The sequence below is a fragment of the Vibrio sp. qd031 genome, from assembly GCF_002100145.1.
Lineage (GTDB): Bacteria > Pseudomonadota > Gammaproteobacteria > Enterobacterales > Vibrionaceae > Vibrio.
In genome coordinates, this window is the sequence record NZ_JXQD01000024.1 from 463,465 (window position 1) to 516,408 (window position 52,944).

General features: G+C 45.9%; 48 protein-coding genes, 1 tRNA gene and 1 riboswitch (1 of these 50 only partly in view). Of the genes, 16 read left to right on the forward strand and 33 right to left on the reverse strand.

Going from position 1 to position 52,944, the window contains the following annotated elements; genetic code table 11:
* The 7 genes from ST37_RS10895 to ST37_RS10925 all read right to left on the reverse strand — a co-directional run.
* Positions 1 to 1,024: the 5' portion of a tyrosine-type recombinase/integrase gene (locus ST37_RS10895; protein ID WP_172400988.1), read on the reverse strand. 281 nt of this gene lie to the left of the window's left edge; only the first 1,024 of its 1,305 coding nucleotides appear in the window; it begins with the start codon at positions 1,022 to 1,024; its stop codon lies beyond the left edge, outside the window.
* Positions 1,005 to 1,214: a helix-turn-helix domain-containing protein gene (locus ST37_RS10900; RefSeq protein ID WP_084886163.1), complete on the reverse strand. Its 210-nt coding sequence runs from the start codon at positions 1,212 to 1,214 to the stop codon at positions 1,005 to 1,007. The genes ST37_RS10895 and ST37_RS10900 overlap by 20 nt, the downstream gene beginning before the upstream one ends.
* 62 nt (positions 1,215 to 1,276) lie before the next feature.
* The gene (locus ST37_RS10905) at positions 1,277 to 2,215 is read right to left on the reverse strand and encodes an integrase domain-containing protein (protein WP_084886164.1); all 939 of its coding nucleotides are present in this window, start codon (positions 2,213 to 2,215) and stop codon (positions 1,277 to 1,279) included.
* Between the two features lie 328 nt (positions 2,216 to 2,543).
* Positions 2,544 to 2,861, reverse strand: coding sequence for a hypothetical protein (locus ST37_RS10910; protein WP_084886166.1), 318 nt, complete (start codon positions 2,859 to 2,861; stop codon positions 2,544 to 2,546).
* A gap of 779 nt (positions 2,862 to 3,640) precedes the next feature.
* On the reverse strand, positions 3,641 to 4,486 hold the full coding sequence (locus ST37_RS10915; protein WP_084886167.1) for a DUF3037 domain-containing protein: 846 nt from the start codon (positions 4,484 to 4,486) through the stop codon (positions 3,641 to 3,643).
* Positions 4,483 to 5,199 (reverse strand): HipA family kinase, encoded by a 717-nt coding sequence (locus ST37_RS10920; protein WP_084886168.1) that lies wholly within the window; start codon positions 5,197 to 5,199, stop codon positions 4,483 to 4,485. The genes ST37_RS10915 and ST37_RS10920 overlap by 4 nt, the downstream gene beginning before the upstream one ends.
* Before the next feature lie 489 nt (positions 5,200 to 5,688).
* Positions 5,689 to 5,765, reverse strand: a tRNA-Arg gene (locus tag ST37_RS10925).
* Between the two features lie 199 nt (positions 5,766 to 5,964).
* Here ST37_RS10925 and folD point away from each other — a divergent pair.
* On the forward strand, positions 5,965 to 6,819 hold the full coding sequence (gene folD, locus ST37_RS10930; RefSeq protein ID WP_084886170.1) for a bifunctional methylenetetrahydrofolate dehydrogenase/methenyltetrahydrofolate cyclohydrolase FolD: 855 nt from the start codon (positions 5,965 to 5,967) through the stop codon (positions 6,817 to 6,819).
* A gap of 66 nt (positions 6,820 to 6,885) precedes the next feature.
* Here folD and ST37_RS10935 read toward each other — a convergent pair whose 3' ends face one another.
* The 8 genes from ST37_RS10935 to ST37_RS10970 form a co-directional block, all read right to left on the reverse strand.
* Positions 6,886 to 7,884, reverse strand: a complete 999-nt coding sequence (locus ST37_RS10935; protein WP_084886171.1) for a lytic murein transglycosylase — start codon at positions 7,882 to 7,884, stop codon at positions 6,886 to 6,888.
* 15 nt (positions 7,885 to 7,899) lie between these two features.
* Entirely contained in the window at positions 7,900 to 8,178 is a 279-nt protein-coding gene (locus ST37_RS10940) for a YcgL domain-containing protein (protein ID WP_084886173.1), read from the reverse strand.
* A 180-nt stretch (positions 8,179 to 8,358) separates the two neighbouring features.
* Entirely contained in the window at positions 8,359 to 9,483 is a 1,125-nt protein-coding gene (rnd, locus tag ST37_RS10945) for a ribonuclease D (protein ID WP_084886175.1), read from the reverse strand.
* A 97-nt stretch (positions 9,484 to 9,580) separates the two neighbouring features.
* Positions 9,581 to 11,269 (reverse strand): long-chain-fatty-acid--CoA ligase FadD, encoded by a 1,689-nt coding sequence (gene fadD, locus ST37_RS10950; protein WP_084886177.1) that lies wholly within the window; start codon positions 11,267 to 11,269, stop codon positions 9,581 to 9,583.
* 102 nt (positions 11,270 to 11,371) lie between these two features.
* Positions 11,372 to 11,920 carry a Slp family lipoprotein gene (locus tag ST37_RS10955; protein WP_084886178.1) on the reverse strand — a complete coding sequence of 183 codons (549 nt, stop codon included), beginning with the start codon at positions 11,918 to 11,920 and terminating at the stop codon, positions 11,372 to 11,374.
* Positions 11,921 to 11,965: 45 nt separating this feature from the next.
* Complete coding sequence (locus ST37_RS10960) at positions 11,966 to 12,253, reverse strand: hypothetical protein (protein ID WP_084886180.1); 288 nt, start codon at positions 12,251 to 12,253, stop codon at positions 11,966 to 11,968.
* Between the two features lie 35 nt (positions 12,254 to 12,288).
* The gene (gene tsaB / locus ST37_RS10965; RefSeq protein ID WP_084886181.1) at positions 12,289 to 12,990 is read right to left on the reverse strand and encodes a tRNA (adenosine(37)-N6)-threonylcarbamoyltransferase complex dimerization subunit type 1 TsaB; all 702 of its coding nucleotides are present in this window, start codon (positions 12,988 to 12,990) and stop codon (positions 12,289 to 12,291) included.
* 9 nt (positions 12,991 to 12,999) lie between these two features.
* Positions 13,000 to 14,922: an ATP-dependent DNA helicase gene (locus ST37_RS10970; protein ID WP_084886183.1), complete on the reverse strand. Its 1,923-nt coding sequence runs from the start codon at positions 14,920 to 14,922 to the stop codon at positions 13,000 to 13,002.
* A gap of 170 nt (positions 14,923 to 15,092) precedes the next feature.
* On the opposite strand from ST37_RS10970, the gene purU reads away from it, so the two are divergent.
* Positions 15,093 to 15,926 carry a formyltetrahydrofolate deformylase gene (gene purU, locus ST37_RS10975; RefSeq protein ID WP_084886185.1) on the forward strand — a complete coding sequence of 278 codons (834 nt, stop codon included), beginning with the start codon at positions 15,093 to 15,095 and terminating at the stop codon, positions 15,924 to 15,926.
* 66 nt (positions 15,927 to 15,992) lie between these two features.
* On the opposite strand, the gene ST37_RS10980 is transcribed toward purU, so the two are convergent.
* Positions 15,993 to 16,598, reverse strand: a complete 606-nt coding sequence (locus ST37_RS10980; RefSeq protein WP_084886186.1) for a VOC family protein — start codon at positions 16,596 to 16,598, stop codon at positions 15,993 to 15,995.
* Positions 16,599 to 16,823: 225 nt separating this feature from the next.
* On the opposite strand from ST37_RS10980, the gene argS reads away from it, so the two are divergent.
* From argS to ST37_RS10995, 3 genes are all read left to right on the forward strand, one after another.
* Positions 16,824 to 18,557 carry an arginine--tRNA ligase gene (gene argS / locus ST37_RS10985; protein WP_084886188.1) on the forward strand — a complete coding sequence of 578 codons (1,734 nt, stop codon included), beginning with the start codon at positions 16,824 to 16,826 and terminating at the stop codon, positions 18,555 to 18,557.
* A gap of 120 nt (positions 18,558 to 18,677) precedes the next feature.
* Positions 18,678 to 18,838: riboswitch (FMN riboswitch) on the forward strand.
* A gap of 157 nt (positions 18,839 to 18,995) precedes the next feature.
* Positions 18,996 to 19,928 carry a DMT family transporter gene (locus tag ST37_RS10990; protein ID WP_084886190.1) on the forward strand — a complete coding sequence of 311 codons (933 nt, stop codon included), beginning with the start codon at positions 18,996 to 18,998 and terminating at the stop codon, positions 19,926 to 19,928.
* Between the two features lie 96 nt (positions 19,929 to 20,024).
* Positions 20,025 to 20,453 carry an HIT family protein gene (locus ST37_RS10995; RefSeq protein ID WP_084886192.1) on the forward strand — a complete coding sequence of 143 codons (429 nt, stop codon included), beginning with the start codon at positions 20,025 to 20,027 and terminating at the stop codon, positions 20,451 to 20,453.
* 120 nt (positions 20,454 to 20,573) lie between these two features.
* Here ST37_RS10995 and ST37_RS11000 read toward each other — a convergent pair whose 3' ends face one another.
* The 4 genes from ST37_RS11000 to znuA all read right to left on the reverse strand — a co-directional run bounded on the left by ST37_RS11000 (position 20,574) and on the right by znuA (position 24,606).
* Positions 20,574 to 20,804, reverse strand: a complete 231-nt coding sequence (locus ST37_RS11000) for a FeoC-like transcriptional regulator (protein WP_084886193.1) — start codon at positions 20,802 to 20,804, stop codon at positions 20,574 to 20,576.
* Positions 20,801 to 23,080, reverse strand: coding sequence for a Fe(2+) transporter permease subunit FeoB (gene feoB, locus ST37_RS11005; RefSeq protein ID WP_084886195.1), 2,280 nt, complete (start codon positions 23,078 to 23,080; stop codon positions 20,801 to 20,803). Before feoB ends, ST37_RS11000 begins: the two co-directional genes overlap by 4 nt.
* On the reverse strand, positions 23,080 to 23,307 hold the full coding sequence (locus ST37_RS11010; protein WP_084886196.1) for a ferrous iron transport protein A: 228 nt from the start codon (positions 23,305 to 23,307) through the stop codon (positions 23,080 to 23,082). Before ST37_RS11010 ends, feoB begins: the two co-directional genes overlap by 1 nt.
* A 426-nt stretch (positions 23,308 to 23,733) precedes the next feature.
* On the reverse strand, positions 23,734 to 24,606 hold the full coding sequence (gene znuA, locus ST37_RS11015; protein WP_084886198.1) for a zinc ABC transporter substrate-binding protein ZnuA: 873 nt from the start codon (positions 24,604 to 24,606) through the stop codon (positions 23,734 to 23,736).
* Positions 24,607 to 24,680: 74 nt separating this feature from the next.
* On the opposite strand from znuA, the gene znuC reads away from it, so the two are divergent.
* From znuC to ST37_RS11030, 3 genes are all read left to right on the forward strand, one after another.
* Positions 24,681 to 25,463 (forward strand): zinc ABC transporter ATP-binding protein ZnuC, encoded by a 783-nt coding sequence (gene znuC, locus ST37_RS11020; protein ID WP_084886199.1) that lies wholly within the window; start codon positions 24,681 to 24,683, stop codon positions 25,461 to 25,463.
* On the forward strand, positions 25,456 to 26,244 hold the full coding sequence (znuB, locus tag ST37_RS11025; RefSeq protein ID WP_084886201.1) for a zinc ABC transporter permease subunit ZnuB: 789 nt from the start codon (positions 25,456 to 25,458) through the stop codon (positions 26,242 to 26,244). Before znuC ends, znuB begins: the two co-directional genes overlap by 8 nt.
* A 319-nt stretch (positions 26,245 to 26,563) precedes the next feature.
* Positions 26,564 to 28,810: a glycoside hydrolase family 9 protein gene (locus ST37_RS11030; RefSeq protein ID WP_197687469.1), complete on the forward strand. Its 2,247-nt coding sequence runs from the start codon at positions 26,564 to 26,566 to the stop codon at positions 28,808 to 28,810.
* A gap of 77 nt (positions 28,811 to 28,887) precedes the next feature.
* On the opposite strand, the gene sucD is transcribed toward ST37_RS11030, so the two are convergent.
* From sucD to sdhC, 8 genes are all read right to left on the reverse strand, one after another.
* On the reverse strand, positions 28,888 to 29,760 hold the full coding sequence (sucD, locus tag ST37_RS11035) for a succinate--CoA ligase subunit alpha (RefSeq protein WP_084886203.1): 873 nt from the start codon (positions 29,758 to 29,760) through the stop codon (positions 28,888 to 28,890).
* Positions 29,760 to 30,926: an ADP-forming succinate--CoA ligase subunit beta gene (gene sucC, locus ST37_RS11040; RefSeq protein ID WP_084886204.1), complete on the reverse strand. Its 1,167-nt coding sequence runs from the start codon at positions 30,924 to 30,926 to the stop codon at positions 29,760 to 29,762. Before sucC ends, sucD begins: the two co-directional genes overlap by 1 nt.
* Before the next feature lie 200 nt (positions 30,927 to 31,126).
* A complete protein-coding gene (gene odhB, locus ST37_RS11045; protein WP_084886206.1) occupies positions 31,127 to 32,335 on the reverse strand; it encodes a 2-oxoglutarate dehydrogenase complex dihydrolipoyllysine-residue succinyltransferase in 1,209 nt (402 codons plus the stop codon).
* A 29-nt stretch (positions 32,336 to 32,364) separates the two neighbouring features.
* Positions 32,365 to 35,187 carry a 2-oxoglutarate dehydrogenase E1 component gene (gene sucA, locus ST37_RS11050; protein WP_084886208.1) on the reverse strand — a complete coding sequence of 941 codons (2,823 nt, stop codon included), beginning with the start codon at positions 35,185 to 35,187 and terminating at the stop codon, positions 32,365 to 32,367.
* 146 nt (positions 35,188 to 35,333) lie between these two features.
* On the reverse strand, positions 35,334 to 36,044 hold the full coding sequence (locus ST37_RS11055; protein ID WP_084886209.1) for a succinate dehydrogenase iron-sulfur subunit: 711 nt from the start codon (positions 36,042 to 36,044) through the stop codon (positions 35,334 to 35,336).
* Positions 36,045 to 36,058: 14 nt separating this feature from the next.
* On the reverse strand, positions 36,059 to 37,825 hold the full coding sequence (gene sdhA, locus ST37_RS11060) for a succinate dehydrogenase flavoprotein subunit (RefSeq protein WP_084886211.1): 1,767 nt from the start codon (positions 37,823 to 37,825) through the stop codon (positions 36,059 to 36,061).
* A complete protein-coding gene (gene sdhD, locus ST37_RS11065) occupies positions 37,826 to 38,170 on the reverse strand; it encodes a succinate dehydrogenase, hydrophobic membrane anchor protein (RefSeq protein ID WP_084886212.1) in 345 nt (114 codons plus the stop codon).
* A complete protein-coding gene (gene sdhC / locus ST37_RS11070; protein WP_084886214.1) occupies positions 38,164 to 38,556 on the reverse strand; it encodes a succinate dehydrogenase cytochrome b556 subunit in 393 nt (130 codons plus the stop codon). The genes sdhD and sdhC overlap by 7 nt, the downstream gene beginning before the upstream one ends.
* 395 nt (positions 38,557 to 38,951) lie before the next feature.
* Here sdhC and ST37_RS11075 point away from each other — a divergent pair, with 395 nt between their 5' ends.
* A complete protein-coding gene (locus ST37_RS11075) occupies positions 38,952 to 40,241 on the forward strand; it encodes a citrate synthase (protein WP_084886216.1) in 1,290 nt (429 codons plus the stop codon).
* A 144-nt stretch (positions 40,242 to 40,385) separates the two neighbouring features.
* Here ST37_RS11075 and ST37_RS11080 read toward each other — a convergent pair whose 3' ends face one another.
* Positions 40,386 to 41,144: a Nif3-like dinuclear metal center hexameric protein gene (locus tag ST37_RS11080; protein WP_084886217.1), complete on the reverse strand. Its 759-nt coding sequence runs from the start codon at positions 41,142 to 41,144 to the stop codon at positions 40,386 to 40,388.
* A gap of 102 nt (positions 41,145 to 41,246) precedes the next feature.
* Here ST37_RS11080 and ST37_RS11085 point away from each other — a divergent pair, with 102 nt between their 5' ends.
* Positions 41,247 to 42,050, forward strand: coding sequence for a DUF1853 family protein (locus ST37_RS11085; protein WP_084886219.1), 804 nt, complete (start codon positions 41,247 to 41,249; stop codon positions 42,048 to 42,050).
* Between the two features lie 51 nt (positions 42,051 to 42,101).
* On the opposite strand, the gene pgm is transcribed toward ST37_RS11085, so the two are convergent.
* A complete protein-coding gene (pgm, locus tag ST37_RS11090) occupies positions 42,102 to 43,748 on the reverse strand; it encodes a phosphoglucomutase (alpha-D-glucose-1,6-bisphosphate-dependent) (RefSeq protein WP_084886220.1) in 1,647 nt (548 codons plus the stop codon).
* Between the two features lie 74 nt (positions 43,749 to 43,822).
* A complete protein-coding gene (gene seqA, locus ST37_RS11095) occupies positions 43,823 to 44,374 on the reverse strand; it encodes a replication initiation negative regulator SeqA (protein WP_084886222.1) in 552 nt (183 codons plus the stop codon).
* Positions 44,375 to 44,482: 108 nt separating this feature from the next.
* Here seqA and ST37_RS11100 point away from each other — a divergent pair, with 108 nt between their 5' ends.
* The 5 genes from ST37_RS11100 (at position 44,483) to ST37_RS11120 (ending at position 47,659) form a co-directional block, all read left to right on the forward strand.
* Complete coding sequence (locus ST37_RS11100) at positions 44,483 to 45,241, forward strand: alpha/beta fold hydrolase (protein WP_084886224.1); 759 nt, start codon at positions 44,483 to 44,485, stop codon at positions 45,239 to 45,241.
* A 74-nt stretch (positions 45,242 to 45,315) separates the two neighbouring features.
* Positions 45,316 to 45,537 (forward strand): DUF2788 domain-containing protein, encoded by a 222-nt coding sequence (locus ST37_RS11105; protein ID WP_084886226.1) that lies wholly within the window; start codon positions 45,316 to 45,318, stop codon positions 45,535 to 45,537.
* Between the two features lie 41 nt (positions 45,538 to 45,578).
* Positions 45,579 to 46,106, forward strand: a complete 528-nt coding sequence (gene fldA / locus ST37_RS11110) for a flavodoxin FldA (protein WP_084886227.1) — start codon at positions 45,579 to 45,581, stop codon at positions 46,104 to 46,106.
* A 459-nt stretch (positions 46,107 to 46,565) separates the two neighbouring features.
* On the forward strand, positions 46,566 to 47,012 hold the full coding sequence (gene fur / locus ST37_RS11115; RefSeq protein ID WP_084886228.1) for a ferric iron uptake transcriptional regulator: 447 nt from the start codon (positions 46,566 to 46,568) through the stop codon (positions 47,010 to 47,012).
* A 47-nt stretch (positions 47,013 to 47,059) separates the two neighbouring features.
* Positions 47,060 to 47,659: a prepilin-type N-terminal cleavage/methylation domain-containing protein gene (locus ST37_RS11120; RefSeq protein ID WP_084886229.1), complete on the forward strand. Its 600-nt coding sequence runs from the start codon at positions 47,060 to 47,062 to the stop codon at positions 47,657 to 47,659.
* Positions 47,660 to 47,757: 98 nt separating this feature from the next.
* On the opposite strand, the gene glnS is transcribed toward ST37_RS11120, so the two are convergent.
* Together glnS and ST37_RS11130 are read right to left on the reverse strand one after the other, a co-directional pair.
* Positions 47,758 to 49,419 (reverse strand): glutamine--tRNA ligase, encoded by a 1,662-nt coding sequence (gene glnS / locus ST37_RS11125; protein WP_084886231.1) that lies wholly within the window; start codon positions 49,417 to 49,419, stop codon positions 47,758 to 47,760.
* Between the two features lie 130 nt (positions 49,420 to 49,549).
* Positions 49,550 to 50,269 (reverse strand): GntR family transcriptional regulator, encoded by a 720-nt coding sequence (locus tag ST37_RS11130; RefSeq protein WP_084886233.1) that lies wholly within the window; start codon positions 50,267 to 50,269, stop codon positions 49,550 to 49,552.
* 1,234 nt (positions 50,270 to 51,503) lie between these two features.
* Here ST37_RS11130 and manA point away from each other — a divergent pair.
* A complete protein-coding gene (manA, locus tag ST37_RS11135) occupies positions 51,504 to 52,688 on the forward strand; it encodes a mannose-6-phosphate isomerase, class I (RefSeq protein ID WP_084886234.1) in 1,185 nt (394 codons plus the stop codon).
* Positions 52,689 to 52,944: the final 256 nt, after the last annotated feature.

Below are 52,944 nucleotides of genomic sequence, written 5' to 3' on the forward strand. Positions count from 1 at the left end.
GAATGGTAAGGTGCTTATCGGGTTGTCCAGGACAGTACATCCCAATTCTTGATGTTATCCGGTGCCAAAATCCGCCCTTTGCAGATTTACTCGTAATATGCCCAGAGGCACTACTTGTAGATGGAAATACAAACTCCTCGCCCACCTTTGCGTCTCGCGATCGGCGCTCTAAGATTTTCATTACTTCAGGGACTAAGGGGACCAACGTTGTCTTTTTGTTCTTTGCATCGTCGGCACCTATACGCCACGTACAACTGCTGAGGTCTATGTCTTTCCATTTCATACCCAACACAGCTAGCTTTCTCTGCGCAGTAAAGCAGAGCACTAACACACAGTCTTGGTAGATTTGATTTTCCTGAGAAAGCGACCTTAAAAACTGCTCTAGCTCCACCAACGTTAAAGTTCTTTCACGACAAAATTGGGATTCATCGACTTTGGTTAGATCTCTGAACGGGCTTAGATCCAACTCAGCTCGTGAATACATTGATTTTAGTAACGTCAGGCTATGATTATGCAAACTATAGCCCTTTGATTTGAGGGTATCGCTTAAAAAATCCTTAAACACTCGCTTGGTCAGGTAAGGAACCCTCTTAGAACCAAGTTTAGGCTTAATATGCAGGCGGTATACAGCTTCGTAACCTTTATAGCTTGACTCACGTCGCCTACCTCTCAGAATGTCTTGTTCAAATTCGGATGTATAGATGCGAAACACATCATCTAAAGTCAACGAATTTCGGTGCTGACGTTTTTCCGCATTAGGGTCTTTTCCCTCACTTAAATCAACACTCAAACTACGAGCAATTTTCCTGGCTTTCTCTATCGATAGGTCAGGAAACAGACCTATTTTGATATTGTGATTCTTACCGCGAATTTTGCGTCGAAACCGAAAGATCTTAGCTCCACTTGGCAAAACCTCTAGCAAAAGCCCCTTAACCGAATCTTTCGCGCCCCTATCGCGATATTGAACACGAATATCGGATTCTGCTAAAGACTCCAGATTTTTCTTATTGAATGCGACATTCATTTGGCACCACCTTGCTGCGCTCAATGAATTCATCCAAATCTTGTTGTGTATAGTAAACTTTGCGTCCAACCTTGATGTAAGCCAAGTCGTAACGTTTTGTCGACGCCCACACAGCAAGCGTCGCTGATGAAAGTCCTAAATAACTAGCAGCTTCATCTCTGGATAATAGTGGCGATTTGATCTGATTCATGAGTCATTCCCTCAAGTTATATTCATTTTCACAATACATCATGCTTTTCTCCCGACTAGCTTTTAGCCGCAATACGAGTTAATTACGTATTCCCGGTTATGACCAAGTTCCTTGGCAACTGTCTTTGCATGCTCGTAATATTCGGCTTTATCTCGAATTTTCCCTCCTCCTCGTATTGGCACCTGGTAGCCAATCAACGTATTCATTCGATCACATGCAAACATTGCACGTAGATCATGTATTGTTCCAAACCCTTCGGACTTTAGATATGCTCGCAGTTTGTATTCAATATGCCGATATACTTTGATCATCGACTGATCTGAAGGGATCATGTTTCTACTCCCTTTAGATTTTGAATTTCCAAGTGCATCTTCAAGTACTTGCTCTACAAACGGTGAAGTCGCAACCCACCGAGACGTTTTACGTCCTCCTTTTGTTCCTCGAGTGACATTTATTTTGCCTTCGCTTCGATGTTGTTTTAGTGCTTCTTTTGGTCGCAACAAAACCGTTTCCCTCAAGCGCAAGCCTAGTAATCGCGAAGCAGCAAATGTAAAAGCTGTTTCTTGTTCCTGTTTACGAAGCTCGATATATCTTGCTTCAACTTGTTCCATAGGCAGATAAATCAAAGGCTTTGTTCGACGATGGGACCGCTTGCCAAGATACTTCGAAGGGCTGATCTCCAATTCTCTATCTTCTCGCAAGCACTCTAAAATCACGTTCATGCTAGATAACAGGTTTGTACCATAGCTCAGAGAGTATCGTTTTGACTGAACTATACTGGCGACCCACGAGGCATATGCTTCAATATCGTCTTGTTCAATGAATCGAAAATCATCGATTCCAAGCTCATAGATAAATTGAAAAAATAGCTTCGATCTGCAGAGGTGCGCTTGCCTCGTTTGGTATCGACCTTCTCCAAATTTGTGCTTCAACACGGCTTTGGTGGCAAACTTAAAAGATCGACCAAAACCGAAATTCTTTTTGCTAGATTTTTTCTTCATCTTACTCTCCAAAACTTTGTAAATGCTGTTTAGTGTTGACCTCTATAGCGCATGGCTACTGGGCGTAAAAGCTTTAGCTCGCTGTTTGAGAATGCCGGATACGGTTGAGTACGAAACTCATCGCAAACTTGAGTGAGTTTTTATGTAATTAGTAGTGCGGTTGCGGGGTTCTCCGTATGCAACCTGCGTATTGATAGGGTTGGCAACTCGCTAGTTGCTCTCAATTACTGACATAGCCGTGTTCTTATTCGTACACGCTCGTCGTGTATTTATTGCTCTTCATCGTTAATAAAAAGCCAACAGAAAATTAAGCGGAGTACTCCTTGGATTAGTAGCCACTGAGGCGGGTATTTTTTCTATAGGAATTGTTATAAATTTTGTTGAGTTTTACCTTCCACTGTTTTTTGTCCATAAGCTCTAATAGCTTATATAAGGTACGGCGATAGTCCTCACGAGTCGTTGGTGCAAGGTCTTTGCAGCACACTCGGATCACATAGACAAAGTGCTTCTCCCGCCAATGATCAACTTCAATCCCAAAACGTTTATCGATAAATGTTTCAATTGCTTTAATCCGCTGTAATTCTTTGTATTTACTCGCTGGAGCGCCTTTTAATTTGCGCTTGAACATCATATAAGCACCGCCCATACCATCCCTCCACTCTCTAACTACATAAACCATACCATCGGCTTTGGGTTACTCAGTAACTAACTGTTATCTAGTCTAGAGAATAAACTTTTTTATTACTTTCTCGGTTAGAAATGCCAAATTGAAAAATGGGTTATTTTTTGGATAAAAATGTGCCATTTAGTTCAGCTATTACTACAGGAACGCTAAGCATGACAGTGGCTAACACCATGATTTTCTTTTCGTCTCTTTTTAAAATATGGCTATCAGGAAAACACCCAATCGAGACTTCGAGCATTTTAAAGAGGAGGGATTAGATTTAAATAATACTTTAGACAAGTATGATGAACGTGACGATGCCACACTTATTTACAGGAAAATGCGATAAAGGGAGCTGAAGAATGCTCCTATCAATTACTTATAAAATACTTAAGATTCACAATAGAGTGACATAGTGAATTTGGCCCACTGATGAGAAATTCTCAGATATAGCTGAGTGAACTGCTTCGGATTTTATAGGTCCATCTTTGAGAAAATGACCTTTTTCCACTTTTACTGGAGTATTTCAACAAAAGAGACGTAGGGCATAATTCAAAGCACAATCTGGTTCAGAAACGTGCGTGCCGTGGTCGGCTCTGACCCACCTTTGGAAATAAGAGTGTAAACATGAAACTTGATCACTCTAACGTAGCCAACGGTTTACGGATTGGATACCATTCAATCAATGCCTTTTAAACATTATAATTTCACGAGTATAAAAAACCGCCCGAAGGCGGCTCATATAATCGCATATAACGTGCCTAGCTTAGTTTGAAGTCAACTGGCGCATTTGCTAGATCTGGCTCAGCAAAATCAAGGATCTTCGCTTTGTTTTTGAAAGGTAAGACTTGAACCCCTAATCGCATCATTCCACTCTTTACCGAGTCAAACGCCATTAGGATCTCATGCTTATTAGATTTCGGTGCCTCAATCGTAAATAAAAAATCGTCAGCTTTAATTGCTTTCGCATCAAGTATATGTCCGACACGAGAAATCCATTTATCACCATGGTCGGCAATATCCATGGGTTTAGCTTGGTTAAATGACATCGGTTTAATTGCGCGAAGATCTCTGCCAATTGATGTCACCAATGGAATTTTTATTTTACCAAAGCCAGCATCAACAGAGCTTTCCTTATACCTCAATGGAAGAGACCCAAATTGTTCTCTAAGCTCTCTAACCATTAATCGTTCACGCTGCTCTTTCGATACAGGAAGTTCCCTGCCAATATACGTTTGATATAGGCGATTAAGAACAACATCACCATTTTCAGCAAGTATTACACCAGTTTCACTGAAGGTCATTACTCCCTCACGTTTGCGCGTTAACTCGTGCATAACAGCAGATAATTCACTCCCATCTACCCCTTTCGCATAGTGCTTAATACGTTCTAACTCCGTTTCGATAAATGAACGAGCTTTACCATAAAGCCCTCCATCAATGTCATCAAAGAAATTGTTTAAACGTGTGAATGGTGCTGGCGCAAGTTTAATAAGCACTGTATTTGGGTAGTCATTCACCCACAGAACAATCCCAACGTTCGCAAACTCTTGGGTTTCAGCAAATGGCATAAAACGTATAACAGCATACTCAAACAGTTTTCTCACTTGATGTCCTCCCAAAAGTTGTCGTTCTGATATTGGTATAGTATAGGTAAAATTTCTTGCTGAATCTGCTCTAAAGAGTAGATCTCAAGCCATTCTTCAGGAAGCTCTGCTAACACACTATCCATTTCTTTTAGAGATAGTTCAATTCGCTGCGTGTAATATACACGCTCAATCTCGAATATTTCGTTCCACTCTATAAATGGCGCAGACACATGCAACTCTTTATGTTTGCTAAGTTCGAATTCCTTATCAAACGCTAAATTGTGATCAATTACAAGAGCATTGTCTTTGGCCGCGTTATAAAAAAAGTTTGGGTTACCTTGCCCCTGCCTGAGAGTTCGATCGTTGTTTCTTATCCAGTAGTCAAAAAAGTAAAGATCTTTTAGTAACTGATTTGGAAGTTTACCTAACGTCGATGTTGTAACATCTTGAATATTTTCAACAAAGCTTGAAGCAAAATTGTATTCGTATAACTCCTTTACTCTTTGCAAAGGACTATCCGCCCATGCTAATGAGAAGTCTGGGATTGGCAACCCAAAAGCTGTACCTAGTCGCGCACAGATCCATTCTTTAACCAAACCGTTCGATGCGGCTTTTCGCCCTTTGACAATATGCTTATTGTTTTCATCATCAGTACAAAGGTAAGGTGCCGTTTTTCCTTGAGTCATTTCTCGTGAGATTTTCTCAATACAAATGTCTTCTTTTTTTGCCATGAAATCTCTCTTTACTACAACATTACGGAGTACCAAAACACTGACAACGTACAATTAAGCTAATCGCTTGCTCTGGTGTATAATTCTTCTGGGTGCCCTAAAGGACACAGTACCATTCAAATAATGAAATGGAGCTATATTACTTCCTATAATACCTTGAATTATTCATGAATTACTAATATCAGGAAAGTCACTTACAAACTTTATGGCAAACTGAGCTTGCTAGAATCCCATTAATCGCAGACCTAGAAAAGTGAGCACCACTCCATCATTGGTTACCCAAAAACGTACTTTAGACCATACCAAAAGTCACACGTACCCGATAAACAGCGAAGTAAACGATCCGCTAGGACCACCAATAAAACCTCACAAATAGTCCTACAACGAACTAAGTCAAACGAGAAAATGCTGCTGGCGGCGTCACCGAGGCGTCACCAAAACGACAAAGCCCCGACAACTCATTGAGCTATCGGGGCTTTTTAGAATGAATGGCACGCCCTGAAGGATTCGAACCTTCGACCACCTCCTTAGAAGGGAGGTGCTCTATCCAGCTGAGCTAAGGGCGCGCGACAAAATGGATTATACGAGTTAAAAGAGGTAAATCAATGGCTTTATTTGTAGAATTGGCTTGAATGACCAAAAAAGAGCCATGCTAGAATTTATTGCTAATAATTCAAACAATGCAAACGTTTGCGCTGTGGTATTGTGCCGCTAATTCTGTGATAATGCGCTCGTTTTTTCGAAAGCCACTAGTTAAGGAAAACCATGTCTGCTCAAAACATTGATGGTAAATTAATTTCTCAGACCGTTCGCTCAGAAGTCGCAGCTCGTGTGAAAGCACGTACTGAAGCCGGACTGCGTGCCCCAGGTCTTGCCGTTGTATTAGTGGGAGAAGATCCTGCATCAGAGGTGTATGTAGGCAGCAAACGCCGCGCCTGCGAAGAAGTGGGCTTCTTGTCTAAGTCGTATGATTTACCCGCAACCACCTCTCAGCAGCAGTTGCTCGAAATCATCGATGCGTTAAATGCCGATGACGAGATTGACGGCATTTTGGTGCAGCTACCATTGCCAGCAGGCATTGATGCAACTGTGGTTCTTGAACACATTGTGCCAGAAAAAGATGTGGATGGATTTCATCCTTACAACGTAGGTCGCCTTGCGCAACGCATTCCAAAACTTCGCTCGTGCACGCCAAAGGGGATCATGACGCTGCTGGATCGCTACAACATTCCTACCCATGGCGCTCACGCTGTGATTGTGGGAGCGTCTAACATAGTTGGCCGACCGATGACTCTTGAGCTCTTGTTAGCAGGTTGTACAACGACCACCTGTCACCGATTTACCAAAGATTTGGAAAACCACGTACGTCAGGCCGATATCGTCGTCGTCGCCGTTGGCAAACCTAATTTCATTCCTGGAAACTGGATCAAATCGGGCGCTGTGGTTATCGATGTTGGCATCAACCGTATGGATAATGGCAAGCTGGTGGGTGATGTTGACTATGAAGTTGCCAAGCAAAATGCCGCCTACATAACGCCTGTACCTGGGGGCGTGGGTCCAATGACAGTAGCAACTCTGATTGAAAATACCATGATGGCCTGCGAGCAATTTGGTAAGTAACCCCCTTCAATCGAACGAAAAAAAGGACCGAATGTTCGGTCCTTTTTAGATCTAATGATCAGTCAACTATTTGATCTTATCGGCTAAATGCGAGACCGCGAGTCCAAAGTAGTATGAGCGGTTCCAATGCATCAGTGTTTGATAGTTTTGATACACCAAATAAGTACGACCATCGAGTGAATCTGGCGCAATTAACCAAGCGTCGATCTCGGTGTTGAGTTTAGGCAATGCACCGCCTCGCAGATTGGTTACACCAAGTTCAGACCACTGAGTCAGGGTTTTAGCCTTGTCTTTTTGGCGCCCCAATAACTCAGGAGCAAGGCCAGCAGGTGCTTTCACTTGGCGTCCCCAGGTATATTTGCCATCCCACCCTTCGTTACTTAAGTAATTTGCCGCTGAAGCGAAGACATCTTCTGGTGTTGACCATATATCTATCTTACCATCGTTGTTTCCATCGACAGCGTAAGTGAGAAAAGAGGTCGGCATAAACTGCGGTTGGCCCATAGCGCCCGCCCAAGAGCCTTTCATCTTGTCGAAACTAATATGACCTTGGTCGACAATATCGAGCGCGGCAAACAGTTGCTGTTTGAAAAAGGCTTCTCGACGTCCTTCATAAGACATGGTGGTCAAGGCATCAATAACGTTGTAACTGCCCTGCAAGCGACCAAAATTACTTTCTACACCCCACAACGCGACAATAAAGCGCGGTTGTACGTCGTATTGCTTGCCAATACGATTGAGCTCAACATAGTGCTTTTGAAACAGCTCGTTCGCTTGTTTGACCTTCCAATTTGGTATTGCTCTGGGTAAGTATTCTTCGAGTGTCAGTTTTTTTTCGGGTTGGTTTTTGTCCGCTTGGACCGCTCTTGGTCGAAACGTGACATCGCTAAAAGCTTGGTCAACAAACTCCTGCGAATATCCCTTCGCTACCGCTTCCTTTTTTAGCTCACTGACATAGTGGTTAAATTCTGGGTGTTCAACACTATTATCACTTGCCCAGCTCGCGCTAGAACACAGCAACGCGCTCAGTAGCCAACTGAGTCGCTTTATCGTTTTGACTGACATTGCAAATCCTTGTGATCAGGACTTTCCCTCGGCCTTACGTGCTTTGTGCTCCTTCAGCAAATCCACCGTAGGAGGCGGTAATTGCAGGAAGTATCCATCGGTTTGGAGTGACTGTGTCACTTTCTCAATATCCACTTGCGCTAGACGACGTCCCTCTAGCTTTATCACCATCACAAAGTAAGGCTTTCCAAACATTTGCATTAATGCTTCTGGCACCTGGTCAAATTTATCTTTGTGTGGAATATACAGATAGGCGCCTTCTTTTTTGGCGCTTTTATAGATAGAACAAATCACGGGAAACCTTTATAGAAAAAGTCACTTTTTATTAACTTTAACTCGATAATGAGCAAGTTACGGCAAAATAACAAGACTATTTGTCCGATTTTACCGCAGCTTCACAAGTTAGTTTTAAAAGTGCTTAAAAGTGAACCAGTTACATATGTCATCAATATGTAACAAACAGTAGAGCTCGCGCTAAGCGTTGCTCATCATTTTATCGAGCGTGTCGCCAATTAGTGGCTTTCGCCAATATTGCATGACATCAGGTGTTTTATTGACATCTTTATTGTGCTTCCAGTGCCAATTTATCAACTGATTGATTTGCTTTTTAGATGCAATCATCTCTGGAGGAAGCTGGCTTTTGTTTGCTGCTTCTTTTACGGCATCTTTTAGCTGCTTAAACAGTGCTTTGTAACCGGGCTTATCCATCAATCGCTCAACCCTCTCAGGGTATTGATCTTCTGGCATCTGCAGCGATTCCGAAACAAGCTGAACAATCACCTTGGCATAACGTTGCAAACTGCGCTGATCGATATCCTGCTTTTCCATTGCCGCAAAACTGGTTAACTGGTGCATGGCGACAGTGAGTAAATCCGCCTCTTTAAACACAAAGTTGAGCGCTAAATTACGCTTCAATCCTGTCTGCTTACGCCACTTAGCCAATAGTTTCAACGTCATGAGCTGGCTTGGGTTTAGCTGCCAAGCCCCTTTAATATCAAGGTAAGCAAGGTCGTCACTTCGAGTCGCAGAGCGTTTTTTGGCCAGCAGCAGAGCTTCTTGTTTTGCCGCTTCCGTCCAAGGTGTCTCGGATAAAGCATCAACCAATTTATGATACAGAGGCAGTAGATAATGCACATCTGCCGCCGCATAATTGAGCTGCTTTTGCGACAACGGGCGGGCTGTCCAATCGGCTCTAGATTCTGATTTGTCTAATTCGACGCCTAAATACTTAGACGCCGCAGCGGCAAACCCCATGGAGATCCCTTCTCCTAGAAAAGCGGCCATGTGTTGCGTGTCTATCATCGGGGTAGGCATGACCCCATAGTCGTTTTGAAAGACTTCGATGTCTTCACTGCATGCGTGCAGTACTTTCAATACGTTGGGAGCGGCCAACAATGTCGCAAGTGACGAACTGTCATGGATTGCAACAGTATCGACCAGTGCCAATTGCTTTCCATCAAATATCTGGACTAACCCAAGTTGCGCATAATAGGTACGTGTTCTCACAAACTCGGTGTCGATTGCGACCACGCTCGCGCTAAGCGCCGACTCTATGTATTGGTCAAGTTGCGATTGGGTGTCGATATAAATGTAGTTCACTTAAGCCTCTAAAAAGCATTGTAGGGTGATGAAAAGTCGTAAAAAAAAGGTGCGACATTAAGTCGCACCTTACCATTATTTGAGCTTGAGGAACACTTTAGGCTTCTTGCTTAAGCTTTTTAAGCTCTGCTTCTCTGATCTCGCGGCGTAAGATTTTACCCACATTCGTTTTAGGCAATTCTTCGAAAAACTCAATCAGCTTAGGCACTTTATATCCGGTCAAATGCTCACGGCAATGATCGATTAGATCTTCTTTTGTGAGCGACGGGTCGCGTTTCACAACGCAAATCTTCACTAATTCACCGCTGGCGTCATTTGGCACGCCGATGGCCGCGACTTCCAGCACTTTTCCGTGCAGTGCTACGACATCTTCAATTTCGTTTGGATAAACGTTAAATCCAGACACCAAAATCATGTCTTTTTTGCGGTCAACAATGTGCAAAAAGCCTTCGTCATCAAACTTCACTATATCGCCGGTCGACAACCAGCCCTGCTCATTAATGACGTCTTTACTCGCTTCTTGGCGATTCCAGTAACCTTGCATCACTTGAGGCCCACGTACTTGTAGCTCGCCAATTTCAGTATTGGCAATTGGGTTGCCTTCGTCATCAATAATACGGACGTCCGTGGAGGCCACAGGAACACCAATTGAGCCGTTGTATTCGCCTAAGTCATATGGGCATGCAGCAACCAAGGGTGAACACTCTGTGAGACCATAGCCTTCTATTAGCTGAACCCCAGTGGCCTTTTTCCAACGCTCTGCAACTGAGCGTTGCACCGCCATACCACCACCAACGGTTAGGTTTAGGTTACTGAAATTAAGCTCGTGAAAATCTTCATTGTTAAGCAATCCATTAAACAGCGTGTTCACACCAGTAATTGCCGTAAAGGGATACTTGGACAGCTCTTTCACAAACCCAGGTATGTCACGGGGATTGGTGATCATCAGGTTACGCGCGCCCATTTCGATGAACAGCAAACAGTTTACTGTCAACGCAAAGACGTGGTACAGCGGAAGCGCCGTGACCACCAACTCTTTGCCCGGACGTAGGATAGGGGCGTAGTGGGCTTTGGCCTGCATTACGTTTGCCACCATGTTTCTATGGGTAAGCACCGCCCCTTTAGCCACACCAGTGGTGCCGCCTGTGTATTGTAAAAAGGCGATGTCTTCACCAGACATGAAAGGCTTAACATATTGCAGACGACGACCTTTTTGCAGCGCTTTCTTAAACGAAATAGCCCCAGGAAGATCATATTTAGGCACCATACCTTTAACGTACTTCACCACAAAGTCGACGACAGTGCCTTTGGCTGTAGGTAGCAACTGGCCCAAACTGGTCAGCACCACATTTTTAACCGGAGTATCTGCTACGATTTGCTCTAGAGTACTAGCGAAGTTAGACACAATAACAATAGTCTCTGCGCCTGAATCACTCAATTGATGTTGTAGCTCACGTGGGGTATACAGCGGATTCACATTGACCGCGATTAGGCCCGCTCTCAACACACCAAATAGAGCAATCGGATATTGAAGCAAGTTGGGCATCATGATCGCGACGCGATCGCCCTTCTTAAGTTTGAGTTCATTTTGCAAATAAGCGGCAAAAGCACGGCTGCGCTCTTCCAGCTTGCGATAAGTCATTAGGGCACCCATGTTAATGAATGCTGGCTGATCGGCGTAGTTTCTTACCGAATTTTCGAACATATCGACCAACGACGGGTAGGCATCTGGATCGATTGTTTCAGGAACGTCCTCTGGATAGCGAGACAGCCAAGGTTTGTCCACGTTACTTTCCTTATTGTGATTATTTGTGGTCATTACATCATACCGAGAAAAAATTGAAAACTAAGGTTTAAACAGTTGTTTGAAAATTGTTAACTGACACAGTTATTTTACATCTTGAATGATTCGTCCATTGCGTGGCCCACTGGAATAAGGGCGACAATAACGATAAAGGCAATCAAAACTGCTTGGGTAATCATCGACGACTACACGTTCTGTGAGCGTCCAAAGATAGACGTTTTGTACATCCAATATTGGCACATTTAATTGGTAGTCCCCGACTTGGGCTTCTTCCGTACCTCGGTAGATTGCGTTGACAGTGAGCAGTCGACCCGGAGAGTACGTCACCGGCTCTAGAAAGGTTGGAATGTACAAAACAATTCGCCCCTCTGGTTCGGCTTTTATATTGGGTTTTGCGTCCCCTTTCAATGGCAAGTTAGCCAATTCTATTCGCGTCGATTCTGCTAAGTTATCTATCTTAGCGATAACCCCTGCGACACGATACCACTCACCCACTGCTGCTTGTTGCCCGATCAAGTGTTGGTAGTTATTTAGTTCAATACTTTCATCTATGGCCAACTGTTCAGGGACGGAACTGCAGCCAGACATTAGAACAACCAGCCCAAGTAAGGCTGCACTAAGAGCTCGAGACATACTTCACCTCGGTAGGGTTCATTTAACGGTTCGATAGGCGTCGCGTTAGATATAGAGATCGACGCCAACAAGCTGTTCCAACTCTTCACGTCTGGCTTGATTGGCCACGTTAAGATACTCCTGCATCGCTTGGCGCGAGCTGCCTTCCGGCAAATCGTACTGAACTCGAGCTTGGTTTATCCGCTCTTCTGAGGTCATACGAATCGGCTTGGACGCCAGAGGCATCACCGAATGAGTTGAGTTGGTATCGGTTTTGTTGGTTGATTGCGCTTTTGAACGATCGGATTTAGGTAATGGGGTAACCTGCGATGGCAAACCGTTAATTCGATTCATCTATCTCTCCTATCTCCAATTCAACCCAATCGCATCTACTGCTTTTTGGGCTGTTTTTTCCACGCAACGTTGTCACGCAAGTAGGTGGGTTCAGACGCCTCTGCAGCCGTCACCTCTCCTTTAGAATAAGCGTGTTTTGCCAGTATCACAATATCTTCGGCTTCTGGGTAAAGAACCTCACCTGCGACGGTAGACAGTGGCAATTGCGATAGAGGCTCTTGGTATGCTGCCCATCCCGTACCCGCTTGCGTCCAGGTCGATGAGTCAGAAGACAACTGCTCGGCAAGTGTTGCCGGAGGGATCACGCACTCTTGGTCCATTGGCGCCCAATGGCCATCGCTTTGACGAACAAAGCGTCCCCAATACACTTCGCTCATGCGCGCATCAATGGCGCAGACGACATGGCTTGCACCGTGCACTCGAAAACTGGCTTGTGCCATTGCTTCTAAGGTAGAAATGCCTATCATTGGCAGATCAGCACCAAATGCCAGGCCTTGCGCCATTCCAATACCAATTCTGACGCCAGTAAAACTTCCTGGTCCACGACCAAATGCTAACGCATCTAAGTCGCTTAAACGTAATTTGGCCTCAGCCAATACAGCCTCAACCATCGGTAAAACGTTATCTGCGTGGCCGCGTGGAGCAAACTCGCTGCGGCTATAAAGTGCGTCGCCATCCAAAAGTGCTACAGAGCAGTTTTCGGTGGAGGTGTCGATGGCCAAAATCTTTACGGTCATGGTACTGAATTAATCTCGTGGTTCTTGTAAAAAGTCTATCACTCTTTCTAAACTGCGATGCCGAGTAAACGGTGGCAAACTGTCTAAAAAAATGGGTGCATAATCTTTGGTCACTAACCGGTTATCACAAATAACCAGCGCGCCGTGATCGGTTTTATCCCGAATCAACCGCCCGACTCCCTGTTTCAATGCAATGACCGCATCGGGTAATTGAACATCGACAAAAGGTTCTCCGCCTTTTACGCGGCAATCTTCAATGCGCGCCTTTAACAACGGGTCATCGGGAGACGTAAACGGTAGTTTGTCGATGATAACACAGCTTAAGCTGTCACCTCTAACATCAATCCCTTCCCAAAATGCACCAGTGGCAACAAGCAGTGCATTACCAAGCTCAGTAAACTGATTGAGTGTCGCCTGTTTGTTGGTTTCACCTTGCATCAATACCGGAAGGTCGAGCGATTCTCGAAAGCCTTTGGTTAACTCTCGCATCATTGCGTGGGAGGTGCATAAGAAAAAGCAGCGCCCTTGGTTGGCTTCTATAACTGGCGTTAGGGTTTTAACCAGATGCTTGGCGTATCCTGGATCGGAAACTTCTGGCAGATAACGAGGCACACAAAACGACACCTGATTGGGGTAGTCAAATGGGCTCGGTAAACTAAACTGCTTTATCGGCTTGAGCCCGAGCCTTTGACTAAAATGAGTAAAGTCATCCGCTACCGCAAGCGTCGCAGAGGTAAATACCCATGCGGCCTGCCGCTCTCGCATCTGCTCGCTAAATTTATCGGCCACCGTTAACGGTGTTATATGCAGCGCAAAATGCCGTGGCGAGCATTCGTACCAGTAGGAATATCCAGTAATAGACACATCGCACACCCGCTTGAGACGAGATTGCAACGTCATAAGGCGCTCCCAAGCGGCATCTAACAACTCGCTGCGACCAAGCGCTAACTTAAGCACTTGCTGTGCAAAATCAAACGCTTCATTCATTTGTTCTATTTGTCGTTGGACTTCAGGCCGCGATATCGCCTCACGCCAATTGCCTTTGTCACCATTATCCCCTAACAATATGCGCATATCTTGCGCCACTTGAGTGATCCTTTGCGCTACTTTTTGCAGCTGTCGCATGTCTTTGGCTTGTGACCGATAGCCAATTTCTATGTCCTTTCCCAGATCGGCTATTTGTCGACTGGATAACGACTGACCAAAATACTGGCTTGCAATGTCTGGCAGTTGATGGGCTTCATCAAAAATAAACACATCGGCCTCTGGGATAAGCTCACCAAAACCCGTCTCTTTTATCGCTAAATCCGCCATAAAGAGGTGGTGATTAACAATGACCAAGTCAGATTCTAGGGCTTTTTTACGGGCTTTGAGAACATAGCAATCTTGATAGCTAGGGCAATCTTTGCCCATACAATTATCGTTGGTAGAGGTTATCAGTGGGATCGCAGGGCTGTCTTCAGGTAAAGTTTCACATTCCCCCAAATCTCCGCTGCTGCTGGAAGATGCCCAACTTCTCACTTTAACCAGTTGCGCAAAGTGTTGGTTGTCGCCGTCCGGCGAATGGCTCTCGACCATTTGTTGGCTGAGTCGTTCTAAGCACAAATAATTGGAACGCCCCTTTAGCAGCGTGACTTGCCCAAAGTAATTTAACGCACCAATGATTAACGGGAGATCTCGGTGGTAGAGCTGCTCTTGAAGGTTTTTCGAGCCGGTGCTTAATATGATTTTTTTACCGCTCAGCAGCGCAGGAACCAAATAGGCGAACGTTTTACCTGTGCCTGTTCCAGCCTCAACAACCAATTGCGCATCGCTTGCGATCGCGTTTTCCACCGCTTCAGCCATATCAATTTGAGGCTGCCTCGCTTGAAACCCTGTTATCGCTTTACTTAACGCACCATTTGCTGCAAATGCTTTGGTCACCGCGGCCATATTTTCTCCCTTCCAATCTACCGCGACAGATTACCACGCTGAACAATTTTGACCATGGGTTTAGCACAGCAGTGAGGACAATCGTAACTCACACTAAGATAGCAGTTGAATCCTTAAGCTATTTCGAATATTACTAGGGGTAGTATGATAATGAAAAGCACACACAACTTATGGAAAAGAAAACCTTACTCACCCACTGCAGCGATGCGCCTGGGCTAATCTCTAAAATCACCAATATCTGTTACAAACACCAGCTTAATATTATTCACAACAATGAGTTTGTTGATAATGCTAGCGGCCACTTCTTTATGCGCACGGAACTAGAGGGATATTTTAACGACCAAACCTTTTTGGCCGATCTCGATCAAGCGCTGCCTGAAGGTACAAAGCGCAGACTGGTCAGTTCTGAGCGCAAACGCATTGTGATTCTTGTGACTAAAGAGTCCCACTGCTTAGGCGATATTTTAATGAAGACCTACGATGGTAGCCTTAATGTAGACATCGCTGCGGTTGTCGGAAACTACGATTCCTTACAGACCCTAACAGAGAAGTTTGATATCCCGTATCATCATGTCTCTCATGTTGATCTTTCTCGTGAAGAACACGAACAAAAAGTCATGGAAGCCATTGCACCTTACGCGCCCGATCTACTGGTGCTGGCCAAATACATGCGCGTACTGACCCCTAGTTTCGTTGAGCAATACCACCATAAAATTGTCAACATTCACCACAGCTTTTTGCCCGCATTCATTGGCGCTAAACCATATCAGCAAGCCTACGATCGCGGTGTGAAAATAATTGGTGCCACCGCGCACTATGTGACCAACGACCTAGATGAGGGTCCGATCATTAAGCAAGACGTTATTCCTGTTGATCACAATTTTAGTGCCAAAGATATGGCGCAAGCGGGTCGAGACGTCGAGAAAAACGTATTGAGTAAAGCGCTCAATAAAGTACTAAATGATCACGTATTTGTGTACGGCAATAAGACCGTCATTTTGTAAACAAAACCTGTAACGCTATAGCCCGTCGAGCCCATTAAGGTTTGGCGGGCTTTGTTTTATGGCGAGTTACTGGTTTTGCTCCGAATGGACAATAGACTTAAGCGAATGTGGATGCAGTTTAATGCACACACCGTTATGCTTAAACGCCACCGTCGGGTTTGCTAGACGCTCGCCTTCTCCTTTTGGACTGGATAACTTCACCGCGATGCCTAACGCGTCTAAACGGTCGCATTGCTGCGCAAAGTCAGGGTAACGATGCAATAACTCATCAAAAAACGCTTCAGCGCTTTCGGCCTCACTGGGTACGACAAATTCAACATGTTCCCAACCTTGGCTCGAATAGAACTTATCTCTGGCAGGGTATGGCAGCTCTAAACACTCTATCGAGCCATACGGCGTTGACAGTGGCTGGTCAAATTCGATCACGATGATCGGTCGGCCATTAATGTGTGCATTGGAAATCTGACGGCCCTTGCCTAGCCACAATTTGTGAGCGTGCTCGGCAACGTCTTTACTATTAATGCGCATCGCAATGTGGTCGGCTTGCAAACCCTTTAAATCCAGTTTCAGATTAGAGGCCAACGCCTCGATGTTGCGCCAAAATGTGGGTAGCTGCTCCATCATTTGTGGAGGCAATAATTGTTGCTGCTGTAAAAGCGACTGTGACACCATGTGCGTTACCCTTCCTTACGTGTGCGATCGTCGCCATGCTAACAATTTAAGCCTGCTTTTCCCATTTTTTCACGTCACGGCTTTTTAATCACAAATTAGACCGTAATTTCCTTAAATCCTCTCTATAAGCCATGCAAGAAAATTGGTATCATTACCGCCATTTTTGTGAACTTAAACAGCATATCCCAAGAGGTTGCTGTGATCCTTAGATTGAAGGAAACGCGAGTGAATATCCAAGCACTGATTAACGACAAAGTCTCTCAAGCACTAGAAGCCGCTGGCGCCCCAGCGGGCAGTCCTGCTGCTGTGCGACAATCTGCAAAGCCACAGTTTGGTGATTACCAAGCAAATGGCGTCATGGGCGTGGCCAAAAAGCTAGGCACTAACCCACGAGAATTTGCACAAAAAGTATTGGATAACCTTGATTTAGACGGTATAGCGAGCAAACTCGAAATCGCAGGTCCTGGATTTATTAATATTTTCCTAAGCCCAGAGTTTTTAGCGCATCAAGCTGACCTTGCTCTTGCCGACAGCCGTTTAGGTGTTGCCGCAGAAGCCCCAAAAACCATTGTTGCCGATTATTCAGCACCAAACGTAGCGAAAGAAATGCACGTTGGCCATCTGCGCTCAACCATTATTGGTGACGCGGTTGTTCGCACATTAGAGTTTCTAGGGCACAAGGTCGTTCGCGCTAACCACATCGGTGACTGGGGCACGCAATTTGGTATGCTGATTGCCAACCTTGAGCGTGTTCAGCAGGAGACCGGTGAAGTATCAATGAAGCTGTCGGATCTCGAAGGCTTTTACCGTGAGTCTAAGAAGCTTTATGACGAAGACGCCGCTTTTGCTGAAAAAGCTCGCGGCTATGTAGTTAAGTTGCAAGGTGGTGACGCTTACTGCAACGAAATGTGGAAAAAATTGGTTGATGTGACGATGGAAACCAACCAACACAACTACGATCGTTTAAACGTATCGCTTACCCGCGAAGATGTAATGGGTGAGAGTATGTATAACGATATGCTTCCCGGCGTAGTCGCAGACCTTAAAGCTCAAGGTCTTGCAAAAGAAGACGATGGCGCTCAAGTTGTATTCCTAGACGAATATAAAAATAAAGATGGCGAAGCCATGGGCGTGATCATCCAGAAGCGTGATGGCGGCTACCTATACACCACAACCGATATCGCATGTGCCAAATATCGTTACGAAACCCTTGGCGCAGATCGTGTGTTGTACTTCATTGATTCGCGTCAGCATCAGCACCTTATGCAAGCTTGGAGCATTGTGCGTAAAGCGGGTTATATTCCAGAAGAAGTGAGCCTTGAGCACCATGCGTTCGGCATGATGCTAGGCAAAGATGGCCGTCCATTTAAGACCCGTGCTGGTGGTACAGTGCGTCTCGCGGATCTTCTTGATGAAGCAGAAGAGCGTGCAGCAAAACTGATCGAGTCAAAGAACCCTGGTCTAGACGCCTCCGAAAAGACTACCATCGCCAATACAGTTGCAATGGCCGCGGTGAAATACGCTGACTTGTCTAAACACCGCACCACCGATTATGTGTTCGACTGGGACAACATGTTGGCCTTTGAAGGTAACACTGCGCCTTACATGCAGTACGCTTACACTCGTGTCGCGTCTATCTTTGCAAAAGCCGGCGTAAGCATGGACTCGCTTGAGGGCAATATTACGGTTAGCGATGACAAAGAGAAGGCACTTATCGCCAAACTGCTTCAGTTTGAAGAAGCAGTACAAGCCGTAGCCCGTGAAGGCCAACCGCACCTAATGTGTAGTTACTTATTTGAGCTAGCAGGACAGTTCTCAAGCTTCTACGAAGCATGTCCAATCTTGAAGTGTGAAGATGAAGTGATCAAACAGAGCCGCCTTAAACTTGCAGCTCTAACAGCGAAAACCATTAAGCAAGGTTTATCTCTGCTTGGCATCAACACTCTAGAGCGTATGTAACACGCAAACTTAGTACACAAAGGAGCTCATATGGGCTCCTTTTTTGATCTCTAAAACTAATGTTTTCTTACCGTTAAGAGCAGCAGACCTACCAGAAAAGTGTAAAATTTGTTAAGATGAAATCTACTTCAGGGCGGGGCGAAATTCCCCACCGGTGGTGATAGCGTTTCGCTTAAGCCCACGAGCGCTTTTTGGTCCTTCACTCCTTGAGCCAAAAAGGTCTAGCAGATTTGGTTAAATTCCAAAGCCGACGGTTACAGTCCGGATGAAAGAAGTAACAAATGCCAATTGGCGCACTGCACCTTTAGCTTGCTAAAGGTGCGTTGGTGCTTGTCACATGGTGTGATTTCTCATTTTTGCTTCGGTAAAAATGAGTGTTGGTGTTTGTCATTCTTATGCTCTGTTTACGTTATCTTACTTTTGTTTTTGGAGATCTTCGTGGCAGGAATATTATTAGTCATGTTTGCAGCAGCGCTTTGGGCGGCTGACACCCTTTTTCGTTACCCTCTGTTAGAGAACAACTCGACCCTTCAGATCGTGTTTTTTGAGCACCTTGTGCTAGTTGCTTTTATCGTTGTATTAGCCATGTCTAAACCCAACTGGCGCTTTCGATACATTAAAGGCACGGCGTTTGCGTTTTTATTAATTGGTCTTTTTGGCTCAGTAATTGGTACTTTAGCCTTCATCAAAGCCTTTAGCTTAATGAATCCAACCATTGTCATTTTGCTTCAAAAGCTCCAACCCATTATCGCCATTTCGTTGTCAGTGATATTACTTAAAGAGACAATCAGTAAGCATTTTATTGCCTGTGCTGTACTCAGTTTAAGTGGCAGTGTGTTAATGATTGCACCGGACATCGTCGCACTCTCCCATAGTGACAGTATGTGGTACTACAACCCTGCCATAACCGCAATTTTACTCGGCTATGGTTGTGCTCTGTTAGCAGTGTGCGCTTGGGGAGCGTCAACGGTGTATGGACGAAAACTGACGTTATCTGGTTACAACAGTGTGCAGATCATGACAGGTCGATTTGGACTTGCGTTTATCGCCCTCACCTTTTTGATGCTAATTAATGGGGAATCCTTCCAATTACACGCCGGTGATGAGCTCAATCTTGTGTATATGGTCTTGCTGTCAGGGTTGATTGGTATGTTTTTATATTACAAAGGATTAGAGCGTATCCCTGCGCGATTCGGTACGCTTGCTGAGTTGTTTTTTCCTGTCGCTGCGGTGGGATTAAACTGGTGGTTGCTCGACATATCCCTAACCGGATACCAGTTATCTGGCGCTGGGTTATTGATTGGTGGTACATTGCTATTGTCTCGTGATCCGGTACAGCAAACCAAGCAACCAGTATTAGCAACTGCCTAGTTAACGATGGCTCGTTAGGTGGGAAGCGCATACAGTAGGTGCGCTTTCATTCGCAACAAGGTACCCTTTTCCTTATTTGATGCACGAGGATGAACGATGAGTTTCGCACTCCACCCAAAATTACACCAAGACACCACGCTCTTAGGTGAGTTTCCACTCAGCTTGGCTTTGCTCATAAAAGATGATGCTGCCCCATGGGTCGTCCTGGTCCCTAAGCTCGATAATATTAAAGAGCTGCATCACCTCACGGTTCGCCAACAGCAGCAGTTACTATCAGAAGTGCAGACTGTATCGCAAACTCTGGAAGCTATTTTTCAACCCGATAAACTCAATATTGGCGCACTGGGTAACCTTGTTCCTCAATTTCACTTTCATGTGGTTGCTCGCTTTAATAACGACATAGCATGGCCTGGGCCTATTTGGGGAAACACCCAAGGACGTCAAAGAGACGAGGATAGTCAAAGTGAGATGGTGGACAAACTGACACATGCACTGAGTCGCTCTAATCAGTTTCGAGCCATTTAATACCAACCAAAGCAATTTCCTACTCAGTTAATGACTTCGATTGGTTTAACTTTGCTAGAACGACAGCGAATAAAAAGGCAGACTCAATAGAGTCTGCCTTTTTGATACTGCATCGCTTAATTAAACAATTGTCTGCATTGGGATCTGCTGGTCGTCCACTTTGCAGTACTCGACCTTAACGGTATTGCCCAATTTATTTGTAGTGAGCTTTCGCACAACCTTACCGCGCTTAATCCATGGAGTTAGCATCACTTCAACGCCGTCCTCACTCAACGAATATCGCTTGGCTAAGGTTTTTTGCTCTACACAACCCGACTCTTCGATACAGGCTTTGAGCTGATCTAGGATCATCCTACTTGTACCTCCAATACTTTCTGCTTACCGGCTTGACGCTTAAGAAGTCCATAGACAACTGCGCAAATGATACCGATGGCTCCAATCCATGCCATGCTTACCATTGGCTGCTGTGGAAGCAGCGCGACTTGGTTGTACAGTACTGCGCCAAAATAGGCCAAGGCAAAGGTCCACACCGCAATGAATCGAGCATACGCAGGGCCAAACTCGCGAGTGTAAGCCCCCATAGCCGCGACACAAGGCGTATACAATAATATGAATATTAGATATGACATTGCCGCAGCATTGGTGGCAAATAGTGCCTTAAGATTACCAAAGGTTGACGCATCAACACCCTGCTCTTCAGCTGCGGTATCGAAATCACCGACCTCACCAACACTCACACCAAGAGGGTCACTGAAGCTGATTCCAATCAAATTTTCAGGAATACTCATTACCGCTTCTTGAAGGCTCGCACCAAGATCAAACTCCGCTTCATCTTCACCTGTTTCTGGTGAGTACAAGCTGTTTAATGTGCCCACAACCGCTTCTTTGGCAAAAATACCGGTGATAATACCGACGGTTGCTGCCCAGTTCTCTTGTTGGATCCCCATAGGCTGAAACACTGGAGTCACAGTTTGCGCCACTTTCGACAGTACTGAGTGTTCGCTGTCTTGGTTGCCAAAGCTGCCATCAGTACCAATGGAGTTTAGGAAACTTAGAATGGTCACTACTACAACAATGGTTTTACCTGCGCCAAGCACAAATCGCTTCAACTTTTGCCACGTCTTAATCACCACGTTTTTAGCGGTCGGAAGTTCGTAATCAGGCATTTCCATGATCAAGCTATCGCTGCTGCCAGGATAAACGGTGTGTTTAAGCACAAGCCCGGTGAACACAGCCGCGACTATGCCAAGTAAATACAGGGCAAATACAAGGTTTTGACCACTTTCAGGAAAGAATGCAGCCGCAAACAGAGCGTATACCGGAAGACGTGCACCACATGACATAAACGGCGCCATTGACGCAGCGAGCTTACGCTCTCGCTCCTGATCCAGCGTACGGGTTGCCATGATAGAGGGAACATTACAGCCAAAGCCAAGTACTAAAGGTACAAACGCTTTACCTGGTAGTCCGATTTTTTGCATGACTTTGTCAAGTACAAACGCTGCACGAGACATATAACCACTGCTTTCGAGCATCGACAAAAAGAGGTATAGCGCTGCAATCACTGGAATAAAGGTCGCCACCGTTTGCACACCTGCGCCCACACCGTCGGCCAGCAAAGAGACCAACCACTGTGGCAACACACCGTCCAACATATGGTGCGTACCATCAACCAATATCGCGCCAACACCGATGTCAAAGAAGTCGATAAATGCACTACCGATGTTAATCGAGAACATAAACATCAGATACATCACTGCAAAAAAGAACGGGACACCCACGTACTTGTTCAGGATCACTGAATCTATGCGCTCGCTCATCGAGCGAGATAAGTGGCCTTGCTCGCGAGCGACCTTCTTGCATACCTGATTAATATGGGTGAACTTAACATTAGCCACCAACAAGTCGATATCAAGATTAAGCTCAATTTGTTCTTTTTCTACCACTGCCTTCACTGAGTCATCAACACCAGATAGCACCATTTGGTCAGCTTCCAATGCACGAATCGCTAACGCTCTTGACGTGGCTTTGCGCCCTTCAAATAGCCGCGACAAGCGAGTGATCGCATTTTCAAACGCTACTGGATACTCTAAATGTAGTGGCTTAACTTCGGTATGTTTGGCACTAGCAAAATGTTGTGCAAGCTGCTGCTTAAATTCGTTTACCTGATCCGACTTGTGCGCAGACAGCGCGAACACTGGGACGCCTAATTGCTCGGACAAATTTTTAATGTCTAATACATGACCTTGTGCTTGCAGAACATCGATTTTATTGAGCACTACTACCATTGGTCGACCTAGCTCACGCAGTTGCAGTGTCATATATAGGCTGCGCTCTAAGCTTGTCGCATCAACGATATTGATGATTAAGTCGGTCTCTAGGGTTATTACGGCTTTTGCTGCAATGGCTTCGTCGAGGCTGTTTACATCATTACCGCTATCTAACGAGTAAATACCGGGTAAGTCTGTAACATCAAACTGAGTGTCCGACGTCGAAAAGTGTCCTGTCTTTTTTTCAACAGTAACACCAGCCCAGTTACCAACGCGCTGCTTAGAACCCGTTAAGGCATTAAAAAGTGTTGTTTTGCCGCTGTTTGGGTTACCAACAGATAAGATTGAGTAAGCCATTATGCAACCTCGACTGAGATTTTTTGCGCAGTTTTTTTACGGATCGCGAGGGAAACGGTGCTTGCTTGAATTTGAAGAGGGTCACCAAATGGTGCGACACGTTGTAGCGTTACCTTTGAATTAGGGAGTACACCAAGCACCAGCAATTTCTTTCGATCCACTGAGTCGATATTATCTAGAGAGACGATGGTAGCTTGCTGTCCTACCTTAAGATCCGCCAATTTCATAACATGCCTTTGTAAATGAAAACAATTTGCATTTATAGTAACCAAATGTAAAAAAGGCATATTGACTTAGATCAATCTGGATAAATCCTAACCACAAAATTGATTATTAATTTTCCCAAAGCTCATGGTGTATCAATGTTTAGGCCAAAGCGTTTTGCCGTTTGACGATGTGTAATACCAGTCGAAGTCATTAACTGCTCAGAAAATTGCCCCGGAAAAATCGCTGATAACGAGCAAGAATGCTCAGGTAATTGCTTTGGTTGGTATTAATTGCGGGGGAGTCAATTTTAGTCACAATAGAGAAGCTCATGTTGAAGCTTCACTCAAATAAGAGATCAAAAAAAACGCTTAACTTATAATGAGTTAAGCGTTTTTTACTGCGCAGCGTTGATTGATATGCACGGAACGCCGTCTTAACTCATGAGATTACTTTGACAAACACTCGGTAAAACTGGCGCTGATTTGCTCCAGAAATACAAAGTAGGCGCCAGGTCCGGTTTCTACGGTTGTTGCCAATGGATCAAGGGTGCCTATTTCTACGTCACTGCCTCTGGTGACACTCTCTATCACCGCTGGAGTGAATTGTGGCTCTTGAAATACACAGGCAACAGGCTGCTCTTTTAGAGCCGTTCGTATTGTAATTAGAGTGCGCGCTCCAGGCTTTCTCTCTGGAGAGACGGTAAAGTGCCCCAGTTGATTGAGCCCAAAGTGGGATTCAAAATAGCCATACGCATCATGAAAAACGTAATAGCCTTCGCCTTTAACCGACATGAGTTCTTCCGCAATAGCTTGCTCAGTCTTTGTAAGTTGTATTTCAAACGCTTGTAGATTTTGAGCATACAGAGCTGCATTATCTTCATCAATGTCGGACAAACGCTGCGTTAGAGCTTGTGCAAATTGGCGCGTAGGATTGATGCCCAACCAAAAGTGAGCGTCGGTCGAACCATGATCATGGCCATCGTGGGCTTGCGCATCTTCGTATTCACGAAATTCAATCCCGTCTACTTTACTGATTTCAAAACTGTTACTTTTGCCTTTCATGATCGACGCAATGTAAGGTTCGAGATCATGACCAAACCACACCACCAAATCTGCAGAGTCTAATGTTCGCACATCGGACGGTTTAAGTGCGTAATCGTGTGGTGACGCATTCGCGCCTAACAAGGTTTGACTGTCTGCAACGCCATGAGTAATTTCAGCCACAATCAACTGAATCGGTTTTATACTGGATACCACTTGCACAGCCGCCACATTCATGGACAATAGTGCGGCTACGACAAAGACTATTTTTTTCAACATTTTGCTGGTCGCCCTTAATTAGATTGCGGTGATGGTACTCCATGTTGGCCTAAGTTCGCAAATGAGACTTATTCATGCCCCCATTGATAGAGTTACAGGACATTTCGGTACAGTTTGACTCTCTAACTGTACTCGACTCAATCTCTCTAACCATTACCCAAGGCCAGATTACAACTCTGGTTGGCCCAAATGGTGCGGGCAAGTCGACCCTAGTGAAAGTCATATTAGGGTTACTTAAACCTAACTCTGGACGTGTCATTAAGACTGAGAAATTACGGGTTGGGTACGTTCCGCAAAAACTGAGACTAAATGAAAGTTTGCCTCTAAACGTAAACAAGTTTCTAAAGTTGGCCGGTAAATACAGCGAGCAAGAACGATTGGAAGCATTGCGGTTAGTGGGCGCGGAACATTTGTCTAAGGCTAACCTTCACAGCCTATCCGGCGGAGAAACTCAGCGCGTACTGTTAGCTCGCGCCCTGTTACGTCGCCCACAATTGTTGGTGCTCGACGAGCCTGCACAAGGTGTTGATGTGCAAGGACAAATTGACTTGTACAACTTAATTGATCAAATCCGCCATCGCTTTGATTGCGCGATTTTGATGGTATCGCACGATTTACACTTGGTAATGGCCAAAACCGATCACGTGGTTTGCTTGCAACGCCATGTCTGTTGCTCTGGTACCCCTGAGGCTGTGACGTCACACCCATCCTACATCGAAATGTTTGGCCACGGTCACCACAATGCGCTGGCCTTTTACGAGCATAACCATCACCACCATCACGACCTGTCTGGTAACGCCGTAGAAGGCGACGGGCAGCAATGCGATCACCACCATCACGGACACAGTCATGATTGAATTTTTACTGCCCTCTTTGCTTGCCGGATTAGGCATTGCGATTATCGCAGGTCCATTAGGCTCTTTCGTGGTGTGGCGAAAAATGGCTTACTTTGGTGATACGCTCGCCCACGCGTCTTTACTTGGCATCGCACTTGGGTTTCTACTGCACATAAACCTATATTTGGCGCTTATTGTCACCTGCATCGCAATTGCACTGTTTTTGGTTACATTGCAAGAAAAAAGCCGCGTCTCCACCGATACCTTACTAGGAATATTGGCTCACAGCGCCCTATCACTTGGCTTAATCGCCATCAGTTTTTTGGACCACGTGCGCGTTGATTTAATGTCTTACTTATTTGGTGACTTGTTGGCTGTTAACTTCACTGATGTCGCCTTCATCTATGTCGGTGTCATAGTGGTGTTACTTACTCTATATCGATATTGGCATCCACTGTTGTCGAGTACAGTCAATGAAGAACTTGCCGCCATTGAAGGGGTAAACATTAAGGCAATGCGCTTACTAATAATGGTGCTTACCGGTGTGGTTATTGCCGTTGGGATGAAGTTTGTGGGTGCGTTAATTATCTCTTCATTGTTGATCATACCTGCAGCCACAGCGCATAAGTTCTCTCGCTCACCCGAGCAAATGGCCACCATCGCCACGCTTACCGGTATGCTGAGCGTTTTAGGAGGGTTGGCAATGTCTTGGAGCTACGATACTCCAGCAGGGCCATCGGTCGTGTGTAGCGCGTTGGTGCTGTTTATTATGGCGCAACTGTTTGCGAGACAACGAGCTTAACACGCAATAATCCATGCGCTACAGGTAACAACCGTCTTTACTTGTGGCGTTTGCACTAGTGCTACTCCCTGCTTGCGATTAATCCTATTAGCTCGCGTTCTTGAGCATCATTAATCGCGATGAAACTGTTTCATTTTCAACCTAATTCGCTCGACTCTATTCACGCTTATACACATTGGTACTCTGCCAAATCACATTGTTACATCGGCCTTTTATCCTAAACCCAGTGCTTCGTCTAACTTGAGTTTATTATTTCAATGACTTATGGATGGTTTACATGCGCGTTTCTTGTTTCGCTCGGCTGGCATTGTTGTCTCCAATGCTTTTTTTCACCCACTTCGTCTCAGCGGATGAAATGGTTCGCAACGGCAATTTCGACCAGCAGCTAGACGGCTGGTGGAGTGCAGGAGGTACAGTCACCGTTGCCGACCAATGGGCCTGTATGGAAATCCTGAACCCCGGTCCAAACCCATGGAGTGTGATACTTGGTCACGGCGGTATAGGATTAGAACAAGGTCAATCGTACGTCGTTTCATTTGACGCCTACGCCGATGTCGAAACCCAAGTGAAGACACTCATTCAACATGAAGGCCCACCCTACACCCATTACCTCATTGAAGATACGCCTATCGGCGCACAGAAGCAGTCATATCAGTACACATTTACTCACCAACTCGATAGTGATGCAGGTGGCGAGTTTCAATTTCAAATGGGGGCACAGCAGTCGGGCAACATCTGCTTTACCAACGTCTCTATTGATGGGAAACCCTATTTTGAAGTATCGAAAACGTCGTCCATTCGCACCAATCAGCTTGGCTTTTTACCTAAGGCTGACAAGTATGTCTTTGTGCAATCTGAGTCAACCGAACCACTGCGTTGGACCTTGGAAAATGCACAAGGCATCAATATTGATATGGGAAGGACGCTTCCTACAGGGCTCAATAAATCTTCTGGTGAAAACCTTCATCGCATCGACTTAACACGATACCAAGCAGAGCTCGATAAACTAGTCATTAAAGTAAACGACGAGACAAGCTTTCCGTTCTCAATTTCTTCTAACCTATACGCCTCGTTAAAAAAAGACGCTCTTTCCTACTTTTATCAAAATCGCAGCGGAATTGCGATCGAGGCTCCCTTTGTACAGCGCAGCGATCTCGCAAGACCTGCTGGCCACCCGCAAGATACCGCAACCTGCTTTGACAAGATTGACACTTGGGGAACGAAGTGGCCTGGGTGTGATTACACCGTTGATGCGACAGGAGGATGGTACGATGCTGGGGATCACGGCAAATACACCGTCAATAGCGGCATATCAACGTGGACATTGCTTAACCTATACGAGCGTGGGCTGTATATAGAAGGAGCGCAATCTCATTTCGATACTGCAAAAGACCTAAACCCTGAAGCGCAGCAAGGCGGCAACGCATTATTGGCAGAAGCAAAATGGAACATTGAGTTTATGCTAGCGATGCAAATCCCAGAGGGGGTTAAAGTCTCAGTGCCTCTTGGAATACAGCAGGAGGGCGAGCCTCTACAACTGACCCAAATTGATGCTTCGTATCTCGCGTTTCATAAAATAGCGGATGAAACTTGGACAGGCATGCCCTTGCCTCCTCATCTCGATACAGAAAAGCGCTACGTAGGACAACCTAGCACCGCAGCAACATTAAACTTATCTGCTGTTGCCGCTCAGTGTGCGCGAATTTGGCGAAACATTGACCCCGAGTTCTCGTCACGCTGTTTAAATGCAGCCCAGAGTGCTTGGGAGGCGGCCAATAGGCATTCTAACATATTCGCTTATGACAATTTTACTGGCTCTGGCCCATACAATGACAGTGCCTTAGAAGACGAGTTCTATTGGGCGGCGGCCGAACTTTATCTTACTACCGCAGATGATGGCTATTTAGCCTTCATTACACAATCTCCTGAGTATTTAGCGTCACCCATAGGCAATGAAGAGGCTGATGGCGACATCTTTTGGCAATACACGGCGCCGCTAGGCACGATCAGCTTGGCGGTTGTCGACAGTAATTTCTCTGCTAAACAGCAAGCTCGTGAGGCTATTGTAAAAACCTCGAGCCAATATCTTGCTCAGCAAATGAATGAAGGCTACAACATCCCTTATTCAGTAGCAGAGTACCCATGGGGGTCGAATTCTAACCTTGCCAACCGAGGGATCTTTTTGGTCTATGCACACGACTTTACCAACAACATCGAGTTCTTGAAAACTGCAGCCAATGCCATGGACTATTTGCTTGGCAGTAACCCCATGAATATTTCTTATGTAACCGGGTACGGAACGCGCGCCGCCAGTGAACCTCACCACCGATTTTGGGCAAACGCAGTCGATGAGAACTCACCTGCACCCGCACCAGGTGCGCTTATAGGTGGGCCTAACTCAGTCAGTTTTAGTGACCCTGTTGCTGCACCAATGAAAGGGCACTGTATAGGGCAGACCTGTTATAAAGACAAAATCAATGCTTGGACGCTCAACGAGATCACCATTAATTGGAATGCACCTTTGGTGTGGCTAAGTGCGGCGTTGGATGAAGGAAAACTCAACTAAACGTTATTAACGTTTCACTGGAAACAAAAAAACGGGGCTGATTTCTCAGCCCCGTTTCTATTTTCACTGTTAGGGTATTACCAACCAGTTACTTCACGAAGCGCACTGCCGATGTCTGCAAGACTTTTCACCGTCTTCACACCCGCGGCTTCTAGCGCTTGGAATTTATCTTCCGCAGTACCTTTACCACCAGAGATGATCGCACCTGCGTGACCCATACGCTTGCCTGGAGGGGCAGTGACGCCGGCAATGTAGGAAACCACTGGTTTAGTGACATTGTCTTTAATAAACGCTGCAGCTTCTTCTTCAGCGGTACCACCGATTTCACCGATCATGACAATCGCTTCAGTTTCAGGGTCTTCTTGGAACAACTTAAGAATGTCAATGAAGTTAGAACCAGGAATTGGGTCACCACCAATACCCACACACGACGACTGACCAAAGCCTTCGTCTGTGGTTTGCTTAACCGCTTCGTAGGTCAATGTACCTGAACGAGATACAATGCCTACGCGACCTTTCTTGTGAATGTGGCCTGGCATGATACCGATCTTACACTCGTCTGGCGTGATCACACCCGGACAGTTAGGACCAATCATCACAACGCCTGTCTCTTCAAGCTTCACTTTCACATCGATCATATCGATGGTTGGGATGCCTTCCGTAATGGTCACGATGAGTTTAATGCCCGCATCAATCGCTTCAAGAATGGCGTCTTTACAAAATGCGGCTGGCACATAGATAACCGTTGCTGTCGCGCCCGTCGTCTCAACCGCTTCACGCACTGTATTGAATACTGGTAGACCTAGGTGTGTTTGACCGCCTTTACCTGGAGAAACACCGCCGACCATTTGCGTACCGTATGCGATAGCTTGCTCCGAGTGGAACGTACCTTGGCCACCGGTAAAGCCCTGACAAATTACTTTGGTGTCTTTATTAATGAGTACAGACATTATTTGGCCTCCGCAGCAGCAACTACTTTTTGAGCCGCATCAGTCAAAGACTCTGCAGCAATGATATCAACGTCAGAATTAGCAAGAACTTGGCGACCAAGATCTGCGTTGGTGCCTTCTAGACGTACCACAACGGGCACGTTCACACCGACTTCTTTTACTGCGCCAATGATGCCTTCGGCAATCATGTCACAACGTACGATACCGCCAAAAATGTTCACCAAAACGGCTTTCACATTGTCGTCGGACAAGATGATCTTAAACGCTTCTGCTACACGTTCTTTGGTTGCGCCGCCACCAACGTCTAAGAAGTTAGCTGGCTTGCCACCGTGCAAGTTAACGATGTCCATGGTACCCATTGCTAGGCCCGCACCGTTCACCATACACCCTACAGTGCCATCAAGAGCAACGTAGTTAAGTTCCCATTGTGCGGCATGTGCTTCACGTTCATCTTCTTGTGATGGATCGTGCATTTCGCGCAGTTTAGGCTGACGGTACATGGCGTTTGAATCAATGTTGATCTTGCCATCAAGACAAAGTAGATCGCCTTCAGCAGTAACCACCAATGGGTTAATTTCTAGCAATGCGAGGTCGTATTGCTCAAACATGTTCGCCAGACCCATAAAGATTTTAACAAACTGTTTTATCTGGTCGCCTGTAAGGCCAAGTTTGAACGCGAGCTCACGGCCCTGGTAAGCCTGAGGGCCAACCAATGGATCAATCGCAGCTTTGTGGATAAGCTCAGGAGTTTCCTCAGCAACTTTTTCAATTTCAACGCCACCTTCTGTTGATGCCATGAACACGACTTTGCGCGTTGCACGGTCAACCACTGCACCTAGGTACAGCTCATTGGCGATGTTCGATGCTTCTTCAACCAAGATTTTAGTGACCGGTTGACCTGCCGCATCTGTTTGATAAGTCACTAGGTTTTTGCCTAGCCACTTTTGCGCAAACTCTTTTGCACCTTCTCTAGTGTCGTGTAGCTCCACACCGCCCGCTTTACCGCGGCCACCAGCGTGAACCTGACATTTCACGACTTTCTTAGCCGTACTAATACGACCCGCTGCTTCAAACGCTTCTTGCGCTGTTTCACATGCGTAGCCTTCTGGTACTGGCAATCCGAATTCTGCAAACAGCTGTTTGGCTTGGTATTCATGCAAATTCATGTGTTTATTCCGTAGTTATTATTGTCCATGGGCACCGTTGCATTGTGGGCCCTTACGTAGGAGTACTCTTGAGCTAAGCGGTACCGCTTATTCCGCAGGCCAAAAGGCAACCCATTTCCGTTGCCTGTAACCTTAAGAATTAAGTTGAGTGAGAGTGAGCACCCCTACCCAACTTAAATTTAGACCTTTAGTTTGAGACTCTAAACATCGAGAAGCAGACGAGCAGGATCTTCTAGAAGTTCTTTAATGGTGACCAAGAAGCCCACAGACTCTCGACCATCGATCAATCGGTGGTCATAAGACAGAGCTAGGTACATCATTGGTAGAATCTCAACTTTTCCATCCACTGCCATTGGGCGATCTTGGATCTTGTGCATACCCAAAATAGCCGCTTGCGGTGGGTTGATGATCGGCGTCGACATCAATGAGCCAAAGACACCACCATTGGTGATGGTAAAGTTACCCCCCATCAATTCGTCTACCGTCAATTTGCCATCACGACCTTTAATCGCAAGCTCCTTGATGCCTTTTTCGATGTCAGCAAAGCCTAAGGTATCACAGTCTTTCAAGACCGGGGTAACCAGACCACGTGGCGTAGAAACCGCCATACTGATGTCAAAATAGTTATGATAAACGATATCGGTGCCATCGATGGAAGCGTTCACTTCTGGATAGCGCTTCAATGCTTCTGTTACGGCTTTTACGTAGAAAGACATAAAGCCAAGACGAGTACCATGACGCTCTTCAAATTGATCTTTGTATTGCTTACGCAAATCCATGATTGGCTTCATATTCACTTCGTTGAACGTCGTCAACATAGCGGTGCTGTTTTTTGCTTCAAGCAGTCGGTTAGCGACGGTTTTACGAAGGCGAGTCATCGGCACGCGTTTTTGACTGCGAGCCGAGGCTAGCGCTTCGGCTTTTGCATCAGCTTGTGCAACTGGAGCCACTTTGGCATCCGCAATATGTTTCTCAACATCTTCGCGAGTAATACGGCCACCAACGCCGCTGCCATTGACATCTGCTGCCTTTAAGTCGTTTTCAGCAAGCAAACGGCGAACCGCTGGGCTAAGCGCATCGTTCGACTCTTCAGTAAGAGACGCTTTATGGCGCTTATCTGGCGATGCTTCGGTTGCTTGAGTCGAATCGTTGGTAGGTTCTCCAGCGACTGCGCCTGCTTTTAACTTGGCGATGAGTTGCTTAGAAAGTACCGTTGCACCTTCTTCTTCAATAATGGCTTCTAACACACCAGCTTCTGGCGCTGGTACTTCAAGTACCACTTTATCTGTTTCGATATCGACGATAACTTCGTCACGCTCTACAGCGTCGCCTGGCTGCTTATGCCAGGTCGCTACGGTGGCGTCCGCAACAGATTCAGGTAAATCAGGAACCAGAATTTCAATTGTCATAATGTGGGTTTCCTTACTATCTTCTAGTTCTAAGCTGTAGGGCTTATGGTTAACGCGTCATCTATCAACGCTTGCTGTTGTTTAATGTGAACGGACATATAGCCCACCGCTGGCGATGCAGAAGCTGGGCGACCTGCATACTCTAACGAACTGCCTTCTGGCGTAGCGGCGCGGAAGTTGTGCTGGCTCGAATACCACGCACCTTGGTTCTGAGGCTCTTCCTGACACCAAATAAAGTCCATCACTTGGGGATATTCATTACGTAGTACTTGGCGCAAGTCATCCAGTGGGAACGGATACAACTGCTCAATACGAATGATTGCGACATCTTTGAGGTCACGCTTACGTCGTTCTTCGAGAAGATCAAAGTAAACTTTACCCGAACAAAATACAATGCGCTTCACTTCACTCTTATCTAACTCGTCGATCTCATTGATAACGCTTTGGAAAGTACCCTCTGCCAGCTCTTCCAAGCTAGACGTACACAGAGGATGACGCAATAATGATTTCGGCGACATTACAATAAGTGGGCGACGCATTGGTCGTACAACCTGACGACGTATCATGTGATACACCTGTGCAGGGGTAGACGGAACGACAACCTGAATGTTTTGTTCAGCACATAACTGCAAGTAACGTTCAAGTCGAGCTGACGAGTGCTCTGGCCCTTGACCTTCATAACCGTGCGGCAGCAACATTGTGATACCGCATAGACGGCCCCACTTTTGCTCACCAGAGGAAATGAATTGATCGATAACCACTTGGGCGCCATTAGCAAAATCACCAAATTGCGCTTCCCAAATCGTCAAGCCACCAGGTTCAGCGGTTGCGTAACCATATTCAAACGCCAGAACTGCCTCTTCAGACAATACCGAGTCGAACACTTGGAATGGACCCTGTTTATCGTGCACATTAGCAAGTGGTGTGTAAGTGCTAGCATCGATTTGGTTGTGCAATACCGAATGACGGTGGAAGAACGTACCACGGCCAGAGTCCTGACCAGAAATACGGATTCGCTTACCATCGTCCACGATAGTGGCATAGGCTAAAGTTTCTGCCATCCCCCAATCCAGTTGTTTCTCACCAGACATCATCATTTTACGGTCGCCGTAAATCTTCTTAACACGACTTTGCAGGGTGTGACTTTCTGGCGCTGTACACAGTTTGTCGCCAAGCTCTTTAAGACGCTCCAATGGGAATTCATTATCCCACTGCATATCCCAGTCGTGTCCTAAATACGGAGACCAGTCTACAGAGTGGAGTGCCATCGGACGGAACTCTTTTACCACGACCTCGCCTTTATCCAGCGCGTCACGGTATTCATTGACCATTTGCGTCGCGGTTTCGATGGTCGTTTCATCACGCGCCATCAATACATCGGCATACAGTTTACGCGGTGTTGGGTGCTTCTTGATCTTTTGGTACATCAGCGGCTGCGTTGCATTCGGCTCGTCCGCTTCGTTGTGACCGTGTCGGCGATAACAGACCAACTCAATCACCACATCACGCTTAAACGTGTTGCGATAGTCAAGGGCAGTGCGGGCTACAAAAGCAACCGCTTCTGGATCGTCAGCATTAACGTGGAAAATCGGAGCCTGCACCATTTTGGCAATATCGGTACAGTACATGGTTGAGCGCGTGTCACGCGGGTTTGATGTGGTAAAGCCCACTTGGTTGTTCACAACGATTCGAACCGTACCACCCACTCGGAATCCGCGAGTTTGAGACATGTTAAACGTCTCTTGTACAACACCTTGACCAGCAATCGCAGAGTCACCGTGAATAGTAATAGGTAGAACAATGTCGCCGTCTTTGTCGTCTAAACGATCTTGACGGGCGCGAACCGACCCAATAACCACTGGGTTTACAATTTCGAGATGCGAAGGGTTAAACGCGAGCACTAAGTGAACGTCGCCGGCTGGAGTGGCAAAGTCGGCAGAAAAACCTTGGTGATACTTAACGTCGCCTGTACCCCATGTGTCGTCGTGTTTACCCGCAAACTCATCAAACAAGTCTTGTGGCTTTTTACCCAACACATTAACCAACATGTTAAGACGGCCACGGTGCGCCATGCCAATGACGACTTCTCGCATACCACTACCACCGGCGTGGCGGATAAGCTCTTTAGTCATCGGGATTAGGGCGTCGCCCCCTTCAAGAGAGAAGCGTTTCGCACCCGGAAATTTTGCTCCCAAGTAACGTTCTAAACCTTCAGCTGCGGTTAATTCATCTAGGAAGGTGTGTTTCTCTTCTTGACTAAACGAGCCCGCCCCAACCACAGACTCAAGACGCTGTTGAACCCAACGTTTTTGTTCTGTATTGGTCATGTGCATATATTCTGCACCAATAGAGCCGCAATAGGTTTTTTGAAGGGCGTTGTAAAGATCTTTTAACTTCATGGTCTCTTGCCCAATAGCAAAAGAACCTACGTTAAAGGTCTCTTCAAAATCTTCTGGAGTTAAACTGTGGAAAGCGGGATCGAGTTCGGGCTGAACTGGACGTTCCCATAGACCGAGTGGGTCTAGATTCGCGGCTTGGTGGCCACGGAAGCGGTAAGCATTAATAAGTTGGAGAACCCTTACCTGCTTTGCATCGACATCAGGATCACTGACTGGAGCGTTGTATTGCTTAGTTTCTTGGGCGAGTCTGCGGAAGTAGTCACGGACACGTGAGTGTGGCTGTTCTGCCTCAACTGACGCTTGCACAGGCAAATCGTCAAACACACGTTTCCATTCCTCACCAACCAGATCGGGATCGCTTAGATACAATTCGTAGAGTTCTTCTACATAAGTCGCATTGGCGCCAGCCAAGTGAGAAGACTCGAGCCATGCCTTCATCACGCCATTGTGCATAGTTTCCCTTAACCTGTAGGTTTTACTGTCGCTCTGTAGGAGCTCACTTCACTAATTCGAGTCAAATTTAAAGTTGGGCTTTAATTGCTCGATTCCTTGTTATAGCCAACCCTAAATTCGCTAGGGCTGGCAATTTTTATTATTTTTTAAATTGAACGTTCAATTAGCATGGTCTTAATATGACCGATTGCCTTAGTTGGATTCAACCCTTTAGGACATACACTTACACAATTCATGATGCCATGGCAACGGAAAACGCTAAATGCATCATCCAAATCGGCCAGGCGCTCATCGGTAGCAGTGTCACGACTGTCAATCAGCCAGCGGTACGCTGCCAACAGACCAGCTGGCCCCACAAATTTGTCCGGGTTCCACCAGAACGATGGGCACGATGTCGTACAACATGCGCACATAATACATTCATACAAACCGTCCAAGTGAGCACGCTCTTCTGGTGACTGCAGATTTTCACGCGATGGTGGCAAGCTGTCGTCATCAATTAAGAATGGTTTCACTTTGGCGTAGTTATCGTAGAACTGTGTCATGTCGACAATTAAGTCACGCACCACAGGCAGACCTGGCAGTGGACGTATCACCAGTTTGTCGCCAGTTAAAGCCGACAAGGGTGTAATACAGGCCAAACCATTTTTGCCGTTCATGTTTAGACCGTCCGAACCACATACCCCTTCTCGGCAAGAACGGCGAAATGAGATGCTTGGATCTTGCTCTTTCAGCAGGATCAAGGCATCGAGCACCATCATGTCCGAGCCTTCTTCGACCTCAAGCACATAATCTTTCATGTATGGCTTGGTATCGATGTCAGGGTTGTAGCGATACAAAGAGAAGTTAAGTTTCATAATAGTGTCCTCCCTTAGTATGTACGTGCTTTCGGCGGGAATGCTTCACGATGAACCGGCGTCATGTTGACATCACGTTTGCTCATCTGCTCAGTTTCCGGGTTGTAAATAGAGTGACACAACCACTGCTCATCATCACGATCTGGATAGTCAAAGCGTGCATGGGCACCACGAGACTCAGTACGGTAGTTCGCCGCTACAGCAGTAGAAACCGCTGTTTCCATTAGATTATCCAGCTCTAGACACTCAATACGTTGAGTGTTGAACTCAGACGATTTATCCGCCAAGTGCGCGTTTTGCAGTCGCTCGCGAATCGTCTTAAGCTCTTCCAGACCAGTCGCCATTGCGTCACCTTCACGGAATACCGAGAAGCTGTTTTGCATGCAGCGTTGAAGATCTTTACGAATTTGAACCGGATCTTCACCTGAAGTTGAGTTTTCCCAGCGCATGGTACGCGCCAGTGACTCTTCGATGTCAGATTCAGAGGCTGGGCGCGCTTCCGCTTGTGCAGCAAGAGTCTCACCAAGGTGTAGACCTGTTGCACGGCCAAATACCACCAAATCAAGTAAAGAGTTACCACCAAGGCGGTTAGCACCATGAACCGATACAGAGGCAATTTCACCACAAGCAAAGAGGCCTTGAACTTCTACATCTGAACCGTCAGCCGTTTGCTTAATCGCTTGACCCGATACCTGCGTTGGTACGCCACCCATCATATAGTGACAGGTTGGAATAACAGGAATAGGTTCTTTAACAGGATCAACGTGTGCGAAGGTTCTAGAAAGTTCACAAATACCCGGCAAGCGCGACTCAAGGACGTCTTTACCCAAGTGATCAAGTTTAAGCTTAATGTGTGGACCCCATGGGCCATCGCAGCCGCGACCTTCACGGATTTCGATCATCATTGAACGAGCAACAACATCACGACCTGCTAAATCTTTCGCGTTTGGTGCGTAGCGCTCCATAAAGCGTTCACCGTCTTTGTTGAGAAGGTAACCACCTTCACCACGACAGCCTTCTGTGACCAATACGCCCGCGCCGGCAATACCGGTTGGGTGGAACTGCCACATTTCCATATCTTGCATTGGAACGCCTGCACGCAGCGCCATACCGACACCGTCACCGGTGTTGATGTGTGCGTTTGTGGTAGAGGCGTAAATACGGCCTGCACCACCGGTTGCTAGGATAGTCGCCTTCGATTTGAAGTAACAAATCTCGCCAGTTTCCATGCAAATCGCGGTCACACCACAAATTGCACCGTCTTGGTTTTTAACCATATCCAGTGCATACCACTCAGAAAAGATCGTGGTCTTGTGCTTAACGTTTTGTTGATAAAGGGTATGCAATAGTGCGTGCCCTGTACGGTCCGCGGCAGCAGCTGTACGCGCTGCTTGCTCTCCACCAAACTCTTTTGACTGGCCACCAAAAGGACGTTGATAGATAGAGCCATCATTGAAACGAGAAAACGGTAAACCCATTTTTTCGAGCTCGATGACAGAAGCCGGACCGTTTTTACACATGTATTCGATGGCGTTCTGATCACCGATGTAATCAGAGCCTTTTACTGTGTCATACATGTGCCACTGCCAGTTATCTTGGTGAGAGTTACCTAACGCAACGGTAATACCACCTTGGGCAGATACAGTATGAGAACGGGTTGGAAAAACTTTAGACAGCAAGGCACAGCTCAAGCCTTGCTCAGAAATTTGCAGTGCGGCACGCATGCCTGCACCACCGGCGCCGATAACAACGGCGTCAAATTCGCGAACTGGAATAGTCACTTAAGCACCCCACAAAATAAAAAAGCCGGACAAGAAATAACCGATAAGAACGACAATTACGCCCAATTGTAGGACGCCGCGTAATAAGGTTGGCTTAATATAATCGGTCAACACTTGCCACATCCCGATCCACGCATGGATCATAACGGAAGCAAGCGCTAGCATGGTGAACACTTTAGTAAAAGTGCCATCAAAGAAGCTTGACCAAGAGAGATAACTCACATCAGTAAAAGCAATAAAACTGACGAGGTAGACTGTATACAGTGTCATGATGATCGCGGTTGCGCGCAGTAACAAGTAGTCATGCACGCCGTTACGACCAAATGAAGAAACGTGATTTACCATACCATCACCCCTGCTAATAGCGATAAGAATGCCGTTATACCAAAAGCAACTTTACTGCTAAGCGTGGCAGTATCGAGCTCTTCGAAATAACCCAAATCCATAATTAAGTGACGGATGCCACCGACTATGTGATAAGCAAGAGCGGTAAGAATTCCCCAAAGGATAAGTTTTACGAAGAAGCCATCAACAATGTTGGCCGCATCGTTAAAACCGATGGGGGATGAGAGGGAAAGATTCAACAGCCACAACAAAATACCAACCGCGACAAACGTAATTACTCCAGAAATCCGGTGAAGAATCGAAGCAATCGCTGTGATTGGAAACTTAATGGTCTGTAGATCGAGATTTACGGGTCTTTTTTTTCTATCATTCACGGGCTTGCTCACTCAGCTCCATTTGAGCGTTTTAAAGTTTGGACAAATATCCACCAAAAAGCCCTGAAACTTAACATTTACTTTACACATTAAGCCGATATTTGACGACTTAAATGTAAATGAATTGTTAACCCAATTAACTGATACGTTGTTATTTTTCTACACCAGTCCTATATAACTTGGGCGTTTGAGGGACATTTTCACGGCCACTATACGGCCTGTAACATTCTAATACAATCAAGGTAACAAAAATTGATACATAGAACAGGTTTTTAACTTTTGATACAAAAAAAATCAAAACAAGTGCACACAAAAATGCATAAAAATTGACTTTAATGCCAATCCCCAGTAAAAAATTGGGGCACAAAAATATCCGGGACGGATTAATAATTACAAAGGAGAATGTTATGGCAGATAAGAAAGCGACCCTTCATATTGAAGGTCTTGCGCCCATCGAGCTGCCAATTATCGACGGCGCCCTAGGCCCAGAGGTAATTGATGTTCGTAAACTTGGAGCGAATGGTTACTTTACATTCGACCCTGGTTTTCTTGCCACTGCATCTTGTGAATCACAAATCACGTTTATCGACGGCAACAAAGGGGTTCTGCTACATCGCGGTTTCCCAATTGATCAACTGGCCAACAACGCTGATTATTTAGAAGTTTGTTACATTTTACTTTATGGTGAAGCCCCAACACGTGAAGAGTACGAAGACTTCAAAAAAGTCGTCACTCGTCACACCATGGTACATGAACAAATTGCTAGCTTCTTCCACGGTTTCCGCCGCGACGCCCACCCAATGGCGATCATGGTTGGCGTGGTCGGTGCTTTAGCAGCCTTCTATCATGATTCACTTGATATTAATAACGATAGTCACCGCGAAATTGCGGCGTACCGTTTGCTATCGAAAATGCCCACTCTTGCAGCCATGTGTTACAAGTATTCCATAGGTCAACCTTTCATCTACCCTCGTAACGACCTGACCTATGCTGAAAACTTCCTACATATGATGTTTGCAAACCCTTGTGAAGATTACGAAGTTAACCCTGTTGTTGCTCGCGCAATGGACAAGATCTTTACGCTCCATGCTGACCATGAACAAAATGCGTCAACGTCTACTGTACGTTTGGCCGGTTCATCTGGTGCCAACCCATTTGCGTGTATTGCAGCGGGTATTGCGTCACTTTGGGGGCCTGCTCACGGTGGTGCCAACGAAGCGTGTCTACGCATGCTAGAAGAAATTGGTTCGGTTGATAAAATCCCAGAGTACGTTAAACGTGCGAAAGACAAAGATGATCCTTTCCGTTTGATGGGCTTTGGACACCGCGTGTACAAAAACTACGACCCACGCGCCACAGTAATGCGTGAAGCGTGTCACGAAGTGCTTTCTGAGCTAAACATCAAAGATCCACTGTTGGATGTTGCGATGGAGCTTGAAAGAATTGCACTATCGGATGAGTACTTCGTTGAGAAGAAACTCTACCCGAATGTGGACTTCTACTCGGGCATCATTTTGAAAGCGATAGGCATCCCTGTATCGATGTTTACCGTAATCTTTGCGATGTCTCGTACTATCGGTTGGATTGCTCACTGGAACGAGATGCACAGCGATCCTGCTGCACGCATCGGTCGTCCTCGTCAGCTTTACACGGGTGAAAAATTACGTGACTTTAAACCTCTACATGAGCGCGAATAAGTCATTCATGACTTAAAATTGAAAAGAGCTTGGCAATGCCAAGCTCTTTTTTTAATTCTACTTTCTATTCACTGCGGCGCTTTCACTATGACCCACCGTGCAACTACGCTATCGATGTTAAAAACGTAAACACAGCGAGTTTAATTACACAGGATTGTCGATATCAATAAACTCAACGTCGAACCCGTGTTCAGCAGCAAGCCACTCCCCCAACGCTTTCACACCATAGCGTTCTGTGGCGTGATGCCCTGCGGCAAAGTAGTGAATGCCCATCTCTCGGGCTGTATAGGTCGTGCGCTCTGAGATTTCACCGGAAATAAACGCATCCAAACCTTTTGAGGCTGCAAGTTCGATAAAATCTTGCCCACCACCCGTACACCACCCTACTGTTTCTATGGTTTTATTCATATAATCTGGTGCGATATGCAGTGGCGCGCGTTGTAAAACCTGTTCAATTCTGGCTGAAAACTGCTCACCTGTTAACGGTTTTTCTAACTTTCCAAACAAAGAAACTGACTGCTCATGCCCTTCTAACCCCCCTTCAACGGTTATATTTAACAACTGGCCAAGACACACATTGTTACCTATTTGTGAATGAACATCTAAAGGGAGATGGTAGCCATAGAGGTTAATATCATGCTTAATGAGAGACCGAATGCGTCGCCCTTTCATGCCTCGAATAGGCTCTGGTTCGCCCTTCCAGAAGTACCCATGATGGACCAAAATCGCGTCAGCTTGACGCTCAATGGCCGCGTCAATGAGGGCTTGTGAAGCCGTCACGCCAGTCACGATCTTTTTGACATCTTGCTTACCTTCAACCTGCATCCCATTGGGGGCATAATCTTTAATAAGCTCAGGTTTAAGAAATTGATTTAACAGCTTTTCTAGTTGCAAATGATTCATTGTTGCATTGCGTTCCAATACTCTCGACAATAGACACAGTATAAAGCATTTTGGGTCGATTTCTCCCCTCTGTGCCACCACCTACTCGAAAAAGAGATTGCCATGGACGTCAATTTTTACCATTGGATCTGCCACAGCCCAAACCTCATAAAAAATGCACCACTGCTAGTCGACCCGATGACATTGGCCTCCAACCCTAAGCTACTTCCAGCGATTAGTCCCAATCCAAGACTTGGTTTTTACTACCAAGATTGCGTTAAATCGATGCTAGATCACAACCAATCGTATCAAATAGTCGCTGACGAGGTTCAATTTAACCACAATGGACAGACTGTTGGCGCCCTGGATTTTGTTGTTCGACGATTGGATATAGAAGAGCAGCCCCTCGAGCATTGGGAAGTGGCGATCAAGTTCTTCCTGCTATTGGATGGCTATTGGCATGGACCTAATGCGCATGACCGGTTGGATTTAAAGCTCGATAAGATGGTGAAAAAGCAATTATTGTTAACCCGGCATGAAGGATTTTCAGCGAAATTTCCGCAGTTTTCAGGATTAAGATCTCGGTTGCTAGTGCAAGGGAGACTCTACACTAACCCGTTTATAGATCAGCCTATACCAACCCATTGTGCTGACCTAGAGTTAGAACCTAAAAGCATCAATGGGCATTGGTGCTATCATCACCAAGCGAGCAATATTGATTCGAAGCTGTTTATAGTAGATAAGCCATACTGGGCGACGGGTGAACACAGCGGACACTGTCTTGACCTAGACCAACATCACTTTGAGCGAGACGTTCACTGCGTTGACGAGAGTGGTACATTTTGGTTTATTGTGCCGGATAACTGGCCGAGTGTTAAAGAAACAAAGGGGCGAGAGTCGAGGAGCGAGGGAAAGCCTGTGGCTTAAAAAAGGCCAAACTGATGTTTGGCCTCAAGAGAGTGTTAATTCAAGTTCGAGTTACAAACCTGCGTCTGCGAATACTTGGTTTACAATTTCTTGTGCTTCTTTTTCCATAAGGCGCAAGTGCTCTTCGCCTTTGAAACTTTCACAGTAAATCTTGTAAATTTCTTCAGTACCCGATGGGCGCGCGGCAAACCAACCGAACTCAGTAGTCACTTTTAGACCACCGATAGCAGCACCATTACCTGGAGCATGGGTTAACCGAGCGGTGATAGGGTCGCCTGCTAGCTCTGTCGCCGAAACCATCTCAGGTGACAACTTCGATAGAACCGCTTTTTGAGCGTGGTTAGCGACAGCTTGAATACGATTGTACGAAGACGCGCCGTGTTTTGCAGCTAGTTCATCGTAGTACTGTTGAGGATTTTTACCCGTTACTGCGGTGATTTCTGCCGCTAACAGGCAAAGAATGATGCCGTCTTTATCGGTTGACCAAGGCGTGCCATCTTTACGCAAGAACGACGCGCCAGCAGACTCTTCACCACCAAAGCCAAATTTACCTTCATACAGGCCATCTACAAACCATTTAAAGCCAACAGGCACTTCACACAGCTCGCGGCCTAAATCGGCAACGACTTTATCGATGATGGCACTTGAAACCAAGGTTTTACCCACGGCAACGTCTGCCCCCCAACCTTCACGATGACGGTATAGGTAATCGATGCACACCGCTAAGAAGTGATTAGGATTCATCAAACCCGCTGGAGTGACAATACCATGACGGTCGTAATCTGGATCGTTACCAAACGCAAGATCATAGTCATCTTTAAGCGCTAATAAACTGGCCATCGCATAAGGCGAAGAACAGTCCATACGGACCACACCATCTTTATCCAATGACATAAACTGGAAACTTGGGTCGATAGCTTCGCTGACCAAGGTCAAATCGAGATTGTAGGCTTGGCCAATCTGACGCCAGTACTCAATACCACTACCACCTAATGGGTCAACACCCAGTTTTAGGCCCGACTTTTGGATAGCTTCCATGTTGATCACGTTTGGCAGGTCAGCAACATAAGGTGCGACCAAATCGATTTCGCGATACAAAGGCGACGCTTTTGCTTGCGCGATAGGCATACGTTTTACAGCTTTTAACCCTTGAGCAATGATCTCATTGGCACGATTTTCGATGGCTGTAGTGAGTGCACCTTCTGCCGGACCGCCGTGGGTCGGGTTGTACTTAATGCCGCCGTCTTGAGGTGGGTTATGCGAAGGTGTGATCACAATACCATCAGCTTGCGCATTGTTGACTAGATTGTGCGTCAAAATTGCGTGAGAGACACCCGGAGTTGGGGTATAGCCATTATCGATTTGACCAATCACTTCAATACCATTTGCAATCAGTACTTCAACGACTGAGGCGTAAGCTGGCTCAGAAAGTGCGTGGGTGTCTTTACCGACAAAAATAGGTCCGGTAACACCGTTGTTAGCTCGTACTTCTGCAACCGCTTGAGCAATAGCAAGGATATGATTTTCATTAAAAGTCACTTTATCGGCAGAGCCGCGATGCCCAGACGTACCAAAGGCGACTTGTTGTGCCGCATTGCCCGCTTCCGGTTGCATAAGATAATAATTAGCGACCAGCGCAGGAATATTATGTAGATCTTCCTGAAGCGCTTTTTGCCCTGCACGAGGATGCATAGCCATGTTGAGATTCCTTTATAACTTTACATAAAAAAAAGCTCGAGCCAGTTGAACTTGCTCGAGCGGGATTCTGTGCTTTAGATTGCGTTAGCAACCTTTTCTACCAGTTCTGCTGGAAACGTCATACGCTCCATCAGCTGCTCTATCATCTGGCGCTTACGATTGGTGTTGGTATTGGTGATGACCCAAAATGGAGAACCGTCAATCGCGCGAGGCTTAGTAGTATTGCCACTGGCAAGCAATAACTCTTTATTGTCAGCAAAATAGACACGTTTGCGCCCTTTTACTGCTGTCGCTTCAGCAAACGCCTCGGCATCGATGGTGTACAGTGTCTTTAACAACAGCATAAATTTATCGATAACCTTGGTGAGTGAAGCAAATTCATCAGAGATCAGTAGTTCACGAACCGTCTTCACACGATCAAGCTTGGTATCCAAACCGGCTTCTTTTCCAACGACAATGCCTTTGTGTACAGGCTCAGTCTCGAAAGTGGGTGCCGCTTCTTTTGCGATACGTGCTTGCTCTACTTTCAACAAACGACGCAAGATATCAGAGGCGCTTTCACCAATGTGCTGGGTTTGGCTTGCAATGAAACGGTAAAGTTCTTCATCTACTTCAATGGTTTTCATTCGTTTTCACAATCTCTTTATAATAAACTCTGCGCATTATAAGCCAATCGCGAGCGAGTCTCTACGGTATACATGGAATTTGCGAGCCCAATTGTGTGAGAAACCTTAATGTTACATTATAAGATTGATGGTCAAGGAGAACCGATAGTGTTGCTACACGGTCTTTTTGGCAGTTTGGACAACCTTGGCGTTATCGCGAGACAACTCGCTCAAAACTATCAAGTGATCAGCGTCGACCTACCCAATCATGGTCGCTCAGAGCACATCGACAGTGTCAACTACACCGACATGGCTAATAGAGTTCATCAATGCATGACCGAATTAGGCATTGAACGCTACTCTGTGGTTGGGCACTCAATGGGCGGAAAAGTCGCCATGCGCATGGCGCATTTATTCCCAAACTCAGTTCAGAAATTAGCGGTGCTAGACATGGCTCCTGTCGCTTACACCGTGGCTCGGCACACTCAAGTACTTAAAGCCCTTAATGCCGTGGTGGATGCAACACCCAATTCTCGAAGCGACGCGTTAAAAGTTATGGCGCAGCATCTAGACGATCAAGGGGTGATTCAGTTTTTGAGTAAATCCTTACATAAACAAGACTGCGGATTTGGCTGGCGATTTAATGTCGCCACTTTAGAAAAAGACTATTGGTCTATTCTTGGCTGGGAGCAACAAGCACCCAATACACTGCCCACATTAATGGTCATTGGTGGTAATTCAGATTACGTCCAGCCACAACATCAAGCTCAAATTGTGGCGCAGTTTCCAACCGTAAAAGCACACGTGATCAGTAACGCAGGCCATTGGCTACACGCAGAAAAACCTGAACAAGTTGCTCGCGCAATTGAACGATTTTTATCTCGCTAAAGTTTTGAACGCGGCGTTAACATTAAACCGCAACAATGATATAGTGCTTGCACTTTTATGGATAGAGACCCCTCATGCTGTACGACCACATGGAGACGCTCGAGACCTTAGGTCTTAACTTCCTATTCGCGGCCATCTTCTTTCTGATTGGCATGGCAATACGCGATGTGTTGAAGCAAGCGAAAGTGCCCCCTTTTGGGCAACGCATAGTGTGGTTGGTGCTCTTTTTGGGCTGTGCTGGATTTATTGTCAAAGGCATCATTCAGGTTAGCTGGGAAGGCGCAGGCATAGGCTGACGCTTTACACCCTCAAATTTGTAAATAAGGTTTTAGAAACTATGGCAAGTGTAGGTATCTTCTTTGGTAGCGATACAGGCAACACCGAAGCAATCGCAAAGATGATTCAAAAGCAGCTGGGTAAACAGCTGGTGCATGTACAAGACATTGCGAAAAGCAGTAAAGAAGACATTGATAATTTTGACTTGTTACTGTTAGGTATCCCAACTTGGTACTACGGTGAAGCACAGTGTGATTGGGACGACTTTTTCCCAGAGCTAGAAGCGATCGATTTTTCAACTAAACTTGTGGCGATTTTCGGCTGTGGCGACCAAGAAGATTATGCAGAATATTTCTGCGATGCTATGGGCACAGTTCGCGATATTGTCGAAGCGAAGGGTGGCACTATTATTGGCCAAACCTCTACCGATGGTTACGAATTTGAAGCCTCTAAAGCGCTGACTGAAGACGACGATTTTGTGGGTCTTTGCATTGACGAAGATCGTCAACCAGAGCTTACCCAAGAGCGTGTTGACGCTTGGGTAAAACAAATTTACCAAGAGATGTGTCTGTCTGAACTAGAAGACTAAGCCTCTGACGATTTTATAAAAAGCCAAAGCCAAATGCTTTGGCTTTTTTTGTACCTGACGAATAATTTTTTCTGTGTAGCGACTCTTTTACTGAGCTCTGCTCTCGACTTTGAGCTTTCTTGCGAATATGAAGTGTGCGCTCAATGGGCAAAGCAACGTCACGCGACAATATCGAAAATTATTGCTCAACTCAGTTATTTTGATGCCCGTTCCCTAAAAAAGAGTCCATACATTGAGTGGACGCCGAACAATGTTAGGCGTGTAAATTCTTGCTAGTATTGGACTCACGACGCGCCTGTTAATGGGTTGTTACTGATTAGACCACGACATGATCGATCTTCATCATATTTACTATCTCTTTTTCTCACCATCAACAAGTTATTGTTTCATGTTGCCATCGACTTCCCTATAATCCTAAGCAACTACACGCAAAAACGGTCGGCTAACACAAGGAATATTATGTCGGACAATAACCAAGCTCTTAAGGATGCGGGACTCAAAGTCACTCTTCCACGTCTAAAAATTCTAGAGGTATTGCAACATCCTGGTAACCAGCACATTAGTGCCGAAGACCTCTATAAGAAACTGCTCGACCTTGGTGAAGAAATTGGCCTTGCCACTGTTTACCGCGTACTGAACCAGTTTGATGATGCCGGCATTGTAAGCCGTCACCACTTTGAAAGTGGTAAGTCGGTGTTTGAACTATCCACGCAGCACCATCACGATCACCTCGTTTGCCTAGATTGTGGTGCCGTGATTGAGTTTACCGATGAGGTGATTGAGCAGCGTCAGCGTGAAATAGCCACTAAGTACAACATTCAACTGACTAACCATAGTCTTTACCTTTATGGTAAATGTGCATCGGGTGACTGCAAAACAGATCCTAAAGCACATAACGCAAAGTAAGACAGAAAACCGCTAAGTAAACGAGGATAAGAGGAAGGAATCTCTTGATGCATCCGTTTAACCAGCGAGGGTTTACCCTCATTGAACTAATCGTCACTTTAATCGTGATTGCCGTGCTCGCTGTAGTGGCTGCACCTCGTTTTATCAATCTTTCCGAAGGCGCGACAATTGCCTCAATTAACGGTACCGCAAGTCAGTTTGAACAAGGCATTTCCTTTGCTCATTCTCGATGGTACGTTAACGGCCATAGTGCCGTTGCTTTCACCAACCTTCCAGGTTATGCAGAAAGTGAAGACGGCGACGAAACTAAAAACCTCGACATGAATGATGTCGGTTACCCCATAGGGACCGATAAAGCCGATCGACTAGTAGAACCCTATAATATTGGACGCGGCCATGCAGGCTGCACCGCTATTTGGGATGCGATTATGGTCTCGGATTACACTGTGAGCGAGCAACAAGGTCAAATCGACAATGTCGACTTTTATACCCGTCGTTCTCAAACAACCATTCCTAATGAAGGGCAAAAATGGACACAGTGCTACTACATTTACACACGCTCAGGTTTCGATACCGATCCAGACGTTGCTAAGCACGTCATGTGGTATGACTCCAGAACAGGTGCAGTGACAACTGTGCACCGTTAAGCGGTAACCTATTAGTATTTTGAACAAAAAAACCGAGCGACTATTCGCTCGGTTTTTTTAGTGTCTCTTGCTGACGTCACAAGGTAATCGTGGCTATCTTAGCCTGCGATTTTTGCCCAAGTATCACGCAAGCCAACCGTGCGGTTGAACACCAATTTGTCAGATGAAGAGTCTTTACTGTCAACACAGAAGTACCCTGTACGTTCAAACTGGAAGCCCTGCTCGGCTTGCGCTGAAGACAGACTCGGTTCAACCACGCCATTAAATACCTCTAATGACGTCGGGTTAATTACCTGAGTAAAGTCAGATTCTGCCGCTGGATTTGGAACGGTAAACAGTCGATCGTACAAGCGGATTTCTGCTTCAACGCCCTTACTCGCAGATACCCAATGGATCACACCTTTGACCTTGCGACCATCTGCAGGGTTTTTACCTAACGTGTCCGCATCATAGCTACAGAAAATAGTGGTGATGTTGCCTTGATCGTCTTTTTCAATACGTTCCGCTTTAATCACATAGGCGCCGCGCAATCGCACTTCTTTACCCAGTACCAGACGCTTGTATTTTTTGTTGGCTTCTTCACGGAAGTCATCACGTTCAATAAACACTTCACGAGTAAACGGCACTTCACGAGTACCCATTTCTGGCTTATTCGGGTGGTTAGCAACGGTTAACGTCTCTTCTTCACCGAAGTTTTCGATCACCAGTTTGATTGGATCGAGTACCGCCATCGCGCGTGGCGCGTTTTCGTTAAGATCATCACGAATACACGACTCTAGTGACCCAAATTCAATCATGTTCTCTTGTTTGGTCACACCAATACGCTTACAAAATTCACGAATAGACGCAGGGGTAAAGCCACGACGACGTAAACCTGAAATAGTAGGCATACGAGGATCGTCCCAACCGCTAACTAGGTTTTCGCTCACCAATTGGATCAGTTTACGTTTTGACATCACCGTATACTCTAGGTTTAGGCGACTAAACTCGTACTGGCGTGGCTGAGTATCAATAGTGATGTTGTCCAACACCCAATCGTACAAACGACGGTTATCTTGGAACTCAAGGGTACACAAAGAGTGAGTGATCCCTTCCAGCGCATCAGAAATACAGTGTGTGAAGTCATACATCGGGTAGATGCACCACTTATCACCCGTTTGGTGATGGTGTGCAAAACGCACGCGGTAAAGTACTGGGTCGCGCATCACCATGAACGATGATGACATGTCGATCTTAGCTCGCAGGCACGCTTCACCTTCTTTAAAACCACCTTCACGCATTTTTTTAAACAGCGTTAGGTTTTCTTCAACACTGCGGTCGCGATATGGGCTATCTTTACCCGGCGCTGTCAAGGTGCCACGGTGTTCACGAATCTGTTCTGGCGTCAGTTCTTCTACGTAAGCCAAACCCTTTTCAATCAGCTCAACAGCATAGTCGTGAAGTTTGTCGAAGTAGTTTGACGAATAACAAATGTCACCGGCCCACTCAAAGCCTAGCCACTCTACGTCGCTCTTGATGGATTCAACGTATTCGACATCTTCTTTCTCTGGATTGGTGTCATCAAAGCGCAGGTTACACTGCCCTTGGTAATCCTGAGCAATCCCAAAGTTTAGACAGATCGATTTTGCATGACCGATGTGCAGGTAGCCGTTTGGCTCCGGTGGGAATCGAGTATGCACTGTGGTGTGGGTGCCACTGGCCAAATCTTTATCAATGATTTGGCGTATAAAGTTGCTTGGGCGAGCCTCAGCTTCACTCATCAAGGATTACCTCTGAATCTCAAAAATGGGTTTTATGGTTTAACGTTCAATGATCCACATTTATTAGGCAATAGACAACTAGAAACTGTCATTTTCCGCTGTATTTTTCTGTAATTGATGGAAATAAACGCTAGTTTCGATAACGCTTTGCCACTAAGGTGAATTTGTAGTCGTCTGGCTTAAAATAATTGCAACTGTACTCAAACACCGTGTCATCATCTAAGTAACCGCGAGTGCGCTTTTCGAAAATCGGACGTTGCGTTTCAATACCCAACAAGCCGGCAATATCGTCTGTCGGTAAAATAGGGACGATCTCCTGTTCGCTACGATCAATTTTCAGCTTTTTCTGTTTCTCGATATAGTCGTACTTCGAGTTTTGCATCACTTGGTAATTGAGATCTGGGAACATTGCGATTGGCATCCAAGTCTCCTCAACAGTGATAGGATTGTCATTCACAAAGCGGATGCGTTTGATGTAGTAAATCCGCTCCCCTTCTTTAATATCTAAAAGATCGGCTTGAGTAAGCGAGGCCGCTTGTATCTCAAACGCCAACACGTCACTGTGAGTCACACCTTTAAGGTGCGCCCACTTTTCAGAAAAGCTGCTTTGTCTATCGATGCCGTAGTTAACTTTAGCCGCCTTAACATACGTGCCACTGCCCTGAATGCTTTCTAGCTCTTCACTCTCAATGAGCAGTTTAAGCGCTTGCCTCACAGTGACTCGACTGCAGTTAAACTCTTCTCGCAATCGCGCTTCGGTGGGAAGTGCAGTGTCAACTTTGTAGTCTCCACTACGGATTTTTTCACGTATTGCTTCTGCAATTTTCCGATACATCGGTAAACGGGCCATGAGCATCTCAACAATAAATAATACAAATTAACTTTACCCAAGATAATTCTTTCATCAACGTATGGCAAATGTTTGACTGAAATTATCAAATTCAACGCTAGCCGTGACCAAAACTGTGATGACTTTTACTCAATCTGAAACTCTGCCAACGTTAGAAAAATACAATAACAATACATATTTTATTCCTCGCACCGCCTAACCATTAATCAATATTAACTATAAAACAGTCACTTAATATCCTTATCGGGCATTAAATTGTTAACCAAATCCCATTAGCTGCAATCCAGCGGCCGAGAATACAGCCATTTGAGAACACACCATACAAATATCAATAAATTGTCTTTTAATCCTTTCGTTCTACCGGTTTAAACCTGTACTAATGATGCAGAAAGTATTGGAATAATCTGGTTGTCCGTACGCTACAGCAACCTTCTAGCCACCAAAAACAAAGTCGACACGTAACACTCAGCCCTAGAGCTGAGCCAAGATGAGTAAGCGAAATTGCATTGGGTCGTCACGCTGACATTTAATTTGAGCCCAACCACAAGGTACAAACACGCAAATATGTGACACCTATGGAGTGCTACACCAATTTTCTCTAACAAGCTGTGAAACTTATTGTGGACGGGTTAACCACTCTGTCACTCAAGAGCTATTTTGATTTCGCTCAACTAGAGCCGCCTCGAAGGTAATCAAAAAGGTGGAGCAGAGATTGCTTAAAAGGCGGAGATTACCCATGAAACTTTGGCAAGCCTTGTTTCTTGCCAAGCTAAAGTATTGTTAGTCTAATTGGCTAAGTAACACTGATACTAATCGAAGTCATTAACGGGTCAGGAAATTGCGGCGTTGTTTAGCTCGCTCCGTTCAGCCAGCGACGAATACCATTACGACTGGTGTTTTAGCAATTTAGTGGTCCCCGATGCAGGCAAGTTGGTTCATCAAACCCTCAAAACGCCCCCCTGGAAGTTGGGGCAGACGAGGGGCAGGCGAAACATTTTTAATTTTAGGATCGTCAGCTATTTAGGCCAAGATATTGATCTACTCTATGGCAATATGGGAGCAAATTTTGGCACAGTACATACTCCACAGCCCTTGTCTCAGGTACTTGAACAAGCAGAATAAAATTTAACACGTAGCGCTAGAAACATCGCCGCCACGTTGTGTATAAGACACCCGTTGCTCTTGCAGTGATCGCCTCTCGGACACCAGAGCAACACAACGTAAAGTGAAGACAATGACACTACATAAACTTAATAACGTAATCCAAAACTACGCCTGGGGCAGCACGAGCTCAATGCACGACCTGTTTGGTTACAGCAACGATGACAATCAGCCTCAAGCCGAATTATGGATGGGGGCGCACCCAAATGGTTGCTCTCGACTTGCTGGCACCGACACGCTACTGTCAGACCTCATCAACCTGCAACCTGAACAGCAATTAGGTGAGAAAACTGCCAACAAATTTGGCGAGTTGCCTTACCTATTTAAGGTCCTTGCGGCTGCAACCCCCCTCTCCATTCAGGTTCACCCTAACAAAGCACGTTCTGAAGAGGGCTTTGCAAGAGAAAATCAGCAAGGTATTGAACTGTCGGCAGGACATCGCAACTACAAAGATCCCAATCATAAACCTGAGTTGGTGTACGCGCTGACCGAATACCACGCAATGAATGGCTTTCGTCCTCTGCAACATATTGTTAGTTTGTTTGAAGAGATTGAAATCACCGCGATAGCCGAGGTTGCTCAAGAATTTTCGGCCAACCCTAATGGCGATTCACTCAAGCGCTTATTTAACGCCCTGCTTTCGTTAGACGGCGATGAAAAACAGTCTGCTTTAAACGACCTTTATGCCTACTACACAGCGACAAATTTGAGCCCAATGGCCGCACAAGCCATTGCATACAGTAAAGAGTTTAAACAGCACTACAACGACGATGTAGGCCTATTTGCCCCATTGATGCTTAACCTTGTGGTACTGCAACCTGGAGAAGCAATGTTCCTCTACGCCGAAACACCGCACGCTTACTTGCGAGGTACAGGTCTAGAGATTATGGCCAACTCGGACAACGTTCTTCGTGCTGGGTTAACCCCAAAACACATTGACGTTGCAGAACTTGTCGATAACACCTTGTTTCAACCCATCGATCCGCAAAACATCAAAATGCGACCAAGTACCAACAATGGTGTGAGCCGCTACCCTATTCCTGTTGAAGACTTTGGCTTTGATGTGGTTGAAGTGATTCAGCCGCAAACCCATACTGTGAGCAGTGCTGAAATCCTGTTTTGCCTTGAGGGTGAAATTGAGATCCAAAGTGGCGAGCAACATAAATCGCTGACTAAAGGTGAGTCTATCTTTGTGAGTTTTGACTGTTTGGAATATCGATATTCTGGAAAGGGTAAACTGGCGCGAGCGTATAATTAGTTAAAATTTATCAGTATTAACGCGTTAAGCCGCTCATCTAATGATGAGCGGCTTTTTTTTCAGCTATACCGTGCGATTTGAGCGCCAGCTTAAATCTCATGGTAGAGCTTGTGGGGAAAGCCCTTCTCCGCGAGATTCACTACCGTTACATCCGCTCGGGGCGCAAATGGGACGGTAGTGAGCGGGCTATACCGTGCGATTTGAGCGCCAGCTTAAATCTCATGGTAGAGCTTGTGGGAAAAGCCCTTCTCCGTAG

Excerpts from the sequence above, each read along its gene's own strand:
- ST37_RS11055 (WP_084886209.1), bottom strand. The coding sequence starts at position 36,044 with ATGAAACTTAACTTCTCTTTGTATCGCTACAACCCTGACATCGATACC.
- sdhD (WP_084886212.1), bottom strand. The coding sequence starts at position 38,170 with ATGGTAAATCACGTTTCTTCATTTGGTCGTAACGGCGTGCATGACTAC.
- ST37_RS11000 (WP_084886193.1), bottom strand. The coding sequence starts at position 20,804 with ATGATCCTAGATCAGCTCAAAGCCTGTATCGAAGAGTCGGGTTGTGTA.
- ST37_RS10935 (WP_084886171.1), bottom strand. The coding sequence starts at position 7,884 with ATGTCAGTCAAAACGATAAAGCGACTCAGTTGGCTACTGAGCGCGTTG.
- ST37_RS11100 (WP_084886224.1), top strand. The coding sequence starts at position 44,483 with ATGTTACATTATAAGATTGATGGTCAAGGAGAACCGATAGTGTTGCTA.
- ST37_RS10955 (WP_084886178.1), bottom strand. The coding sequence starts at position 11,920 with ATGTCTCGAGCTCTTAGTGCAGCCTTACTTGGGCTGGTTGTTCTAATG.
- fur (WP_084886228.1), top strand. The coding sequence starts at position 46,566 with ATGTCGGACAATAACCAAGCTCTTAAGGATGCGGGACTCAAAGTCACT.
- seqA (WP_084886222.1), bottom strand. The coding sequence starts at position 44,374 with ATGAAAACCATTGAAGTAGATGAAGAACTTTACCGTTTCATTGCAAGC.
- ST37_RS10980 (WP_084886186.1), bottom strand. The coding sequence starts at position 16,598 with ATGGTGTCACAGTCGCTTTTACAGCAGCAACAATTATTGCCTCCACAA.
- sucA (WP_084886208.1), bottom strand. The coding sequence starts at position 35,187 with ATGCACAATGGCGTGATGAAGGCATGGCTCGAGTCTTCTCACTTGGCT.
- manA (WP_084886234.1), top strand. The coding sequence starts at position 51,504 with ATGACACTACATAAACTTAATAACGTAATCCAAAACTACGCCTGGGGC.
- tsaB (WP_084886181.1), bottom strand. The coding sequence starts at position 12,990 with ATGACCGTAAAGATTTTGGCCATCGACACCTCCACCGAAAACTGCTCT.
- pgm (WP_084886220.1), bottom strand. The coding sequence starts at position 43,748 with ATGGCTATGCATCCTCGTGCAGGGCAAAAAGCGCTTCAGGAAGATCTA.
- ST37_RS10970 (WP_084886183.1), bottom strand. The coding sequence starts at position 14,922 with ATGGCCGCGGTGACCAAAGCATTTGCAGCAAATGGTGCGTTAAGTAAA.
- ST37_RS10910 (WP_084886166.1), bottom strand. The coding sequence starts at position 2,861 with ATGGGCGGTGCTTATATGATGTTCAAGCGCAAATTAAAAGGCGCTCCA.
- ST37_RS11030 (WP_197687469.1), top strand. The coding sequence starts at position 26,564 with ATGCTTTTTTTCACCCACTTCGTCTCAGCGGATGAAATGGTTCGCAAC.
- ST37_RS10960 (WP_084886180.1), bottom strand. The coding sequence starts at position 12,253 with ATGAATCGAATTAACGGTTTGCCATCGCAGGTTACCCCATTACCTAAA.
- feoB (WP_084886195.1), bottom strand. The coding sequence starts at position 23,080 with ATGGCTTACTCAATCTTATCTGTTGGTAACCCAAACAGCGGCAAAACA.
- ST37_RS11105 (WP_084886226.1), top strand. The coding sequence starts at position 45,316 with ATGCTGTACGACCACATGGAGACGCTCGAGACCTTAGGTCTTAACTTC.
- glnS (WP_084886231.1), bottom strand. The coding sequence starts at position 49,419 with ATGAGTGAAGCTGAGGCTCGCCCAAGCAACTTTATACGCCAAATCATT.
- ST37_RS10995 (WP_084886192.1), top strand. The coding sequence starts at position 20,025 with ATGAGTTTCGCACTCCACCCAAAATTACACCAAGACACCACGCTCTTA.
- purU (WP_084886185.1), top strand. The coding sequence starts at position 15,093 with ATGGAAAAGAAAACCTTACTCACCCACTGCAGCGATGCGCCTGGGCTA.
- ST37_RS11120 (WP_084886229.1), top strand. The coding sequence starts at position 47,060 with ATGCATCCGTTTAACCAGCGAGGGTTTACCCTCATTGAACTAATCGTC.
- ST37_RS11130 (WP_084886233.1), bottom strand. The coding sequence starts at position 50,269 with ATGGCCCGTTTACCGATGTATCGGAAAATTGCAGAAGCAATACGTGAA.
- ST37_RS10920 (WP_084886168.1), bottom strand. The coding sequence starts at position 5,199 with ATGGCAAAAAAAGAAGACATTTGTATTGAGAAAATCTCACGAGAAATG.
- znuC (WP_084886199.1), top strand. The coding sequence starts at position 24,681 with ATGCCCCCATTGATAGAGTTACAGGACATTTCGGTACAGTTTGACTCT.
- fldA (WP_084886227.1), top strand. The coding sequence starts at position 45,579 with ATGGCAAGTGTAGGTATCTTCTTTGGTAGCGATACAGGCAACACCGAA.
- znuB (WP_084886201.1), top strand. The coding sequence starts at position 25,456 with ATGATTGAATTTTTACTGCCCTCTTTGCTTGCCGGATTAGGCATTGCG.
- ST37_RS11085 (WP_084886219.1), top strand. The coding sequence starts at position 41,247 with ATGGACGTCAATTTTTACCATTGGATCTGCCACAGCCCAAACCTCATA.
- ST37_RS11010 (WP_084886196.1), bottom strand. The coding sequence starts at position 23,307 with ATGAAATTGGCGGATCTTAAGGTAGGACAGCAAGCTACCATCGTCTCT.
- ST37_RS11080 (WP_084886217.1), bottom strand. The coding sequence starts at position 41,144 with ATGAATCATTTGCAACTAGAAAAGCTGTTAAATCAATTTCTTAAACCT.
- ST37_RS10900 (WP_084886163.1), bottom strand. The coding sequence starts at position 1,214 with ATGAATCAGATCAAATCGCCACTATTATCCAGAGATGAAGCTGCTAGT.
- ST37_RS11075 (WP_084886216.1), top strand. The coding sequence starts at position 38,952 with ATGGCAGATAAGAAAGCGACCCTTCATATTGAAGGTCTTGCGCCCATC.
- sucC (WP_084886204.1), bottom strand. The coding sequence starts at position 30,926 with ATGAATTTGCATGAATACCAAGCCAAACAGCTGTTTGCAGAATTCGGA.
- sucD (WP_084886203.1), bottom strand. The coding sequence starts at position 29,760 with ATGTCTGTACTCATTAATAAAGACACCAAAGTAATTTGTCAGGGCTTT.
- odhB (WP_084886206.1), bottom strand. The coding sequence starts at position 32,335 with ATGACAATTGAAATTCTGGTTCCTGATTTACCTGAATCTGTTGCGGAC.
- znuA (WP_084886198.1), bottom strand. The coding sequence starts at position 24,606 with ATGTTGAAAAAAATAGTCTTTGTCGTAGCCGCACTATTGTCCATGAAT.
- ST37_RS10905 (WP_084886164.1), bottom strand. The coding sequence starts at position 2,215 with ATGAAGAAAAAATCTAGCAAAAAGAATTTCGGTTTTGGTCGATCTTTT.
- folD (WP_084886170.1), top strand. The coding sequence starts at position 5,965 with ATGTCTGCTCAAAACATTGATGGTAAATTAATTTCTCAGACCGTTCGC.